Source organism: Pseudomonas brassicacearum subsp. neoaurantiaca, from assembly GCF_013608025.1.
Taxonomy (GTDB): domain Bacteria; phylum Pseudomonadota; class Gammaproteobacteria; order Pseudomonadales; family Pseudomonadaceae; genus Aquipseudomonas.
The window spans coordinates 47,368-90,025 of sequence record NZ_VDLV01000014.1 but is presented as its reverse complement, the minus strand read 5'-3'; the positions used below and the strand labels follow the sequence as shown (position 1 = coordinate 90,025).

The window sequence follows — 42,658 nt, the reverse complement described above, 5'->3', positions numbered from 1 at the left end:
TCGCCGATAGAGCCAAACAACACCGCTCTATCAACTCCTTCAGCGCTTCGATGAACTGAAGCACCTGACCTATCGAAACCTACTTAACTCATTGAAACTCAAGGAGTTTTCCGTTTCGACTGCGCCGGAAGTGGGGCGAATTATAGACATCCAGAATCTGCCGTCAACCCTTTATTTCGCTTTTCTATCAATAAGTTGCGCAGCACTGGCAAACCCGTCGTTTTCGCCCCTTAAATCCTTCTCCTATATAGAGAGGATACTCAAAGGACCTCAGCTACCCTGAGCGCTGTCACCGCGGCTTCATCCAGCCCCAAGACCCGCTGCAGCACCTCAAGCGTATGCTCCCCTAATAAAGGGGGCGCATTGCGATATTCCACAGGCGTATCGGACAACCTGATCGGACTGGCGACTTGCGGCACTTTACCGGCCAGCAGGTGTGGCAATTCCATCGCCAATCCACGCGCCTGCACCTGAGGGTCGGCAAACACTTGGGCAAGGTCGTTGATAGGCCCACAAGGCACGCCCGCCTGCTCCAACTGAGCTACCCATTCGGCCGTGGTCTTGAACACCGTCGCCTGGCGAATCAACGGAATCAACACCGCCCGATTCGCCACCCGCAGCTTGTTGGTTGCAAAGCGCGGGTCATCCGCCCACTGAGGTTGACCGGCAACCTCAGCGAACTTTCGGAACTGACCGTCATTACCCACGGTAAGGATGAAATCACCATCAGCCGTTGGAAAATCCTGATAAGGCACGATGTTCGGGTGAGCATTGCCCAACCGCTTCGGCGCATTTCCCGTGGTCAGGTAATTCATAGCCTGGTTGGCCAGACAAGCCACTTGGACATCCAGCAGGGCCATATCGATGTGCTGTCCACCGCCGGCATGATCGCGGTGAGCCAGCGCCGCGAGAATGGCAGCAGTCGAGTACAGACCCGTGAGGATATCTGTCAGCGCGACCCCAACCTTCACCGGCCCCGCGCCCTCATCGCCCTCCGGCCGACCGGTCAGGCTCATCAAACCTCCCAACCCTTGGATCATGAAGTCATACCCGGCGCGCTTGGCATAGGGCCCAGTCTGTCCAAAACCGGTGATCGAGCAGTAGATCAATTGTGGATTGATCACCTTTAGCGATTCATAGTCCAGGCCATACGCAGCCAGCCCACCCACCTTGAAGTTCTCGATCAGAATGTCGGACTTGGCCGCCAGCTCTCGCACCAGCCGCTGCCCTTCTGGACGCGTGAAATCAATGGTCACCGACTGCTTGTTGCGATTGGCCGACAAATAATAAGCGGCTTCGGTCGTGTTCTCGCCTCGGGCATCCTTCAGGAAAGGCGGCCCCCATGCGCGCGTATCGTCGCCATTGCCGGGACGCTCGACCTTGATGACATCAGCCCCCAGGTCCGCCAGGATCTGTCCAGCCCACGGCCCAGCCAGGACCCTTGATAAATCCAATACTCGCAGATGCGAAAGCGCGCCCATTGCCGTTCTCCTATTAATAGAACGCCTGGATACCGGTTTGCGCACGCCCGAGGATTAGCGCATGCACGTCGTGCGTGCCTTCGTAGGTGTTCACGACTTCCAGATTCACCAGATGACGGGCAATGCCGAACTCATCGGAGATACCGTTACCGCCCAGCATGTCCCGCGCCATACGGGCAATGTCCAACGACTTGCCACAGGAGTTGCGCTTCATGATCGAAGTGATCTCTACCGCCGCGCTGCCTTCATCCTTCATGCGACCTAGGCGCAGGCAACCCTGCAAGGCAAGCGTGATTTCAGTTTGCATATCCGCCAGTTTTTTCTGGATTAACTGATTCGCAGCAAGCGGTCGACCGAACTGTTGGCGGTCCAGCGTGTACTGGCGAGCGGTATGCCAGCAGAACTCAGCGGCCCCCAAAGCGCCCCAGGAGATGCCGTAGCGGGCCGAGTTGAGGCAGGTAAACGGACCCTTCAGCCCACGGACATCCGGAAAAATGTTTTCTTCTGGAACGAATACATTGTCCATGACGATTTCGCCGGTGATCGAGGCGCGCAGCCCGACCTTGCCATGAATAGCCGGCGCGCTCAGGCCCTTCCAGCCTTTTTCAAGAACGAAACCGCGAATATCGCCAGCGTCGTCCTTGCCCCAGACTACGAATACATCAGCGATAGGACTGTTGGTGATCCACATTTTGCTGCCCGTCAGGCTGTAGCCACCTTCCACTTTGCGTGCACGAGTAATCATCGCGCCTGGGTCCGAACCATGGTTTGGCTCGGTCAGACCAAAGCAGCCGATCCATTCACCCGACGCCAGCTTCGGCAAATACTTCTGCTTTTGCGCCTCGGTCCCGAATTCGTTGATCGGCACCATGACCAGCGAGGACTGCACGCTCATCATCGAGCGATAGCCGGAATCGACGCGCTCCACTTCGCGAGCGATCAGACCGTAGCTCACATAATTCAGCCCGCTGCCGCCGTATTGTTCGGGAATGGTTGCCCCCAGGAGGCCCACCTCACCCATCTCGCGGAAAATTGCCGGGTCGGTCTTCTCATGACGGAACGCTTCCAATACGCGCGGCGCGAGCTTCTGCTGGGCGAACTGCTCGGCAGTGTCGCGGATCATGCGTTCTTCTTCAGTGAGCTGTTGATCCAGCAACAGTGGATCGATCCAGTTGAAGCTCGCTTTGCCGGCCATGAAAAAATCCTCGCCAATTGAATTGAAAATCGTGGATTGATCCTAGGCGCGGTTTCCTACAAGGGCAAACGAGGATTACGCACTCAGTTGTGCTAATTTCTCACTCCGTAAACGCCAAAAACCCCGTTTAGTCGCGTATCGAGTGAGGCTTATGTACATGCGTCGTAAAATCCCCAGCACCGCCGCCTTGGTCAGTTTTGAATCTGCCGCGCGCCATGAGAGCTTCACCAAGGCGGCGCAAGAACTTTCCCTTACCCAAGGCGCTATCTGCCGACAGATCGCTAGCCTGGAAGACTTTCTCAATGTGGAGCTTTTCAGGCGGTCGCACCGCGGCGTCAAGTTGACCGAAGCAGGTCTCTCCTATAGCCGTCGCGTTGCCACGCAACTGGACGCCGTCGAGCGCGACACGCTTTCGGTCATGGGACACACCGGTGCGAACGTCATCGAATTGGCCGTTGTGCCAACGTTTGGTACCCAATGGTTGCTGCCACGCCTCAAGGACTTCCAACAGCAGCACCCGGAAGTCACCGTCAACCTGACCAACCGCACGCGGCCCTTTCTATTTGCCGACACGGAGTTTGACGCCGCTATCTATTTTGGCGATGCGGACTGGTCCGGCACCGAATCCCACAAGCTGATGGGGGAAAATCCGATGCCGGTATGCAGTCCCCTCTTACTGGCCGGGAGGAAAAACCTGACACCTGAGGCCATCGCCGAACTGCCCCTGCTCCAGCAGACCACGCGCCCTTATGCGTGGCGCCAATGGTTCAACGCTCAGAGTCTGAACATTGCGCGGGACCTGACAGGTCCGCGTTATGAACTATTCTCCATGCTCGCCCAGGCAGCCATGCACGACATGGGCATTGCGCTGATTCCACCCTTCCTGATTCAGCGCGAGCTGGCAGAGAAAAGGCTGGTCGTGGCCAACCGTAACGCGCTGTCGAGCATCAAGGCTTACTACCTGATGATTCCGGAGCGAAAGGTTGAATCCGCCTCTCTTCGAGCTTTTCGTGACTGGCTCGTGAACCAAGCTAATAACTATCTACCTGATTAACAAAGGAAAAATACAAACCTGTTTAGGTAGTGCCCTAACAGAAGTCGCTACAGATATAAGTTTATGTCGCATTCAGTCAATCTGTTATGGAACCCGTGCAGTAGTCTCCAAAGCGTGTAAATACATGGCTTTGAGCCATATCGCACAGCACATCAGGGCCTATTCATCCGGCCGATGGGAAAAAATGTAAAATCGGACCGGAATCCTCGGGAAGCACGGCCTACAAGGGGTTTAGCCGGATAAATGCGACGTTCGGTCACAGGGTGACTTGTAGTTAATTTTCCGTCACCCGTCATAATCCCTTGAAGGGCTGGATTTTCGCCTGCAAAATGCCGCGCCCCGCCTGGTTTGGCGGGATCGTGCTGATCGGCCGCCCCAGCCGCACCATCCGAAGTGCCTGGGTTTACTCAATAAGATCACGCAGGAGATTTGACGTGCACATTGGTGTTCCCCTCGAAACCCAAACGGGTGAAACACGGGTTGCTGCTACCCCGGAAACCATCAAGAAGTTGATCGGCCAAGGCCATAAAGTCACTGTACAAAGCGGCGCCGGTATCAAGGCCAGCGTTATCGACAGTGCCTATGAGGCAGCGGGCGCAACCATTGGCAGCGCCAATGATGCATTCGGGGCCGAGCTGATTCTCAAGGTGGTTGCCCCCAGCGACAGCGAACTGACGCTGATCAAGAGCGGCACCGTTCTGGTGGGCATGCTCAATCCGTTCAACAACGAAACCCTCGCCAAGCTGGCCGAACGTGGCATAACCGCTTTCGCCTTGGAAGCCGCGCCACGTACTTCCCGCGCCCAGAGCCTGGATGTGCTGTCGTCTCAAGCGAACATTGCCGGCTACAAGGCCGTGCTGCTGGCCGCTCACTACTATCCGCGCTTCATGCCGATGCTTATGACTGCCGCAGGCACCGTGAAAGCGGCGCGCGTGCTGATTCTCGGCGCGGGCGTGGCCGGGTTGCAGGCGATTGCCACGGCCAAGCGCCTGGGTGCCGTGATCGAGGCTTCGGATGTGCGGCCGGCGGTCAAGGAACAAATCGAATCCCTTGGCGCCAAGTTCGTCGACGTGCCTTACGAGACCGACGAAGAGCGTGAATGCGCGGTCGGTGTCGGCGGTTACGCCCGGCCCATGCCTGCCAGCTGGATGCAGCGCCAGGCCCAGGCTGTGCACGAGCGAGCCAAACAGGCCGACATCGTCATCACCACCGCACTGATTCCGGGCCGCAAGGCACCGACTTTGCTGAGTGCCGAAACCGTCGCGCAGATGAAACCTGGCTCGGTGGTCATCGACCTCGCGGCAGCCCAGGGCGGTAACTGCCCGTTGACCGTGGCCGATCAGGTCGTGATCGAGAATGGCGTGACCATTTGCGGCCCGACCAACCTGGCCGGTGAAGTCGCGGCCGATGCCTCGGCGCTGTACGCCCGCAACCTGCTGGACTTCCTGAAGCTGGTCTTCACCAAGGAAGGTCAGTTCGACGTGAACCTGGAAGACGACATCGTCGCCGCGTGCCTGATGTGCCGCGACGGCCAAGTCATCCGCAAAAACGCCTAAGCAGGGATTCAGACAATGGAAGAGCTCATCTCCCCCGGTATCTACAACCTGATCATCTTTGTGCTGGCAATTTATGTCGGTTACCACGTGGTCTGGAACGTAACGCCCGCGCTGCACACGCCGTTGATGGCGGTGACCAACGCCATTTCGGCGATCGTGATCGTCGGCGCCATGCTCGCCGCTGCGCTGACCATAACGCCTCTGGGTAAGACCATGGGCACCCTCGCCGTGGCCCTGGCCGCGGTGAACGTGTTCGGTGGCTTCCTGGTGACGCGCCGCATGCTTGAAATGTTCAAGAAAAAAGCCCCGAAAGCCGTAAAAGAAGAGGCGCCCAAGTAATGAGCATGAACCTGGTAACGACGCTCTACCTGATCGCGTCCATCTGTTTCATCCAGGCCCTCAAAGGCCTGTCGCACCCGACCACCTCCCGCCGCGGCAACCTGTTCGGCATGCTCGGCATGGCGTTGGCGGTGCTCACTACCGTGGGCCTCATCTATAAGCTCGGTGCTGAGCTGGCCACTGCCGGGATCGGCTACGTCATCGTCGGTCTGCTGATCGGCGGCACCGCCGGTTCGATCATGGCCAAGCGTGTCGAGATGACCAAGATGCCGGAACTGGTCGCTTTCATGCACAGCATGATCGGCCTGGCTGCCGTGTTCATTGCCATCGCCGCCGTTGTCGAGCCGCAATCGCTGGGTATCGTCAAGCAACTGGGTGATTCAATCCCTGCCGGTAACCGCCTGGAACTATTCCTGGGCGCCGCCATTGGTGCAATTACCTTCTCCGGTTCGGTGATCGCCTTTGGCAAGCTGTCGGGCAAGTACAAGTTCCGCCTGTTCCAGGGCGCACCGGTACAGTTTGGTGGCCAGCACAAGATCAACCTGATCCTGGGCCTGGCAACGCTGGGCCTGGGCCTGACCTTCATGTTCACCGGCAACCTCGGCGCATTCGCCTTGATGCTGGCTCTGGCGTTCGTGCTGGGCGTGTTGATCATCATCCCGATCGGCGGCGCGGACATGCCGGTGGTGGTCTCGATGCTTAACAGTTATTCCGGCTGGGCTGCAGCGGGCATCGGCTTCTCGCTGAACAACTCGATGCTGATCATTGCCGGTTCGTTGGTGGGTTCGAGCGGTGCGATCCTTTCGTACATCATGTGTAAGGCGATGAACCGTTCGTTCTTTAACGTATTGCTCGGCGGTTTCGGCAACACCGCAGATGCGGCTGGCCCGGCAGGCTCCAAAGAAGCCCGCCCGGTGAAATCCGGTTCGGCTGACGACGCGACCTTCCTGCTGACCAACGCCGACACGGTAATCATCGTGCCGGGCTATGGCCTGGCGGTAGCACGGGCGCAGCACGCGCTGAAAGAGCTGACCGAGAAGCTGACCCACCACGGCGTGACCGTTAAATACGCGATCCACCCGGTGGCCGGTCGCATGCCCGGGCACATGAACGTCCTACTGGCCGAGGCTGAAGTGCCTTACGACCAGGTGTTCGAGATGGAAGACATCAACTCCGAATTCGGCCAGGCCGACGTGGTGTTGGTACTGGGCGCCAACGACGTGGTCAACCCGGCGGCGAAGAACGATCCGAAGTCGCCGATTGCCGGCATGCCGATCCTCGAAGCGTTCAAGGCCAAGACCATCATCGTCAACAAGCGCTCGATGGCCAGCGGTTATGCAGGCCTGGACAATGAGCTGTTCTATCTCGACAAGACCATGATGGTCTTCGGCGACGCCAAGAAGGTCATCGAAGACATGGTCAAAGCCGTGGAATAAGCTACTGCGGTTTATCAAAACGCCTCGACTTGTCGAGGCGTTTTGATTTGTATCAAGGCAAAACTTTACCGATCCGGTAACAATGTTTTGCCTGAAACGCCCGTAATAGACGCCTTAAATGCGACTTTTGTAGCGGGTCGGGCTCGACGCGAATTCTCTAGACTGCGCATCCAGTTTCTTGCCCGAGATAACCATCCATGTACCTTGATCGCATCCGCCTGCCTTCGTTGTTGAATAAAGTGATGAGCGCTGCCGAAGCAGCCTTGTTGATTGAAGACGGCATGACCGTCGGCATGAGCGGCTTTACCCGCGCCGGAGAAGCGAAGGCTGTGCCTCACGCACTGGCTGAACGCGCCAAGGTTACCCCGCTGAAAATCAGCCTGATGACCGGCGCAAGCCTGGGCAACGACCTCGACAAGGAACTCACCGAAGCGGGTGTATTGGCGCGGCGCATGCCCTTCCAGGTAGACAGTACCCTGCGCAAGGCCATTAACGCGGGCGAGGTGATGTTCATCGACCAGCATCTCTCGGAAACTGTCGAACAACTGCGCAACGGCCAGCTCAAGCTGCCCGATGTTGCCGTGATCGAAGCCGTGGCCATCACTGAACAAGGCCATATCGTGCCAACCACATCGGTAGGCAATTCGGCGAGCTTCGCGATTTTCGCCCGGCAAGTGATTGTCGAGATCAACCTGGCCCACAATCCTGACCTGGAAGGTCTGCATGACATCTATATACCGAGCTACCGTCCGACCCGCTTGCCGATCCCCCTGGTAAAAGTCAACGACCGAATCGGCAGCACTGCCATCCCGATTCCTCCCGAGAAAATCGCCGCCATCGTCATAACCCAGCAGGCAGACTCCCCTTCGACCGTATTGCCGCCGGACGATGACACCCAGGCGATTGCCAACCACCTGATCGACTTCTTCAAACAGGAAGTCGCGGCCGGCCGCATGACCAACAAGCTCGGCCCTCTGCAGGCAGGTATCGGTAATATAGCCAATGCCGTGATGTGCGGGTTGATCGACTCCCCGTTCGAAGACTTGACCATGTACTCCGAGGTATTGCAGGACTCTACGTTCGACCTGATCGATGCCGGCAAACTGAGTTTCGCTTCTGGCAGCTCCATCACCCTGTCGGCTCGACGCAACGCGGACGTGTTCGGAAATCTGGAAAGGTACAAGGACAAATTGGTCCTGCGGCCGCAGGAAATATCCAACCATCCTGAGGTCGTGCGCCGCCTGGGCATCATCGGTATCAACACCGCTCTGGAGTTCGACCTGTACGGCAACGTCAACTCGACCCATGTGTGCGGCACACGGATGATGAACGGCATCGGCGGCTCGGGGGATTTCGCCCGTAATGCCCACTTGGCTATTTTCGTCACCAAGTCGATTGCCAAGGGCGGCGCCATTTCCAGTGTCGTGCCAATGGTCAGCCACGTGGACCATACCGAGCACGACGTCGACATCCTGGTGACCGAGATCGGCCTGGCCGACCTGCGAGGCTTGGCGCCAAGGGAGCGAGCCCGAGTGGTCATCGACAACTGCGTACACCCATCCTACCGCCAAGCGTTGAATGACTATTTCGAAGCCGCGTGTGCCTTGGGTGGGCATACCCCGCATATCCTGCGAGATGCACTGAGCTGGCACCTGAACCTTGAGGAAACGGGGCGCATGGTGGCTGTCTGACACAGCTGGATCAGTGCAATTGTGAATACAGTTTTGGTTGCGGCCTGCCACCTGCGCAAAAATCCGAAAAAACTGTACTGCTGTACCGGTGTTTTCTTACAGTCTTTTCTTATAAAACGCCCAGCCAAACGTAAATTTGCACCAATATCGTGCATATAGGTACAGTTGCCTCAATATCGACCAGTACACCGCTCTTTAACAGTTAACTGGTCTCTCACATTACAAGTGAACTGTATCTAGAGAGACTGGCTAAACGAGAGGATCATGGGCACCAGTTAAACCACTACCTAATCCCGCCACAAGCGGAAGGATGTCAACCATGGAACGTACACTCAGTTCCGAGCTGTTTTTCGAAGACAAAGCTGAAAAAAACCAGGCTTCCATGCCTCTTCGCGTTATTGCCAACCTGATGTTGTGGCAGCGTCGCATTGCCAGCCGTCACCAACTGGCTCGTTTGGATTCGCGCCTGCTGGCTGATGCCGGTATCAGCGAAGCACAACGCTACGAAGAGCTGAGCAAGCCGTTCTGGCGCTAACTCAGCGTCGCTGGCCCTGACCCCCGGGTCCACCGCCAGCACCGAATTGAACAAACAAGACCCGTCGTGGGAAACCACGACGGGTTTTGTCGTTTCAGGGCCCTGATTAGCAGGACAATAACAGTTAACGGCCTTTTACAAATAAACCAGTACAGTTTTAAAAAGCACTTGGCATTGAAGCGCCGCACGCTAAAAGCACATTGCAAAGCTGCCAGCGAACCGTGTTCTGTCCTAATATCGAGGCGAACGTGGCGAAGCAAGCCAGTCTCTCCTTTCAGCTACATGCACCTGCACCCTCATATCCAAGGAGTCTCATCATGATCCGTCTTCGCCTGCTCAGCGCAGCGGCCCTGTTGGCCGTAGCCGCCCATTCCAATGCCAGCAGCTTTATCGTCACCACTGACTCTATCGTAGGCGCACTCAAGGCCACATCCGACGTAACCTCCGATGCGACTTCGTCGCTGCGAGACAACAAGATCGTCCAGGCCGCCCGAGACGACGCGGCAAGCTTCGTCGCCAGCAACGGCGCGATTCGCGGCGTGAAGCTGGAGAGCGCCCTCGATTACATCCGCCAGCAGGCACCGCAGCTCAACGCAACCGATGCACAGCTGGCCCAGGCCATCCTGGCCATTTGATGGAACATGAAACATCGGGCGCCAAAAGGTGTTCCGATGTTTCAACGCTGGCTCTGGCCCGCTGGTTTGCGCTAGCCTTCAGGCTCGCCATCAACCGTCGAGTCCCATGCGTTTTTACCAACATCTGTTCGTCTCGTTCTGTATCGCTACATGCTGGGCTGCCCCGGCCCATGCTTTCGACGTGTCCACCCAGCAAGTGGTAGCCAGCGGTTATGCCACAAGCCTGGTGACCTCCGCGCCCTTCGACAATAAACTGGTCGCTGCCGCTCGCGATGACGCAGCGGCATTTGTGGCCAGTGACGGACAGTTGCGAAGTGCGCAGTTGGAGTCGGCCCTGGATTACCTGCGCCGGACCCAACCAAAACTTCACGTCGGCGACCTTGAACTGGCACAAGCAATTCTCGTCCAATAGTTATCTTCATTTTCCGGAGTCGTTCCATGCGTAGCCCGCTGATTGCTGCCGCCCTAGGCCTGCTGGTGTTGGCCGATGTGGCCCAGGCACACACCCTGGTAGCCACCAGTAACATCATCGTTCGCGCCTCCCAGCGCACGATCGATTTCACATCCGACACCACTACTTCCATCCGTGATTCGAAAATCGTCCGCGAAGCCCACGACGACGCGGCCAGCTTCGTCGCCAGCAATGGCGAAATTCGTGGTGCTCATCTCGAAGCCGCTTTCGACACCTTGCGTACCCGGGTACCGGAAGCCCGTGACGCCAGCGACCAGGTTCTCGCCGAAGCCATCCTCGCATTGTGAGGCGGCTCGCCGCCTGGCTGATGGCCGGGGTCATGCTGCTCATGGGCGGCAACGCCCAGGCCGGCCTGCAGCTACACCTCAATGGCGACGGGCTGAGCCCGGCGCAACAGCAGGCCAGCCAGGCGCTGCTCGATGAAGCCATGCAGGCGTTGCCCCCGCGCTTCATCGAGCGACTGGATCGGCGCATCGATGTCGGTTGGACTGACCAGATGCCCGCCAATGCCTACGGCCAGGCTTCGCTGGTGTCGCAACTGGATCTCAACCGAAACCTGTTGGACAGCCTCACCGACGGCAGCGCTGCCACGCAAAAGACCCAGCGTCCCCACGGCACGGTACGGCGTGAAATGCTTGCCACCGTCCTGCACGAATTGACCCACATTTATGACCGCTCGCGCCTATGGCCGAGTGCCGAGCGCGCGCTGATCCAACGCTGTACCCGACGCGACGACAGTGCCGGATTGATCGGCCTGCCGGATGAGTGTCGGGGCCAGAATGGCCGTCGCTTCACGCTCAGCGATGATCCGCGCCTGCTTGATCTCGCGGGCTGGCCGCAATATGTCGGCCGTCGCGGTGAACGGGAACAGCACAACCGCCAGGTCGCCCGCAGCCCAGACCTCTACGAGACGAGCAGTCCCAAGGAATTTGTCGCGGTCAACATGGAGTACTTTCTCCTGGACCCGAGCTATGCCTGCCGACGCCCCGCCCTGTATCGCTATTACCAGGAACACTTCGGTTGGGCGCCGGCCGCCAAGGACAGCTGCGCCAAGTCGTTTGCGTTTCTCAACGCCGGCAACGATTTCGCCAAGACGCCTCTCGGCAAGGTGGATCCGGAACGCGTCTATGCCATCGACTACCTATTGGCCGAAGCCAACCAGAACTGGGTCAGCCGTTGGGGCCACAGCATGCTCCGGCTGGTGATCTGCGCGCCGGGCCGACCGCGTGGACCAGACTGCCGATTGGATCTCGATCAACATCTGGTGCTGTCGTACCGCGCCTTCGTAGGCGACGTTCAACTATCGAGTTGGGATGGCCTGGTAGGCAAATACCCGTCGCGCCTATTCGTACTGCCGCTGGCCCAGGTGATCGACGAATATACCAAGACCGAACTGCGCAGCCTGGCGTCGGTACCCCTCAAGCTGTCGCGCACAGAGATCGAGGAAACGGTCGAGCATGCTGCCGAAATGCACTGGAGCTATGACGGCAACTATTACTTCCTGTCCAATAATTGCGCGGTGGAAAGCCTGAAGTTATTGCGCAGCGGCAGTAACAATGAACAACTCAAGGGCTTGGACAGCATCATGCCCAACGGTTTGCTGGAAGTGCTCAAAGGCCGTGGCCTGGCCGACACCAGTGTGCTGGACGATCCCAAGGAGGCCTTGCGTCTGGGTTACCGTTTCGACTCGTTCCGCGAGCGCTACCAGGCCATGTTCGACGTATTGAAAAAACGTCTGCCCATCCAGCAACAAACCGTCGAAGACTGGCTCGCACTGGACGCCGCCGAACGCCGCGTCTGGTTTGAGCAAGCCGATCTGCGCACCAGTGCTGCACTGCTTTTGCTGGAACAGGCCAGCTTCCGTCGACAATTGCTGTTGGCCCAGGATGAAGTCAAGCAGCGCTACCTCGGGGCCCGTGAACTTCAGAACGGCGGCATGGAGCGAGCTAACGCGACATTGCAACAGATCCTCGCCAACAGCGGCTTCCTGAGCCGTCCGGCCGAACTGCTGGGCAGCACTGGCTACGGCTTGCCACAGCCCGGCGAATGGCAGCGACTGGAATCGGAAAGCAGCCTGCGCCAGAAACAGCTTCAAACGCTGACCGGCGACCTGGATAAAGAAGTCCGCGCCCTCCTTGAGCCGAGCCGCGCCGCTGAAATTGCTGCGAGCGAGGCCAATGTGAAAGAAATCGGCGAGCATTTGCGCAAGCTGCACAAGGCTGGAGGCGGACTGGAGCTGCCCTGATTGTGAGAGGGAGCCGCTCAAGTACCTATCAACGAAAAGGGGTTCGGAACCAGATTCCGAACCCCTTTTTCGTTGCTGAAAGCCGAATCGTGAATCAGCTACAACGCGCCTTGCGCACGCCATCAGCCAAAGCGGCACACAGGCTCAGCACCCCATCGATCGCCTGTTCCGACGTATCGGCACTGGCGATATGGTCGATCAGCGCAGAGCCAACCACTACCCCGTCAGCCAACCGCGCAATGGCTGCCGCCTGCTCCGGCGTGCGGATACCGAAACCAATGCTGATCGGCAAATCGGTATGGCGACGCAGGCGAGCAACAGCTTCCTCCACATGCTCCAGTGTCGCGGCGCCGGCACCGGTCACGCCGGCGACCGACACGTAGTACACAAAACCGGAACTGCCATTGAGCACAGTGGGCAAACGCACATCATCCGTGGTTGGCGTGGTCAGGCGGATAAAGTCCAAGCCCGCAGCCTGGGCCGGTTCGCACAGTTCGCTGTTGTGCTCAGGCGGCATGTCCACGACGATCAAGCCATCAACGCCAGAGTCCAACGCTTCGCCAATGAAACGCTGCACGCCATAACGGTGGATCGGGTTGAAGTAACCCATCAGCACCAGCGGCGTCTCGGCATTGTCCTTGCGGAACTCACGAACCATTTGCAGGGTTTTCGCCAGGTTCTGCTGGGCCCCCAAGGCGCGGATGTTCGCCAACTGGATCGCTGGGCCGTCGGCCATCGGGTCAGTGAACGGCATGCCCAACTCGATGACATCGGCGCCAGCGCCAGGCAAGCCCTTGAGGATCGCCAGCGAGGTGTCGTAGTCGGGGTCGCCAGCCGTGACGAAAGTTACCAGGGCGGCGCGGTTCTGTTCCTTGAGTTCGGCAAAACGGGTTTGCAGGCGGCTCATCAGTGTTTCTCCTGCTGGGACTGTTCCATGTGGTGCATCACGGTTTGCATGTCTTTGTCGCCACGACCGGACAGGTTGACCACCATCAGGTGATCCTTGGGCAGGTTTGGCGCACGCTTGAACACTTCGGCCAAGGCATGGGCACTTTCCAGGGCAGGAATAATCCCTTCCAGGCGGCAGCACTTATGGAACGCTTCCAACGCTTCCGCGTCGGTGACCGAGGTGTATTGGACGCGGCCAATGTCGTGCAACCAGGCATGTTCAGGGCCGATGCCGGGGTAATCGAGGCCGGCGGAGATCGAATGAGCGTCGATGATCTGGCCGTCTTCATCCTGTAACAAGAAGGTACGGTTGCCGTGCAATACGCCTGGAACACCGCCGTTCAGGCTCGCCGCATGCTTGCCGGTCTCGATGCCGTAGCCCGCCGCTTCGACGCCGATGATTTCGACGCTCTTGTCATCCAGGAATGGATGAAACAGGCCCATGGCGTTGGAGCCGCCACCGATGCACGCCACCAAGCTGTCCGGCAGACGACCTTCCTGGGCTTGCAGTTGATCGCGGGTTTCCTTGCCGATCACGGCTTGGAAATCGCGGACCATCGCTGGATAAGGGTGTGGGCCGGCGACGGTGCCGATCAGGTAGAACGTACTGTCGACGTTTGTCACCCAGTCGCGCAGTGCATCGTTCATCGCATCCTTGAGGGTGCCAGTACCGGCGACCACCGGGATGACTTCGGCGCCGAGCAGTTTCATGCGAAACACGTTGGCCTGCTGACGTTCGATGTCGGTGGTGCCCATGTAGATCACGCAATCGAGACCAAAACGCGCGGCCACGGTGGCCGTCGCCACGCCGTGCATGCCGGCGCCGGTCTCGGCGATGATGCGTTTCTTGCCCATGCGCCGCGCCAGCAGGATCTGACCGATGCAGTTGTTGATCTTGTGCGCGCCGGTGTGGTTCAGCTCTTCGCGCTTGAGGTAGATTTTTGCACCGCCACAGTATTCAGTCAGGCGTTCGGCGAAATACAGCGGGCTGGGACGACCGACATAATCCCGTTGGAAGTAGGCCAATTCCTCGATGAACGCAGGATCTTCCTTCGCCACTTCGTATTCACGGGCCAGATCAAGGATCAGCGGCATCAGCGTTTCCGCGACATAACGGCCGCCGAACGCGCCAAACAGGCCGTTGGCATCAGGACCGCTGCGCAGGTTGAAGGGGGTCGTAGGCTGGGTCATCAGGCGCTCCAGGCAAATGCGTAGAAAGACAATGAGGCTCACTCTACCCCTGACATCCCGTCCTGAAAACCGATAAGATCGCCGCAACTTGTCAGGAAAACTCACAGATACCATGAGCCGCGACCTGCCTCCCCTCAATGCCTTGCGCGCCTTCGAAGCCACCGCCCGCCTGAACAGCGTAAGCCAGGCGGCAGAACAGCTTCACGTCACCCACGGCGCCGTCAGTCGTCAATTGAAGGTGCTGGAAGAACACTTGGGTGTCAGCTTGTTCAGCAAGGAAGGGCGAGGCCTGAAACTCACAGATGCAGGCGTGCGTCTGCGCGACGCCAGTGCCGACGCATTCGAACGCCTGCGCACTGTTTGCGCCGAACTCACGCAAAGCACGGCGGATGCCCCGTTCGTGCTGGGCTGCTCGGGAAGCTTGTTGGCGCGTTGGTTCATTCCTCGACTTGGCAGGTTGAATGCCGATCTGCCCGACTTGCGCTTACACCTGTCCGCTGGCGAAGGCGACCTCGACCCGAGACGCCCGGGGCTGGATGCTCTGCTGGTATTCGCCGAACCGCCCTGGCCGGCCGACATGCAAGTGTACGAACTGACCAGCGAACGGATCGGCCCGGTGATCAGTCCGCGTTACGCCGAATTCACCCGTTTATGCAACGCACCCGCCAGCGAGTTGCTGGGCGAACCGCTCTTGCACACCACCTCCCGCCCCCAGGCCTGGCCAACTTGGGCACAGCAAAACGCCCTTGAACCCCAGGCGCTGAAGTTCGGGCAAGGTTTCGAGCATTTGTATTATTTACTGGAAGCTGCCGTGGCCGGGCTCGGCGTGGCAATCGCACCCGAGCCGCTGGTGGCCGAGGACCTTCGTGCCGGTCGCCTGGTCGCGCCGTGGGGTTTTAGTGAAACCTCGGCGCGGCTGGCGTTGTGGCTGCCCAAGCGCGCCGCGGACGGGCGCGCCCGGCAATTGGCGCAATGGCTCAGGCAAGAGCTGAACCCATCGAATTAGTCACCGCGCTTGCACAACAAGTAAGCGGCCAGCAGACCCAGCGCGCCAACTGCAACGCCGGCCGTGGTCCAAGGGTGTTCCTGAGCGTAGTCGCGCGTGGCGATCCCGGTTTCACGGGTTTTCACCTTGACCTCTTCATACGCATCGCTGAGCAGATGCCGGGAATGTTTCAGCGCATTCTCGGCGTTTGCCTTGAGCGACTTGAGGGTTCTACGCGACTCGTCCGACGCGTCGTCCTTCAGGCTTTCCAACGACTTGAGCAGACTCTCGATCTCCGCTTCCATGCTTTGCAACGAGGCTTTGCGTAACGAAGTGCTGGCCATGGTGGCTCTCTCCTGCAGTGGTTGAGTAGCGTGTGTGGATTGGGACTGCGGCCGTTTGGGAAAGTGCAGTAAATCTGAACTTTCCAAGCGCAAACGGCGCCACATGTAAGGCGAAAAATCGCTGCTAGGCTGTTACAGACAACCAAGGAGAACGTCATGAGTGATCACCACACGTACAAGAAGGTCGAGCTGGTCGGCTCGTCTCCCACCAGCATTGAAGATGCCATCAACAATGCCTTGGCCGAGGCCAGCAAAAGCCTCAAGCACCTGGAATGGTTCGAAGTCACCGAAACCCGCGGTCACATCGAAAACGGTCGGGCTGCGCATTTCCAGGTAACCATCAAGGTCGGGTTCCGGATCGCCAACAGCTGAGTGCTTTGAACTTGCACACTGGCGGAGTGCCATAGGGAATGGCGATGCGCTATGGTTGATGCGTCGCGCCTTTGCGATACCTCTCTATTTGATCCGACCAAGGAGTGCGAGCGATGAAGAAGTGGATGGTGGCCCTGGGATTGCTGAGCCTTGCGGGTACCACCTTTGCGGCCGGCAAGCCCTGCGAAGAGCTGAAAAGCGAAATCGCGGCGAAGCTTGAAGCCAAAGGTGTGTCGGGTTATACGCTGGAAGTTGTAGAGAAAGGCGCAGCGGCCGACGGAAAAGTCGTCGGCACCTGTGAGGGCGGTTCGAAGGAAATCGTCTACAAGAAATAACTGCTGAATATCAAAGCCGACGCACCGCGTCGGCTTTTTTATGGCCGCGACTCAGCCTTTCATGACCTGCGCCAGCAGCTCATATGAGTGCAGGCGGTCAGTGTGTTCATACAGGTCGCTGGTGAAAATCAGCTCATCGGCCTGGGTCTGCTCGATCAAGACTTCCAACTTGGCGCGGATTTTCTGCGGGCTGCCGATCATAGCCAGGCCAAGGAAGTCGCCCACGGCTTCTTTCTCATGGGGCAACCACAGACCATTCATGGTTTCCACTGGCGGGCGCTGCACCAGGCTCTGGCCGCGCATCAACGCCAGGATCCGCTGGTACACCGACGTTGCCAGGTAATCGGCCTGTTCATCGGTATCCGCTGCGACCAGCGGTACGCCGAGCATGACGTAAGGCTTGTCCAGTACCGCCGACGGCTTGAAGTGGTTGCGATAGATACGAATCGCCTCATGCATGAAGCGCGGTGCGAAATGGGAGGCGAATGCGTAGGGCAAACCGCGCTCTCCCGCCAGTTGCGCACTGAACAGGCTCGAACCCAACAGCCACACCGGTACATTGGTACCCGTACCGGGCATGGCGATGATGCGTTGGTCCGGGGTTCGCGGGCCGAGGTAACGCATCAGTTCAGCCACGTCATCAGGGAAGTCATCGGCGCTGCCGGAGCGCTCGCGACGAAGGGCACGGGCGGTCATCTGGTCCGAACCCGGCGCCCTGCCCAACCCGAGGTCGATCCGGCCCGGAAAGAGGCTCTCCAGCGTGCCGAACTGCTCGGCGATCACCAACGGCGCATGATTGGGCAGCATGACCCCGCCGGAGCCGACGCGGATGGTCGACGTGCCTCCCGCCAGATAGCCGAGCAAAACCGCCGTCGCGGAGCTGGCGATGCCGTCCATGTTGTGGTGCTCGGCCACCCAGAAACGGGTGTAGCCATACTTTTCCACGTGCTGCGCCAGATCCAGGGAGTTGCGCAAGGACTGGGCGGCATTGCCATCAGCGCGGACGGGCACAAGGTCGAGGGTTGAAAACTTCACTTCGGACAGCTGTTTCATGGGCCGGCATCTCCAACGGCGTACGAGCTTTCCTATGGGCGAAAGCCTGCCGTTTCTCTAGGTGTGTCCTAAGAATGTGGGCATATACCCGAGTTTCAATAGTAGCGAAGAATTTTCCTACTAAATTGGTCGACTAATCGGCCGGGTGAACTTTATCGACCGGTCTATCCTCACAATCCTGGCACTGAAAAATACCCAGGCGCGAACCCTCGCGCCGGATCATGAGGAGGCACACATGGCTATCGTCAAGAAAGCATCGGCTCACTGGGAAGGTGACCTGAAGACCGGCATCGGCTCCATCTCCACGGAAACCGGCGTGTTGCGCGAAGCGCCCTATGGTTTCAAGGCCCGTTTCGAAGGCGGCAAGGGCACCAACCCGGAAGAATTGATCGGCGCGGCCCATGCGGGCTGCTTTTCCATGGCCTTTTCGATGATCCTCGGCGACGCCGGGCTCAAGGCCGACAGCATCGACACCAACGCTGAAGTGACCCTGGACCAGGTCGATGGCGGCTTTGCGATCACCGCCATCAAGCTGATCCTCAAGGCCAAGATCCCCGGCGCCAGCCAACAGCAATTCGAAGAGCTGAGCAACAAGGCCAAGGAAGGTTGCCCGGTGTCCAAGGTGCTCAACGCCAAGATCACCCTGGAGGCGACGCTGGTGAGTTGATGGGCCGGGAAGACCGCAGCCAGCCAAAGGCTGCGGTCTTCTTCGATTCGCGAGCTATTTACCCGAAGACAATTGTGATCGAATGCAAGCCTGCAGTTTCAGCGCACAGGCAGTGCGCGCTGTATCGAGGAATTCGAGCATGAAACGATTTGCCCTGGCCGTCGTCGGTTGCGTATTGGCCACTTCGGTCCTCGCGGCCCCCAAGCCCTGCGAAGAACTCAAGACCGAGATCGAAGCCAAGATCCAGGCCCAGGGCGTCACGTCCTACACCCTGGAAATCGTCACCAATGACGAAGTCCACGACCAGAACATGGTGGTGGGCACTTGCGAGAATGGCACCAAGAAAATCATCTACCAGAAGAACGACCGCTAGGCTGCGCTACATCAGGCAATTGGCTTGTCGATCCTCGGCAACGATTTCGCGCTTGGCGTTATAGAGCCGGGCGCTTGGGGAATACGCCAGGTTGCGAGCTTCCAGGCGATAACGCTGGCCGGCCTCGAAGTGCTCGTAGCGGATGATCAGGTAGCAGAGCCGCTCTTTCGGTTCGCTCATCATGCCCAGCCCCCCGCCTCCGCCAGGCACCTCGAAGTCGAAGCGCACCTCCAACTCGTGGCTACCCGGCGAGACCTGGAAGAAACGTCCATCCTGCAGGCGCTTGCCATCCAGCCGTTCAGCCATCAGCAACCTGCCGCCCGGCATTGGGGTGGCAAAATCGACCCAAGCCATGTTCGGGTCCAACGGGGGCAGTGGGCTCGTTGTGCATCCGTTCAACGTCACAAGGGCCAAAAACAGCGTGGTCAGGCGCATGGCGAATAATCCTGAAGTCAGGCGCCGAGCATAGCGCCAATCAGCTTTGCTGACAGCCCGCCGGCATGCCTTGGCCCACCACTTTGCGCTGCTGGTCGTAAAGCTTGGCCCACGGACGGAAGCCGATGCTGCCCGCCTGCAACTGATAGCGCTGGCCCGCATTGAAATCCTTGAATTTCACGTTCAACCGGCAATCACGCCACAGCGGCTCGGCATTCGGGCCGATGTTGCCGGGCTCCACGGCAAATTGATAACGCACCGTCAGCTCATGGCTGCCGGGTTGCACTTCAAAATAACGCCGGTCGATGGAGGCTTTGTCATCGACTTCCAAGGCTTGCAGCGCGGTGTCCTGATGGTTACCGAGGTCAATCCACGCTTGAGAAGGATCGGGATTCGGCAAACCGGCACAACCGGTCAGCAGCAACAGGCCACTTGTCAGCATTAACACGCGCATAGCGAAGCTCCGGGCAGGCGAGATAGTCTGGGGGCAGACTTCCCAGGATGATTCCAAATTGATCAGGCAGCGTTCACGCCATCGGTTACTCGACCGTGTTTTCCGGATTTTGTTTCCAGCCTTCCTGCTTTTGTTACTCAACGGTTGTGCAAGCGTTGGCTATTACGGCCAGCTCGCCAGTGGACAACTGCGACTGCTGCAAGCCCGGGAACCGATCGACCGCGTCATTGCCGACCCCGCCCGCGATCCAAAATTGCGCGCACACCTGAGCCAGGCACTTGAGGCGCGGGCATTCGCCAGCGCACACCTGCACCTGCCCGAAAACAAAAGTTATCGCCTGTACGCGGACATCGGCCGCCCCTTTGTCGTCTGGAACGTCTTCGCCACCCCGGAGTTTTCCCTGGCCCCGCAAAACCACTGTTTCCCCATCGCCGGTTGCGTGGCGTATCGCGGCTATTACAGCCAGGACGCCGCCCGAGGCGAGGCCGCGTTGCAGCGCTTGCAGGGCATGGATGTGTCGATCGGTGGTGTAGAGGCCTATTCGACATTGGGCTGGTTCAACGACCCGATTTTGAGTTCGATGCTGCACTGGGGCGACGAGCGCCTGGCGACGCTGATCTTTCATGAACTGGCGCACCAGCGCTTCTACGTGAAGGACGACACGGCATTCAACGAATCCTTCGCCACCTTCGTCGAACAGGAAGGCACCCGCCAATGGCGCGCCCATCGCGGGCTGGCGCCAGACAATGGCGACCCATTGCGCCAGCGCGACCAGTTCATCCAACTGATCCTCGACACCCGCCAACGCCTGGAAACCCTCTACGCCCAGCCCCTGTCGGCCGAACAGATGCGCCAGCGCAAGGCAGAGGAATTCGAACGCCTGCGCAACGACTACGAACGCGTGCGCGACGGCCAATGGGCTGGCGACAAGCGCTATGACGCCTGGATCTATGCACCTTTGAACAACGCCCGCCTGTTGCCCTTCGGCCTGTACGACCAATGGGTGCCGGCGTTTGCGGCGCTGTTCAAGCGTGAGGGCGGGGATTGGCTGGCGTTTTATGGCGCGGTTGAAAAGCTCGGCCAGCTGACGGCTGATGAGCGCAAGGCAGCTTTGGAGGCATTGGCTCCGCCCAAAACTGCGAACGATTGAACGGGCCTCATCGCGAAGCGCCAAGCAACTCGAAGAAGCAGCTACGCGCGCATTGGACTTTTATCTAAAGCCAGTAGCTGGCTGACCATGTGTTGGATAACGTCGACCCGCGATAGTCGCCGCACCATCAAACCCCGTGGCGAGGGAGCTTGCTCCCGCTCGGTTGCGCAGCGACCGCAAGATTTTAGGGCCGCTACGCAGCCCAGCGGGAGCAAGCTCCCTCGCCACGGAGCGCATTCATGTTGAGAACTCCGTAGATGACATGCCGCCGCTATCGAACGATGCATATCCAACTGAACGACAAACCCAACAGCCCTTCACCACCAAAAAGCTCCACCCGCCCACACCTCCCGCAACCGCGCGGCACTGATTCCGCGCCGCGCCGGATCAAACGCCAACGCCTCGCGCAACGCCACCCAGCAGCGCCGCGGCAGCTTTCTCGGTGCCTTGAGCTGGCGCTCCAGCCCGGTATCGCGCGCCTGGTTCGAAGGTAAACGTTGAAACGGATGTTTGCCGCACGCCAGTTCGTAGAGCACGCAAGCCAGGCTGTAGAGGTCGGCGCGTGCGCAGAGCGGTGCGCCTTCGAGCAATTCGGGGGCGGCGTAGCCTGGGGTCCAAGCGTTGAGGCGGTGGCGATTCAACGAGGGCAAGCCTTTCAACGGGCCTTTTTCAGCCAGGCCCAGGCCGAAATCAAACAAGCGCACACCGTCTTCACACACCATGACGTTGCTTGGCTTGATGTCACCGTGCAGCACGCCTCGGTCATGGGCATAGGCAAGAGCACCGAGCAGCGGCACGGCTATCATTTTCAATTCGGGCCAAGAGAGACCGAGGGGCCGTTCGCAAAGTAACTTGTCCAGCGTCATGCCGCGCATGAGTTCCATGGTGATAAAGGCAAGTCGGTGGGCGGCGTCCACTTCGAAAGTGAATGGACGCAATACGTTTGGATGCAGCAAGCGTCGAGTCAGGGCGAATTCGCTGTAAAGCAGCGAGCTCGCGTCAGGTGACCCGTCAAACACCCCGCTTAGCATCTTCAGTGCAATGTACGGATCCGGGTCACCGTACTGCTCATGAAGAAGGTCTCGGGCGCGATATACGACGCCCATGCCACCGGCTCCAAGCAAGCGTTCCAGGCGATAGCGTCCCGCGAGTATCTTCGGCGTTTCGCCGGCACAAGGTTGGCTCGGTTCCAGCGTAGGCGATGCATCGGTGGGGACGAAACAGGTCGGACGACACTCGCCGTCACGCGAGGTCGCTTGTGCCGATTCGAGGCTGTTCACGCGCCAATCACCACAGCCGTCAGGTTATCCCGCGCAGCGCCCCTCAAAACTCCCTCGAAAAGACGGTCGAGCACCTTTCCTGGAGACGGCAGGCTCATGGCGTCGCCAAGGGTTTGGCTATCCAGATCCTGATAAACACCATCGGTGCACAACAAGAATTTATCGCCACGCTGAACATCCAGTTCCAATATGCCGAGCCTCAACTCTTGCGAAGCGCCTATCGCTCTCGTCAACGCCTTCGCGGCGGGATGAGTATTTGCTTCGTCACGACTGAAGCGGCATTCAGCGATCATTTGCTCGCGCAGCGAGTGATCCCTGGACAGTTGGTATAAATGCCCACCGCGCCAGAGATAACAGCGGCTGTCGCCCGCCCAGACACATGCCGCACGGCGACCTTCCAACAATAGCGCCACCACCGTGCTGCCCATGATGCCGAGCGGATTTGCCGCCGTGACGGTCAGTTCCTGGCTCAACCGCCGATTGGTCCAACGCAGACATTGGCGCACGGCGTTCAAGCGCGCGTCGAAGTCTCGGTGCAGGGGCAGCTCGGCCAGATTGGCGATGATCAATTGACTGGCAATATCGCCGCCCGAGTGACCGCCCATTCCGTCCGCCACTGCCCATAGCCCCCGTTTCGGGCATTCCAGGAAAGCATCCTCGTTGCGCTGACGAACCTTGCCAGTGTCTGTCCGCGCAGCGCTACGCCAGTGGCTGGCATGATGCATCAGAGCTGCGCCGGCATTCTGAAAGTGCGCAGCACCGTCATATCGAAAGGGTTCGGTGTGCGCTGGCTCGTCAACAGGAAATTGGCCCGCAACCCGCCGAGATCGGCCTTGAGCACACGAACATCACGACCAGCCAGGTACTCGGCCTGCATTAAGTCGAACAGACGAAACAGCGACCACGGCCCGGTATTCTTTTCGATACCGACTCCCCGCCCACCGGCCATTCGATCCAATAGCAGGGAGGTCCGGCCGCCTTGCGCGTCAGTTGGCCAAGTGAAGGCCAACGGCTGTATAGGCCCGTGACGGTACTCCAGCGTCTTGTCGCCGAAACGAAATTCGGATCGACTCACGGCCGGGTCAAGTGTGTAGGGCTCAAGCTTGAACTGAATCTGTGGCTCGGCTGGATTGTCGATAAAAAAACCCTGGCGGATCGTATGGGCCGCCGCCATTTGATCCAGATAGGTTCTGGACATTGGCAAGCTCTGCCCGTCGAAGCTACGCAGACGGTAGTTTCCAGGGGTACCGCTGACGAAAGGCCGCATATAACTTTCGAAGAATCGGTCGACGATGCCCTGGTCCTTGAAGAACTCTCGAAAATCATTGATCGCGACGTCACTGGCACTGTGTGCGCTGAACGGATACCGCTTGCCGATTGCCTTGCGATAAAAACCGTACAGTTCGCCCTGGTAGCGCTGGTTAAGGTGACGGTACGAGTCACTCAGTACGATGCGCCAGCCATCGTCGGCCAACCCGTTGAACCACCCTTCGAACGGGCGCGGCAAACGAGTCGACGCGCTACGCAGGTTACTCAGCGCATCTCGCTGACCACCCATGCGACGCTTCGCCAATTCGAATGCGGCTTGCTCCGGATCACTGGCCCGGGCCAGGGGCGCCAACTGCGCATGGGTGTCTTCGAGCGCTTGCAAGGCCAAGGTCAGGTCCACAGAGGGGCTATTGTCAGGCTCAAGCAAGCGGTGCAACGGTTCGAAACGCCGTCGAAGGGATTTTTGTCCGCTATCCGGCAATGAGGTCGCCAACGAATCGACGCGTTGCACGGCCGCAGACACAAGCTGCGTAACGGTACTGTCGCTGTTTCCGGGCGTTTGCACCGGCTTGTCCACGGGTTCGACAAGGCCTTGGATGCGTGTGTGTTCACGTACCTGCACCAGCAATCGCAGGACTGGCGACTGGGCTGATGTCAGCCCCGCCAGTAGGTCGGCCATCTCGCCTGCGTTGTGCGTCGTTTGCAAGGTGACCCGTCCGATTGCTTCGCTCCAATGGTCGGCATAATCACGGAAATAAAACTGTTCGAGCTCGACCAGGAGCTGGCGCATGTCTTTTCCGCTGAGGCTCGCGCCTTCACCCAGGACCCAATTGTCCCGTAGCAACCCGCTGATCAGCCGGGTGCCTTGAGTTGAAAAATGTTGCTCGTAACCCTGTCGGGTATAAAAACCCGGGATGACACGATCAGTGCCAACCAGCAATGTCCCTTGGGGACCAAGGTATTGGTCGAGGCTGTATCTCGGCAAGTGGCTTGCCTGCTCCCGCAGCATCCGATAAACGACTGTAGCCTGGGACTCACTGCGCAACGCGTCCCGTGCCTGGGCCACGAGCGGCTGGTTGATCTCCAAGACGAAAGGCTGTTCCAGCAAACGCTCGAAATGGTCCTTCAAACCGTTTTGCACCGCCTCGTTACCGGGATAGCGCAGCGACCATTCTCGAGTGACCCAGTCCATGAGCCAAGGGTGATCGCGACGTTCGGGCTGGGCCAGCATCAAGTACGCGCGCAGGCTGTCGAGCAGATTTTCGCGCTCACTCAAGCGGCCGTGGATGTGCTCTTCCAACATCTGCGCAACCTGGGGCAGGAGCTGCGTCTTTAATTCCCGCTCATAAGCACCAAGCACTGCGGAACTGGCCGCCTCCCCTTGGTACAAACCGATGCGCTCGTACAACGGCACAGCCTTGGCAGGTGGAAAAACCTCCGTTGCCTTGAAACGGATATCAAGCGATTCGAGCATCCCGACGGGATCATAGTTCGCCCCCAGCGCCGGACGATGCAGATCCCAACGTTGCGCCAACGTTCGCAGATGTTCCAGACGCTCATGATTAGCCCTGTAACCATTTGCCCACAACCCTCCGAACAACCCGAGGGTGGTGAGCGCACCGAGGTAGATAGCGTGCCGCCGCCAATCAATGCGGCTTCGCTCACGCTGATCGGGGCCCGCCAAATCGGCCTCCGGGAAAATGACTCGGGTGAACAGATGATGGATGAATTGTCCGTTGCCCGTTTCACGTGGTTGCGATGCCTGTCCGCCTGCCAGGCGAGATGACGCGGCAGCGCTGGTCAGATAGAACCCTCGTAGCGGACACGCCTCGCCCCTGAAAGCCAGCTCGAACAGCAGGCACAGGTGAGGTCCGAGCTGCGCCAGTTGTTGTGGGAAATCCAGGACGAGGCCACGGCATTCACTGTCGCGCTCCTGGTGCAAACGCAGGAGCAACTGGCTATTGAGCCTCTGCAACAGCGCCTCGAACTCGCCACGCAACATGGCCATGTCGCAACCGCGCTGCGCCCCACTGAAGCTCGCCCCCAACACCTGATCGGCTTCCTCACGCGTCAGCGAATCGAAGAACTCATTGAAGCCAGGGATGGTGTCCGCCTTGCTGAGCACCAGGTAAATCGGCACGTTGGCGCGCAGTTGTCGTTGAATCTCCTGCACACGGCTACGAATCTGGCCGGCCAGGTCGATGACGTCTTCCTCACAACCCTGCAATAGGACTTCAGCCGGCACCGCCACCAGCACACCATTGAGGGGACGACCCCGGCGGTCTCGACGCAGAAGGTCGAGCAAGACGCTCCAGGCGCTACCATCCACCTGTTTATCCGTCTGGGTCAGATAGCGACCGGCGGTGTCCATCAACACCGCTTGTTCGGAACAATACCAGTCGCAATCACGGGTACCGGTCCTGTCGAGCAGGGGCTTTCGTTCAACGCCATCGAACGCAAATTCGAGGCCTGAACGCTCCAGCAGGCTGGTCTTGCCGCTGGCGGTCGGGCCAATCAGCAAATACCAGGGCAAGTCCTCGAGGCTGCGTTTCCCGCCACCGGGATAGACGCTTGGAAATGTTCTCTGCGCCCTCTTGAAGCGCGAGCGAATTTCTCGCCGTTCATCGTCGACCCTGGCCTGGCCAAGCGTGCGAGACGGGTCGGGATCGGGTTGGCTGGGAGATTTTATCTTCCCGGATCGCTCGTTGAAGAAAACCATACCCAGGCCCCACGCCAGCAACAACAGGCTGATCGTCAACAAGCGCGCCGTCGGAGATGCCCAGAATTTATGATCGTCGATCGCCAGCAACGGCCCGAAAAACCAGACCAGCCCTGCCGTACAAAGCGCACATGACAACGTCCAGACCCAAGTCTGGCGCAGACCGGCCCCCACTTTTCTGAAAAGCGATTTCATGACACGTCCCTGTTTACGGCTGCGCTTGAACCACAGCCGGCTCTAGTAATTGATAGGGTTGCAGGATGCTTTCGCGCTGCTCGTCCAACACCCACGCGAAGCCCGCGTACATCACACCCAGACAAGCCAGGGTAAAAAACGCCACGGTCCAGGCAGGAACAACCCGCACCGGACGGCGAGGTGGGGCAACGAGCCCTTCCCAACGGGGTGAAAGTTGGCGCGGTGCATCGCCGCGTACCTGACGGATCGAGCGATACAGCGCGTCGCGGATGCCAACGAGCTCGAACCCCCCGCGTGCCTGGACCCGATATTTGCCCTCAAAGCCCAAAGACAGGCAAAGATAAAGCAGCTCCAGCATGTGCAAATGCTTCACCGGATCTTTCAACAAGCGATCAAGCAATTGGAAAACTTTTTCGCCGCCGAACGTTTCATTGTGAAAGGTGCTGAGCAGGCTGATTTGCGACCAACCGCTGCCGTATCCCCACGACGTGACGACGACGGCCTCATCAAGCACCGTGCACAGCACGTAACGAGCAGCGACCACCTCGCTTTGCTCGACGTTGGCGTGCAACGCCAAGGCTTCGAACTGCTTCAACTCCAAGGTCAATTCCTGCTTGAGGTCATTCAGGTCTGCGCGCTCGCGGCCCCGCTTGAGCGACATCATCTGGGCCAACAACCCCGACGCAGCCTCCACCAGGGGATTAAGGCTGGTCACGAACCTTCGGGACCGTGGCTGGCGTGCGGCATAAATCATTCGATCTTCCAGCTGTTCGATACGCGGCGGCGCGGCAGCGTCGGTCAAAGGACCCGAAGCCGGGCGCTGTCCGTGAAAATCGAGCAGGACGGTAATGTCGTCTTGAGGCATGTCCTTATCCATGTCAGTCAGTTCCTGATGGCCCAAAAATTCAGTTCCAGCTCAGCGAATTCACCCGACACATGAAAGGCAAAGCCCGCTGAACGCTTCACCTGGGCAAGGTCCTCGACACTGGGTTCAAGGAGGAAATAGGTCTTGTTGGCATGGAACGCAATCTGCCGCGGCGCCACGGGCAAAGGCCTGATCTTGATGCCCGGCAAATGCAAATTGACCAACTGGCGAATGCGCTCCACCGAACCGATCTTGAGATGCGACGGCAAGCGATGGCGCAACTCCTCGCTGTCACAATGGGCGCTCGCGGCCAGTACGAACGAAGCCGAGTCCAGCAGTGAAAGGTCATGCATCGGCGAAACGCTGATTCCGTACTGGCGAGTCTGCAATCGCAGCTCAATGGCATGCTGTTCCAGCACCATCGACAGTACCTGCCGGATTGCCTGCATGAGGCTTCGAAAGCACGCGCCCAGATCGCTGTGTTGGTAGCGGTGATCGAATGAAGGGCGCTTACTGTCTGTTGAATAGGTCGCCAACTCGCCGAGCAGAGAAAGCAGCGTTCGATAAAGGGTTTCAGGGTGAACCTGCTCCAGGTCCAGATAGTGACGCAGCAGCAATTCGGTACGGTTGATCAACTGCAGCATCATGAAATCGCCGACTTGAACCGCACCCGCATTCCCGTTGGAGAGAATCCGTTCGGCGAGGCTTTCGCCCCGGTGGCCAAGCATGCCAATGACTTCCTTGAGGCATGACAACAGGTAGCCGGATGACTTGGTCTGGATGAACGCGGGCACAAAATCCGCGTCGAGCCTGATTCCACCATCAGGCGTGGTATCAAGGACTTCGCAAACTTTCAACTTGACGAAAGCCTGGTCGCCCTGCCGCTCGCCCAGCAGCAAGCGTACATCCGGGCGGCCACAGCTGATCTGACTGCTGAAAGCGTCTGCCGCATTGGAGTCGGTCACCTGCATTTCATAGGTGATATAGCGCGCCAGCACATCGGCTTGCTCGGGACGACGAGACTCGACCCGATTGCCGGTCACGAGAGGCAGGGCGAGATAGATGGGCGTGTTGCAGGTGTTGGAGGGCACTTCCAGGGCCAGCGGCTCAGCGTTACCGTTCAATTCGAAGAAGCTGCCGTCTGGCAAGATACCCGAAGCCTTGCTGATGATCAGTCGCCCCATGTTCAGAAACTGCAGATCGATTTCCAGCGTCAGGAAGCCCCAGGCGTAACCATCCAGCAAGCGTGTGCGAAGCTTGAGCTGATGATCGAAATAGCGATCGTTGTGCTGTAAATGTTGTGGGCGCAGCAACATTCCTTCCTGCCAGATGACCTTATCGTGATTCATTGGTCATCCGTCCTGGCAAAGCTTTCGAAATGGCTGGCAATGCCATCCTGATCGAGCATCAGATGCGCTTCAGTCACTTGCGCCGTAGCGACGGACAGCGTTTGACGCCACTGGGTCCGAGGCAGGTCCCGGTACGCCGCAAGCACCCCGACATAACGACCGCCCCCTGCGACGTTGAGCCTGAGCGTGACCGTTTCGCCGGGACGCAACTCCAGTTCTTCGCTGGTGATCAAGTCAGGCGCCAGGGACTCCCTGGCACGGTCATACAGACTGAAGAAATCTGCGTTTTCATAAGCCACCGGATGCTTGAGTTCGAACAGGCGCACCACGACAGGAGATGGCCGCCCGTTGAGGTCCGGGTTGAGCTGATCGCTGGCAGTGAGGGTGAGATTGAGTTTGGTCATCGTTGAAAACGGCGACAGACTGGCACAACCGGCCACCAACGTCGTAACCGCTAGCGTCAACGTCAGCGTCTTGAAAAAAAGCAGGGTGCGGCGAGACATGTACGTCATCCATGAAGATCGTTTTGCAGAGTGGACACCAGGCGGACCTGTTCCTCGTATGCCTTGGCGAAGTCCCGGGCAAGCAGGCGCTCCACCCAGTCATCGTCGTCGCACAGCCCTTGGTGATAACGACCGAATGCCCGCCAGTGGCCGCCTGACGTACTGATCAACGGTCGCTGCTCGCGCTCCATCCGCAGGATCAATTGGCGAGGCGAAAAATGTTCCAGCACCGTACGCAGGGTGGACCGGCTGGCGGCCAGCAAGGCCACTTGGTGTGCCTGGAGGTCATGGAATGAGCGGTTGATAGCCTCGCTGGCCGACAACTGGAGTGACACGCCTGGCTGCAACAGCATCGGCAAAGCATCATCGGTGTACTTCAACGGATTTTTCCGAGGACCGTGGAAAACGGTCTGGGCCAGACGCAGCTCGCCTTTCAACTCGGAACGAGTTCGCAGACTCTGTTGCAAGCCCCGGACGCTTTGCTTGAACAACTGCGCGACGTTGACCGCCAACGCCTCGCGGGCTTCCGCGTCCATATCCCCGAGGTCCATGCCTAGCGAGTGACCGAAGCGTTGCCAAAAGTCCTCCTGTGCGGGCTCGCAAGGTTGGGGTGTCAGAAAAGGCGCCTGCTCATTATTCGCGTCGACCAGTTCTGGCAGTCGCAGGCTTTCCATATCGGCCCGCACAGAGTCCGAGTGGTAAGCAGGCATCGCACTGGGATCGAGCAACCCATCTATTTCAGAAAACACACGCTCCTGTCGGTCCAGGCCTTCCAGCGGATCGAGCCCCACGAATGCATCGTCCGGAATGAGATTGCCGCTGGACACCGAACGGTCGGCCTTGGGAATGCTGTTACCCGAACGAGCCACCAACCGCGCCAGGAGTTCGCATTCGCCCATGACGTAGATATCCCCATCCTTGATGGGCACTGGCTCGCCTTTAGGCAGGCGCGCACCGTTTCTGCGGTGGGATATACCATTGCCGCTGATGTCGGTGAGAAAAAACGCGCCTCCCTGGAAACTCACCCGCGCATGGCGCTTGGACAAGAGGCGCTCGCTGTCCGGGATGACCCAGTCACACTCCTCGCCTCGCCCAATAACGCCGCCCGCCGTCCCGAAAATTTTCCGGCACGGGCTCGGGCTGACAAATTGCCTGGCATCCAACCTTTCGAAAATGACTTCCACCGATGTGCCTCCTTGCGGTCACTTACCGCGGTTTACCGCTTGCGGATCACCCAAAGGGCGATAAGTGCTGTCGTTGAATGTGTAGTTTGCGTTGCAACCACCGAGGCCGAACAACACGACAACGGTCAGCAGGAAGATTTGCCAAGGGTGAGCGGTCATCCAAAGTGTCCTGAAATAAGTGAATGAGGTTGAATCACAGCGTCAGACTTCGGCGTCCTTGCGGCGAATGTTCAGCCGACTCATCCGATACAACAGCGTGCGCAGCGGCAAGCCGAGCTCCCGAGCCGTCAGCGTCTGGTTACCGGAATTCTTGCGCAGGCAATCGATCATCAGGCTGCGTTCGATGTGTTCCATCCGTTCGCGCAGGCTTACGCGACCTTCATCGGGTGGGTGTTTAATGTGCAGGGCAAAGTGCTCTACTCGTAATTCGTCGCCTTCGCACAACAGCACCGCTCTTTCGACGATGCCTTTGAGCTCGCGTACGTTTCCGGGAAAGTCATAGGCAGCCAGGTGGGCCAGCGCAGCGTCGGACCAATACACGAGATCGCGCTGCAGAAGGGCACAAGCCTTGTCGGCAAAGTGCCGAGCCAGTTCGATGATGTCGGGGCCACGCTGGCGCAGCGGCGGCAATTGGATGGGAAACTGTGCAAGGCGGTAATACAGGTCTTCGCGGAACTTGCCTTCGCTCATCAAGCGTTTCAGGTCGCGATGGGTGGCGGCGATGATGCGCACGTCGATCTTGTGGGTGAGGTTCGACCCCAACGGACGTATCTCACCCTCCTGCAAGACGCGTAGCAACTTGGCCTGGAGCGACAAGGGCATGTCGCCAATTTCATCGAGCAATAATGTGCCCTTGTCAGCCGCGTCGAATAAGCCCACGCGGTCACGATCAGCGCCGGTAAACGCCCCCTTGCGATAACCGAACAACTCGCTTTCCAGCAGATGTTCCGGAAGCGCCGCGCAGTTCTGAACAATGAACGCCTGCGTGCGACGCGGCCCGCAATCGTGGATTGCCCGGGCCACGACTTCCTTGCCGGTACCCGTCTCGCCATAAAGCAGGACCGTGTACGGGCTGTTCACGACTTTGTTGATCAGCTGACAAGTTTGGCGCATCGCCGCGCTCTTGCCGATGAGGCCGAAACCGTTGGCGCTCGGCAGGTTGATCGCCACAGGCCGAACTTCAGTGGAAGGACGCCGTTGGCGTTGCAACTGGTGGATCTGGTTGAGCGCGAACGCTCCGAGAGAGCCCAGGGAATCAGCGAATCCCTGCAGGTCGATCCATTGGGAGCTGGCGCAAAGCAACAACCCTTTGATCTCGTCTCCGGTGGCTAGCGGCACACAGAGCAGCGACTGCCACGGCGCAGCACGGGCCGGCAGGAAACGCGTATCGTGCAGGCTGTCGCTCAACGCACCAAGGCACGCCATGCGGTTCTGACGCAGGACGAATTGCAGCAGTTGCTCACCGGCGTAATCGCAAGGCAAGCCGGCCGGGTCACGAAACTGCAATCGGTCTTCCAGGCATTCGGCACTTAATTCCAGGCGGCCGTGCGCGGCGTCCAACAAATATAACTGCGCCAGTTCACAGCCACTGAGCCGCGCCGCCCCCCTGATGAAATCGCCGAGCAAGGTCGCATCGTCGGCCGATTGCGAAAGGCTGGAAAACTGCGCCAGCAACGCTTCGGCATAAACCAGCGGTTCAGGCACATGACTCAACAGTGCCCCCATCACTTGAACTCACACGTCACGCGGGCTTGTTCATCGAGCGTGGCGTGCACCTGCCGCGGTTGTTCGCCGATGGCCATGGCCGCGAGCAAGCCGTCGGACAACTTAGGGATCAGATGCAGATCGAGCAGTTGGTCGATGAGCCGCGCACCGCTGTCGCTGTGGGTGCAGCGCTCGACAAAGTAATCAACAAGCTGCATGCAATAACTGAAGCCCAACTGGCGACGCTGCAGTCGCGCGCCCAAACGCCCCAGCTTTATCTCCACCAACTCGCGCAGCACCGAGCCGCCTACCGGGTAATACGGCACCACACGCATACGGGCCAGTAATGCGGGTTTGAAATGTTTGCTGAGCAGCGGCCGAATCGCCTCTTCGAGTTGCTCGGCACTCGGCGCCACTGCGTTCTGGCACAACTCGCTGATACGTTCGCTGCCCAGGTTCGACGTCATCAGAATCAACGTATTGCGAAAGTCGATCTCCCGCCCTTCGCCGTCGTTGGCCAGGCCTTTGTCGAATATCTGGTAGAACAGATTCAGTACGTCCGGATCGGCTTTTTCGACCTCATCGAGCAACACCACCGAGTAAGGCTTTTGTCGAACAGCCTCGGTGAGCATCCCGCCCTCGCCAAATCCGACATAACCTGGAGGCGCGCCGATGAGCCTCGAAACCGTGTGTTTTTCCTGGAACTCGGCCATGTTGATTGTCGTGATGAATCGGTCGCCGCCGTACAGCAACTCTGCCAAGGCCAAGGCCGTTTCGGTCTTGCCTACCCCGCTTGGCCCTACCAGCAAAAACACTCCCGCTGGAGCGTCGGGTTTGTTCAAGCCGGAGGCGGCTGCGCGCATCGCTCGATCAAGCGCCTGCACCGCTGGCTCCTGCCCCCTGATACGGGTGCGTAGATCTGTTGCGAAACGGGCGATTTTCACGTTGTGCTCGCAGGCTAGCTGCGACAGCGGGACACCCGTCCACGCGTGGATCACTTCCGCCACCAAGCGCGGACACACCTCAAAACTGACCAGGCGTTGCTCAGCCTGTGCATCCACCAGCGCGTTGTGGGTTTCGTGCAACGCCGCTTCCAGCGTTTCGATCTCCAGGCCCTTGTCCGCCCGATTTTCCCGCAGCCCAGCCAGTTGCCGGCGCAGCGATAACAAACGTTCGGCCAGAACTCTCTGCTCTGTCCATTGGACTTCCAGGCACTGGCATTCAATTTCGAGGGCCTCCAGTCGTAACCGCAGCGCTTCCAATGCTTGGGCATCGATTGACAAGCCGGCCTCTGCATCGCGACACAACGCCTGGCGCTGGCGCTCACCTTCGGCCCGTTCGCCACGCAGACGCTCAAGATGCTGCGGCGCGGCAGCAAGGCTGATGCGCACGCGGGCACACGCGGTATCCAGCACATCGACCGCCTTGTCCGGCAACTGGCGGCCCGCCAGGTAGCGTGCTGACAGCTGCGCCGCCGCAACCACCGCATCATCGCGCAGATAAATACCGTGGCTCGCCTCGTAGACTCGGGCCAGCCCCCGTAGGATGGTCACCGCCTCGCTGATGGTCGGCTCGTGCAATTGCACCGGTTGGAAACGACGGGCAAGGGCGGGATCCTTCTCGAAATATTTTTTGTACTCGCTCCAAGTCGTCGCCGCGATGGTGCGCAGCTCACCTCGAGCCAGGGCCGGCTTGAGCAGGTTGGCCGCATCGGAACCACCGGCATTACCGCCCGAGCCAATCAAGGTATGGGCTTCGTCGATGAAAAGGATGACGGGGCTGGGCGACGTCTTTACACCCTCGATCACACCGTTGAGCCGCCGCTCGAATTCGCCTTTCATGCTGGCCCCGGCTTGCAGCAGACCCATGTCCAGCGACAAAAGCTCTACGCCCTCAAGCCCTGACGGCACTTCCCCGGCAGCAATGCGCAGGGCCAACCCTTCGACAATGGCGGTCTTGCCCACGCCTGCCTCGCCGACAACGATCGGATTGTTTTTACGCCGACGAGACAGGATATCGATCATCTGTCGGATTTCGCCGTCCCGGCAAAGCACGGGATCCAGCTTGCCGTCACGGGCCTGTTGCGTCAGGTTGTGAGTGAAGCGCTCCAGAAGCGAATCGCCTTGAGCAATGGCGTGTCCATTCTCCTGTTGGGCCTGCTGCGACAGGGCGAACGCCTTCAGTCGGTCAATGTTCAACTGGGCGAGCAATGACTGGTAACGGGTACCCCCATGGCGATTCGGGTTGCGCAACAACGCCAGGATCAACGCAGCTTCAGTCACGTTGCTCTGGCCCAGTTCGAGATGGGCCATCAACAACCCATCCTGAAGCCATTGAATCAATTCAGGCGCGAAGACCGGGTTACGTGAAGCGCCGTGTTCCGCACGTGGCTGCAAGGTTGCGTCCAGCTCGCTCGCGCTTATCCCGGCGTCCTGCAAGGCGCGCCCGAGCAGCCCTCGTCCTCGCTCCAGCAAGCTCTGTAGCAGGTCTTCCACCAGGACCTTGCTTGCGCCCCGATCCACGCATCGCTCGGCCGAGCGCTCCAGGTCGCGGCGGGTATCCGCGTCCAGCGCCTGAATGAGTTGCTGCAGGTCTACGTTGATCATTTCGTCGGTTCCTGATGAATTCTACTGCTGAGGGTCACTACACCAGCGGCTCGCTCGTGCCCGAGCCAACTGGCCCATCCCAATCGGCAAGTGTTCCGTTCGCCGATGCGCAATTCGCGTATTTCGTCCCGCTGCAAGACCAGGCGGATGTCGTATTCAAGGGGGTCGCGCAGGGTGAATCGCACCAACGCGCACAATGGCTGGTAAGCGACACCGATCGGCAGGAACTCATGGAAGCGTTGCCAATCCAGCTCCAGGACATGAATGCGGAATTTGCCGCTGCGATCACGAATCCGCTCGCCCAGCACCAGCTCTTCGCTAAGCAGGCTGTTGGCCCTTCCCAAGCGGTTGCGCTGCTCATCGAGGATGTCCACTCGCCGCTCGACGCACTGCTCCAGGTTCAGTTCGGGGTGTTTGAAGTAGTAACGCAGCACGGCTTCGATCAAGGCCGCCGAATGGGCCCGAAGGCTCAGCAGCCCCAGATAAGGCAGCAAGCGCTTCCAGTTCAATTGGGTGTCCCGGCGAATGGCCTCGCCCCTGAGGCCGACAAGTGCGAATAACTGCTCGGAGAACCGGTCCTCGGCGCCATTGCGAAAACTCGCCCGATAACGGTATTTGCGCCAGATAGGCAACATCAGGCGCTGGAGGCGATCACTGAACACGTCGAGAAACTGGCGAGTCGGCTTGTCGTCGCCCTCTCTCGATACCTGCTCACCATAGAACGCCGGCAAAGGCGAACCTGCGCCCACCAGGCCGATCAGATTCAGGCACAGACGCGCCCGCAGTTGCCCCTGCTCTTCAAAGAATTCGACGTATTCGATATCGCTGGCCGGGAATCCCAGGCTCGGGTTGGCCTGGAATTCCAAGTGCTCATACAGTTCCTCGTCATCCAAGTGAGGATGGGCTTCGCGCAGCCGATCGATCACCAGCAGCACCGCCTGAAACAGCGAATATTCGCGTATGCCTCGCGTCAGCGCGCCTAGAGAAGCGGCTGTTGGCCCATGCGGGGTGTCCATCGGTACACCTCTCCCTGTGTGCTGTTTACCCTCAACTCGTGATACGAATTCAGGCTGGCATAAAGCGCGAAAAATTCATTGAGGACCGATGCGAAGACAAATACGTCGCCCTCGCCGATGTACCCCTGTGGGTCGATCGTCAGCTCTGTGCATAAACCTCTGACCGGTAGACCGCGATGGAGCCGATCGACAGGCTGATGCTTGATCGACTTGAGGCCATCCAGCAGGCGCTTGCTGACGTTCTCCGAGAGCTCGTCGTGGTAGCGGGGGAAATCGTAGGTTTCGAGTATCACCTTCAGCGCATTGACGTCCGCCAGCGACAGGTAGTTGAGCGACATGTTGCTGATGAGCTTCCACAGAAAATCACGCTCCAGGGGAGGGGCGAAGCTCTGGGTGACCGCGCCGATGTTGCGGAAACCGAGCGACTCAGGGCTTTTTTCGCCCGGCTGGCTGATATCGCCTGGCTTGAGCTGGCGGGGCAGGTTCTGGTTGGTGCACATCAGCTCGATCGAAAGCGTTTCATGGGCCGGGTTGTGCCGCACGTCAAAACTCAAGCACGTATCAAGACCACCATGAAGGAGCGACGGGCGGTGGCGGATGCTGTAATAGGAGCGGTTGCCGGGCACATCGAAACTGGCGTCATGCTCGAATGATTCGAACGGCACATAGGCTTGGTATCCCAGCCCACCCGGTCTCCAGCCAGTGACGCTTTCAACCGAAAACACACCGCAGTGCTCGGGGGCGTATTGGGCAGGCAACAGCAGATAATCCTCCTGCTTGCCGTCCAGGCGAATCGGTTGGGCGTCGTGCTTGAACAGATTGACGACAGGCGTGCAGTAAAGCTTCACGTTGTCCAGCGTTGGCCGTATCCGCTGAGTACCGATGTTGCCGATATCGAAGCGCAGGTCTAACCCGCGCGCCTTTTCCAGCAGCGCTTGTGGCAACCCCTTGATGATGTCCAAGCCACTGACGTCGACGAACAGGAATTTTTCCTGAAAGGCGAAATACTCTTGCAGATAGCGATAGCCGCGAAAGGTATTCAGGGGATACGGTACCAATGCGTGCTCTTCGGCAAACCCCACGGGCTGAACACGATTGGCTGGGATTCTGAGCGTCACCGCAACTCCATCCGCGGCGCTCACGGGCTGGCCGTCGCCGTCCAGAAGGACCAGTTCGACATGCTGAAGATTGCGTAGCAGATTCAGATAAAGCGTCTGGCTGATGTAGCGCTCACCGGCCAGGTGCAGGCGCAGACTGCCTAGCTGCAACTCGCCCAGGTTGCCTTCGCAGTGCATCTGCAGGCGCAGGCCCAGCACCGAACCGTTGCCTTTTACTGAATGACTTATCCCTGTCAGGTCAAGTGCCAACACCTCGGTCGGGTAACACGTGCGAAAACGACAGCGCACCCCTTGGATCGGCTTGCTCTCGACCGGCGTGTCACGCTCCACTCGCAATCCAGGCCCCGACCGCAGCGGATCGAACTGCAAAATGCTGAACGCCGGCAACGGTCGCATGTAGTTCGGCCACAGTAGCTGCATCAGTGAATGGCTCAACTCCGGCAATTGGTCATCGAGCTTCTGGCGAAGACGACCGGTCAGGAATGCAACTCCCTCCAGCAATCGCTCCACATCGGGATCCCGCCCGGCCTGTCCGAGGTAAGGTGCCAAGGCAGGGTTGCGCTCGGCGAAACGCCGGCCCGACTGGCGAAGCGCAGTCAGCTCACTCTGGAAATAGTGGTTGAACGACATGACCTATCCTTGGTTGACCGTGAGTTGGCCGCTGCCGTCCAGACCAGCGGAAAAACTCACCGGCCGCTTGAGCCCATCCATGCCCAGCAGCGCATCGATGCGCAAGCACAGGCGAAGCGGGTCAGCGTGAGTCGACATCGTCGTGACACGGACATGGCTCAGGCGTGGCTCGTAGGCCTCGATACAAGCCTGGATGGCGCGACAGGCTTGGTAACGGACATCATGCAAGCTCAGCCGAATATCGTTGAGATCGGGCAATCCGTAGTCGGGCGCAACCTGCACGCTCCCCGCACGGGTGCTGAGCATCTTCGACAAATGGGCAGCCACGGACGCCCCGGCACAAGCCTCGCGACTCATACCCGCACGAATGTCGCAATCGCCATTCAGGCGTTCGAAGAGGCTGCCATATCCAGTCATCGGTCAGGTTCCGCTCACGCCTTGTCCAGCTTGCCAACCAGCGACAAGGTGAAATCGGCCCCCATGTACTTGAAGTGCGGGCGCACGTTCAAGCTCACGCGATACCAGCCCGGCTCACCTTCCACATCGGTGACCAGCACCTGGGCAGCACGCAGCGGCCTGCGACCACGAACTTCAGCGCTCGGGTTTTCCTGGTCGGCAACGTACTGGCGGATCCACTTGTTCAGCTCGAGTTCCAGGTCGGTGCGTTCTTTCCACGAGCCCAGTTGCTCGCGCTGGAGCACTTTCAGGTAATGGGCCAGGCGATTGACAATCATCATGTACGGCAGTTGCGTGCCGAGCTTGTAGTTCAACTCGGCCGCCTTGCCTTCGGCACTGATGCCAAAGAACTTGGGCTTTTGCACAGAACTGGCGGAAAAGAACGCGGCGTTATCACTGCCTTTGCGCATGGTCAGCGAGATGAAGCCTTCTTCGGCCAGCTCGTATTCGCGGCGGTCGGAAACCAGCACTTCCGTGGGAATCTTGGTTTCGATCTCGCCCATGCTTTCAAAGTGGTGCAACGGCAGATCGTCTACGGCACCGCCGCTTTGCGGACCGACGATGTTCGGGCACCAGCGAAACTTGGCGAAGCTGTCGGTGAGCCTTGTGCCGAACGCAAACGCCGTGTTGCCCCACAAGTAATGCTCATGGCTGTTGGCGACCGTTTCCCTGTAGACGAACGACCTGACCGGGTTTTCCTGCGGGTCGTAGGGGTTACGCAACAGGAAGCGCGGCACGGTCAGGCCGATGTAGCGCGCATCTTCCGATTGACGGAAGCTCTGCCACTTGGCGAATTGCGGGCCTTCGAAATGGTCCCTCAAGTCCTTGAGGTCTGGCAGCCCGGCGAAGCTTTCCAAGCCAAAGAATTCCGGGCCGGCCGCAGCAACGAACGGCGCGTGGGACATGCAGGCGACGCTGGACACGTACTGCATCAGCTTCACATCGGGTGAGCTTGGCGAAAAAAAATAGTTGGCGACAATCGCGCCGACCGGCTGCCCGCCGAACTGGCCGTATTCAGCCGTGTAGATATGCTTGTACAGGCCCGACTGCATGATCTCCGGCGAGTCTTCGAAATCATCCAGCAAGTCGCTCTTGGAGATATTGAGCATCTCGATCTTGATGTTCTCGCGAAAGTCGGTGCGATCCACGAGCAACTGCAACCCACGCCACGCCGATTCCAATGCCTGGAAATCGGCATGGTGGAGGATTTCGTCAACCTGGCGACTGAGCTTGGCGTCGATCTGGGCAATCATGCGATCGACCATGGCCTTCTTGACCGGCTCTCCATTGTTCTGGGGTTTGAGAAGCTCTTCGATGAACGCCGACACGCCGCGCTTGGCAATGTCGTAGGCATCGTCCTCAGGCGTCAGGCGTGTTTGGGCGATGATGCTTTCAAGAAGGCTGTGCTCGCCATTTTCATGGCTGTGCTGCAGCGCTGTATTGGGATTCATATGTCGGCTTTCCTTGGCTAAAGAATCAAACGTCCGGGGCTGAGAGAGTCAGGCCCAGCTCATCCAATATGCGATCGCGGGATTGGGTATCGGCGAGTACGCTTTCGATGGCTTTTCGAAACGCCGGGGCATTTCCCAAAGGCCCTTTGAGCGCGACCAGCGCTTCACGCAGTTCCATCAACTTCTTGAGCTCGGGAACTTGCTCTACCAGGCTCGCTGGATTGAAATCCTTCATCGTGTTCAAGCGCAGTTGCACGGCCAACTCCTCGGTGTCGCTCTCGTCCAGGAGGCGGTTCGGCACGCTCAAGACCAGACTCAATTCCTGCTTGGCCAACACTTCGTCGAAGGTCATTTTGTCGATGCTGATCGGCTTGCGGTCTTCGACTTTGCGTTCGTCCTTGCGATGGATGTAGTCACCAATCGCCATCAACTTGAGCGGCAGCTCAATCTCTTCCTGAGCACCGCCTGTAGCGGGTTTGAAGGTGACATTGATACGTTCCTTTGGCGCGACAGAGCCTTCTTTGGCCATGATTTTCCTTCCTTACAATGGGGACCCGCAGGTCTGTTCGATTACCCGCTCCAGGTCGAGGTGACACAACCTGCGGTAGGTTTCATCCTTGCGCTCGCGCACGAGGTGGTTCTGGGGCAACAACTCGCAACAGCGATGCAACAAATGCAGCACCTGCAATGCGAGATCGGGCTCCCATGCGTGCAAAGTCGCGTCTTGTAGCGTCTGGTCAAGCGCCTCGAGCTGGACTTTGGCGAGTTCGTATTTCTTGGCCGAAAAGCACAAGCGAGCCATCGCGAACCGCCAAAGGAAACGCGCGCGCTCGCCGTCGATGGTGTGCATTTCTTGCTTGAAAAACTGGACGGCAGCCTTGAGGCCGTCCGTGCCCGCGATGAGCTGGGCTTCTTCCAAAGCCCGCTCCCAAGGCGCCGAGGGATCGATGATCTCCGCGTGGGGCGCAGCGCCTGATGTGTCCAGGCGAGGCATGACTTGGGCGGCGATCCACGCTCGGGTGGACGGATCCGCGAACGGCTCGCCGTCATGCCAGCGCAGCTCGAGGACGATTGGCAGGCGCTGGATGAACAAGGCGAAATGAATCTCCATTTCGCGCATGGCCGAGTCGGCGCCCAGCTCTTGGAGACATTCCCATGCGAGCCTTTGACCGTCGAACCAGAAAGGCGCCTTCGCCAGGCTGGCCTCAATATCGACCAACAGATCAGCGTAATTGCCCCGCTGGAGACTTTCCTGATACGCCTTGAGCTTATCCGCAGGCAGCCTGCGCAATGGGGTGATCTGCTCAGCGTTATGCTCGGGCACGGTGTCGATGCCCAGCCATAGCAGCGTGCGGTTGAGGCGAAGCGCGCGAGCGTCAGTCGCCTTTTGCCTGAGCCACCAAGCGCACAATGGGCGCGCGCTTTCTTGCAGGTTCCGCAACGCCTTGTGGGCGTCCTTTTCATGTTGAATCGGGGCGCCAGAGGCAAGCAGTTGGGTGGCGGCTTGCTTGACGTGGGCAACCATGGCCTCGACAGCACCGGCCGGCGGGAAGTCGGTGGCACGCAGGATCAGGCTCCTGAGACGCCGGCACAGCGGCAGCAATAGAGGCGCGTCATCGCCAAAGTGAGCGATGCAGGTGGCATCGAGGGCTTCGAGTTGCTCCGCCAAACGTTCAAACAAGGCCAACTGGCTCTTTATCGCAACGTCATCGCTCAACGCGCCTTCCAGGCGGGTCACCAGCCAGTGGAAACCGGCGGCGCGGGTTTTGACCTTGGTCGGGTGAAGCGTCAGCCAATGGTTGTCACACAGGTGCCGCAGGAGGCTGAGGCCGGCGAGCAGTCCTTGGAAAGATTCCCGCTGATACAACGCCCACGTCAGCCAGATCGACACGCGCAAATCTTTCGACTGGGTACGCAGAAGGGCTTCACTCTGTTCCTGGATTTTCAGCCAGTCGACTTGACCGCTGTCATGCACCGACTGGGCTTTGCCGAGCTCGCGCTCCAGGGCTTCGAACTCATCTGAAAAACGGACGTCCACACCCGAAAAATTCCCGCAGGAAATGGGGGCGCTGGCAAGTGCCAGGTAATGCGCGGACAGTTTTTCGGGATAAGACATTTACAGCCTTTAATAAGTATTCAGAGGCGATGGCATAAAATATTTATGGACGGACAGCGAAGTAAAGTTCAGTTCAACCTGTAGGAAGTTTCAGCACGTTAAATGGCTGCATATGGCGAGATGTATCCACTGCCTACAAACTTCCGACCGGCGTGAAGAATGCCAAGTTTTGAGCGGTAAAAATGTAGGATTTTTCCGTAAATGCGGGTGTCATTAACAACGGCGTCTACAAAATTTTCCCAAAAAGCGGCCAACTACTATTGTTTGAAAACAAAGACAAGCCACGTTATGCATAAAACTATTACAAGTTTTTAGATATTGTTTAATTGCTGATCGCTAAGACTCCGTCGGGCTACGTATCCTTGCGCCGTTACCTACAACTACGCCAGAATCCGCCGGCTTGTGCGCCTTGCTCCTGGGCTCTATCGTTTCCCTGCCACTGCCCATCAGTGGTCGGGTTTAGTAGCCCTGGCTGGAAATACATAATGGTTGCATGAGTCTCGTCAGTCAGGCGTTGCCTGCATTTGATGGTGGCTGTGCGCATGGCGCCTTCGGGCGCGCCGGGCTTTTATGTGTTTTCCACCGGTCTACTAACTTGCGCACAGCTGCCACCCCTTCGTTTAGTAGCGAGACGGTTGCGGCCTACTAGAAGGATAAATGCATATGTTCAAAATAACGCCAAACCCTCCAGAAGCAGATCCCAACTCTCCTTATCTGGACGGTATCAATGCAAAAAAACTCGAAGAAGCCGCTACCCGCGCATTGGACTTTTACCTAAAGCCCAAACCAACAGAACCGACAAAACCGACAAAACCCAAAGAAACCACCAAGCCCGGCCAGTTATTCACCGTTGTAAAAGACCTCGACAACGAATGCCTGCTGGCCAACCTCAGCGAAACCTTGGCTTCAGCCGATGCGATGGTCAACGAACTGGCTTTCGATATGGAAGGCTCAAACCGCCATGTGCTGCTTGGAATCCAGCAATTGATCGAGCTGGGTTCGTTGCTGGCGAATCGCGCGTTGGATAACGTCGACCCACGATAGCCGCTCTACCGCTACCCCCGTGGCGAGGGAGCTTGCTCCCGCTCGGTTGCGCAGCGACCGCAAGATTTTTGGGGCCGCTTCGCAGCCCAGCGGGAGCAAGCTCCCTCGCCACGCTTTTTTAGATCCAGCCATTGATTGAGCTGGGTTCGTTGCTGGCTAACCGGGCGTTGGATAACGTCGCCCCACGATAGCCGCCGCACCATCAAA

The 42,658-nt window shown here is 58.9% G+C and carries 41 protein-coding genes; 17 read left to right on the top strand and 24 right to left on the bottom strand.

The annotated features are described in order from the left end of the window. Window positions 1-260 precede the first annotated feature (260 nt). Together FHK92_RS12560 and FHK92_RS12555 are read right to left on the bottom strand one after the other, a co-directional pair. A complete protein-coding gene (locus tag FHK92_RS12560; protein ID WP_181288349.1) occupies window positions 261-1,481 on the bottom strand; it encodes a CaiB/BaiF CoA transferase family protein in 1,221 nt (406 codons plus the stop codon). A gap of 13 nt (window positions 1,482-1,494) precedes the next feature. Beyond that, on the bottom strand, window positions 1,495-2,676 hold the full coding sequence (locus FHK92_RS12555) for an acyl-CoA dehydrogenase (RefSeq protein ID WP_039593369.1): 1,182 nt from the start codon (window positions 2,674-2,676) through the stop codon (window positions 1,495-1,497). Between the two features lie 157 nt (window positions 2,677-2,833). Between FHK92_RS12555 and FHK92_RS12550 the strand changes: the two genes are divergently transcribed. The 10 genes from FHK92_RS12550 to FHK92_RS12505 all read left to right on the top strand — a co-directional run bounded on the left by FHK92_RS12550 (window position 2,834) and on the right by FHK92_RS12505 (window position 12,639). Next, window positions 2,834-3,730, top strand: a complete 897-nt coding sequence (locus FHK92_RS12550; RefSeq protein ID WP_181288348.1) for a LysR family transcriptional regulator — start codon at window positions 2,834-2,836, stop codon at window positions 3,728-3,730. 434 nt (window positions 3,731-4,164) lie between these two features. Next, a complete protein-coding gene (locus tag FHK92_RS12545) occupies window positions 4,165-5,286 on the top strand; it encodes a Re/Si-specific NAD(P)(+) transhydrogenase subunit alpha (protein WP_181288347.1) in 1,122 nt (373 codons plus the stop codon). Window positions 5,287-5,301: 15 nt separating this feature from the next. Beyond that, window positions 5,302-5,625, top strand: a complete 324-nt coding sequence (locus tag FHK92_RS12540) for an NAD(P) transhydrogenase subunit alpha (RefSeq protein WP_181288346.1) — start codon at window positions 5,302-5,304, stop codon at window positions 5,623-5,625. Then, a complete protein-coding gene (locus FHK92_RS12535; RefSeq protein WP_181288345.1) occupies window positions 5,625-7,061 on the top strand; it encodes an NAD(P)(+) transhydrogenase (Re/Si-specific) subunit beta in 1,437 nt (478 codons plus the stop codon). Before FHK92_RS12540 ends, FHK92_RS12535 begins: the two co-directional genes overlap by 1 nt. A gap of 197 nt (window positions 7,062-7,258) precedes the next feature. Continuing rightward, entirely contained in the window at window positions 7,259-8,752 is a 1,494-nt protein-coding gene (locus FHK92_RS12530; protein ID WP_181288344.1) for an acetyl-CoA hydrolase/transferase family protein, read from the top strand. A 319-nt stretch (window positions 8,753-9,071) separates the two neighbouring features. Beyond that, window positions 9,072-9,287: a DUF1127 domain-containing protein gene (locus tag FHK92_RS12525; protein WP_181288343.1), complete on the top strand. Its 216-nt coding sequence runs from the start codon at window positions 9,072-9,074 to the stop codon at window positions 9,285-9,287. 317 nt (window positions 9,288-9,604) lie between these two features. Next, complete coding sequence (locus FHK92_RS12520; RefSeq protein ID WP_181288342.1) at window positions 9,605-9,922, top strand: DUF2388 domain-containing protein; 318 nt, start codon at window positions 9,605-9,607, stop codon at window positions 9,920-9,922. A gap of 106 nt (window positions 9,923-10,028) precedes the next feature. Continuing rightward, a complete protein-coding gene (locus tag FHK92_RS12515; RefSeq protein WP_181288341.1) occupies window positions 10,029-10,334 on the top strand; it encodes a DUF2388 domain-containing protein in 306 nt (101 codons plus the stop codon). A gap of 26 nt (window positions 10,335-10,360) precedes the next feature. Then, window positions 10,361-10,681 carry a DUF2388 domain-containing protein gene (locus FHK92_RS12510; protein WP_003187020.1) on the top strand — a complete coding sequence of 107 codons (321 nt, stop codon included), beginning with the start codon at window positions 10,361-10,363 and terminating at the stop codon, window positions 10,679-10,681. Further along, window positions 10,678-12,639: a DUF7844 domain-containing protein gene (locus FHK92_RS12505; protein WP_181288340.1), complete on the top strand. Its 1,962-nt coding sequence runs from the start codon at window positions 10,678-10,680 to the stop codon at window positions 12,637-12,639. Before FHK92_RS12510 ends, FHK92_RS12505 begins: the two co-directional genes overlap by 4 nt. Window positions 12,640-12,733: 94 nt before the next feature. Here FHK92_RS12505 and trpA read toward each other — a convergent pair whose 3' ends face one another. Together trpA and trpB are read right to left on the bottom strand one after the other, a co-directional pair. Next, window positions 12,734-13,546, bottom strand: coding sequence for a tryptophan synthase subunit alpha (trpA, locus tag FHK92_RS12500; RefSeq protein ID WP_181288339.1), 813 nt, complete (start codon window positions 13,544-13,546; stop codon window positions 12,734-12,736). Then, the gene (gene trpB / locus FHK92_RS12495) at window positions 13,546-14,778 is read right to left on the bottom strand and encodes a tryptophan synthase subunit beta (RefSeq protein ID WP_181288338.1); all 1,233 of its coding nucleotides are present in this window, start codon (window positions 14,776-14,778) and stop codon (window positions 13,546-13,548) included. Before trpB ends, trpA begins: the two co-directional genes overlap by 1 nt. A 112-nt stretch (window positions 14,779-14,890) precedes the next feature. Here trpB and FHK92_RS12490 point away from each other — a divergent pair, with 112 nt between their 5' ends. Further along, the gene (locus tag FHK92_RS12490; RefSeq protein WP_181288337.1) at window positions 14,891-15,784 is read left to right on the top strand and encodes a LysR family transcriptional regulator; all 894 of its coding nucleotides are present in this window, start codon (window positions 14,891-14,893) and stop codon (window positions 15,782-15,784) included. On the opposite strand, the gene FHK92_RS12485 is transcribed toward FHK92_RS12490, so the two are convergent. Next, window positions 15,781-16,107 (bottom strand): DUF883 family protein, encoded by a 327-nt coding sequence (locus FHK92_RS12485; protein WP_030139182.1) that lies wholly within the window; start codon window positions 16,105-16,107, stop codon window positions 15,781-15,783. The genes FHK92_RS12490 and FHK92_RS12485 overlap by 4 nt on opposite strands. A 156-nt stretch (window positions 16,108-16,263) precedes the next feature. On the opposite strand from FHK92_RS12485, the gene FHK92_RS12480 reads away from it, so the two are divergent. Together FHK92_RS12480 and FHK92_RS12475 are read left to right on the top strand one after the other, a co-directional pair. Next, window positions 16,264-16,479 carry a dodecin gene (locus FHK92_RS12480; RefSeq protein ID WP_003177209.1) on the top strand — a complete coding sequence of 72 codons (216 nt, stop codon included), beginning with the start codon at window positions 16,264-16,266 and terminating at the stop codon, window positions 16,477-16,479. A 113-nt stretch (window positions 16,480-16,592) separates the two neighbouring features. After that, entirely contained in the window at window positions 16,593-16,814 is a 222-nt protein-coding gene (locus FHK92_RS12475) for a DUF1161 domain-containing protein (protein WP_181288336.1), read from the top strand. A 51-nt stretch (window positions 16,815-16,865) separates the two neighbouring features. Here FHK92_RS12475 and FHK92_RS12470 read toward each other — a convergent pair whose 3' ends face one another. After that, a complete protein-coding gene (locus FHK92_RS12470) occupies window positions 16,866-17,867 on the bottom strand; it encodes an LLM class flavin-dependent oxidoreductase (RefSeq protein ID WP_181288335.1) in 1,002 nt (333 codons plus the stop codon). 235 nt (window positions 17,868-18,102) lie between these two features. Between FHK92_RS12470 and FHK92_RS12465 the strand changes: the two genes are divergently transcribed. Further along, entirely contained in the window at window positions 18,103-18,534 is a 432-nt protein-coding gene (locus FHK92_RS12465) for an OsmC family protein (RefSeq protein WP_181288334.1), read from the top strand. Between the two features lie 139 nt (window positions 18,535-18,673). Further along, a complete protein-coding gene (locus tag FHK92_RS12460) occupies window positions 18,674-18,907 on the top strand; it encodes a DUF1161 domain-containing protein (RefSeq protein WP_181288333.1) in 234 nt (77 codons plus the stop codon). 6 nt (window positions 18,908-18,913) lie between these two features. Here the strand turns inward: FHK92_RS12460 and FHK92_RS12455 are convergent, their stop codons facing one another. Further along, on the bottom strand, window positions 18,914-19,342 hold the full coding sequence (locus FHK92_RS12455; RefSeq protein ID WP_181288332.1) for a PA0061/PA0062 family lipoprotein: 429 nt from the start codon (window positions 19,340-19,342) through the stop codon (window positions 18,914-18,916). A gap of 40 nt (window positions 19,343-19,382) precedes the next feature. Continuing rightward, the gene (locus FHK92_RS12450) at window positions 19,383-19,796 is read right to left on the bottom strand and encodes a PA0061/PA0062 family lipoprotein (protein ID WP_181288331.1); all 414 of its coding nucleotides are present in this window, start codon (window positions 19,794-19,796) and stop codon (window positions 19,383-19,385) included. Window positions 19,797-19,854: 58 nt separating this feature from the next. Here FHK92_RS12450 and FHK92_RS12445 point away from each other — a divergent pair, with 58 nt between their 5' ends. Next, window positions 19,855-20,946, top strand: coding sequence for an aminopeptidase (locus FHK92_RS12445; RefSeq protein WP_181288330.1), 1,092 nt, complete (start codon window positions 19,855-19,857; stop codon window positions 20,944-20,946). Between the two features lie 317 nt (window positions 20,947-21,263). On the opposite strand, the gene FHK92_RS12440 is transcribed toward FHK92_RS12445, so the two are convergent. The 16 genes from FHK92_RS12440 to tssA all read right to left on the bottom strand — a co-directional run bounded on the left by FHK92_RS12440 (window position 21,264) and on the right by tssA (window position 41,407). Then, complete coding sequence (locus tag FHK92_RS12440) at window positions 21,264-22,139, bottom strand: serine/threonine-protein kinase (protein ID WP_258232659.1); 876 nt, start codon at window positions 22,137-22,139, stop codon at window positions 21,264-21,266. Between the two features lie 83 nt (window positions 22,140-22,222). After that, window positions 22,223-22,951, bottom strand: coding sequence for a PP2C family protein-serine/threonine phosphatase (locus FHK92_RS12435; protein ID WP_181288329.1), 729 nt, complete (start codon window positions 22,949-22,951; stop codon window positions 22,223-22,225). Next, window positions 22,951-26,409: a type VI secretion system membrane subunit TssM gene (gene tssM / locus FHK92_RS12430; protein WP_181288328.1), complete on the bottom strand. Its 3,459-nt coding sequence runs from the start codon at window positions 26,407-26,409 to the stop codon at window positions 22,951-22,953. The genes FHK92_RS12435 and tssM overlap by 1 nt, the downstream gene beginning before the upstream one ends. A gap of 13 nt (window positions 26,410-26,422) precedes the next feature. Beyond that, complete coding sequence (gene icmH / locus FHK92_RS12425) at window positions 26,423-27,286, bottom strand: type IVB secretion system protein IcmH/DotU (RefSeq protein ID WP_181288327.1); 864 nt, start codon at window positions 27,284-27,286, stop codon at window positions 26,423-26,425. 5 nt (window positions 27,287-27,291) lie between these two features. Beyond that, entirely contained in the window at window positions 27,292-28,623 is a 1,332-nt protein-coding gene (gene tssK, locus FHK92_RS12420; RefSeq protein WP_181288326.1) for a type VI secretion system baseplate subunit TssK, read from the bottom strand. Then, window positions 28,620-29,126: a type VI secretion system lipoprotein TssJ gene (gene tssJ, locus FHK92_RS12415; RefSeq protein WP_181288325.1), complete on the bottom strand. Its 507-nt coding sequence runs from the start codon at window positions 29,124-29,126 to the stop codon at window positions 28,620-28,622. The genes tssK and tssJ overlap by 4 nt, the downstream gene beginning before the upstream one ends. Before the next feature lie 5 nt (window positions 29,127-29,131). Continuing rightward, a complete protein-coding gene (tagH, locus tag FHK92_RS12410; RefSeq protein ID WP_181288324.1) occupies window positions 29,132-30,310 on the bottom strand; it encodes a type VI secretion system-associated FHA domain protein TagH in 1,179 nt (392 codons plus the stop codon). An 18-nt stretch (window positions 30,311-30,328) separates the two neighbouring features. Further along, a complete protein-coding gene (locus FHK92_RS12405) occupies window positions 30,329-30,469 on the bottom strand; it encodes a type VI secretion protein (RefSeq protein ID WP_181288323.1) in 141 nt (46 codons plus the stop codon). A gap of 42 nt (window positions 30,470-30,511) precedes the next feature. Continuing rightward, window positions 30,512-32,035 (bottom strand): sigma-54-dependent Fis family transcriptional regulator, encoded by a 1,524-nt coding sequence (locus tag FHK92_RS12400; RefSeq protein WP_375154608.1) that lies wholly within the window; start codon window positions 32,033-32,035, stop codon window positions 30,512-30,514. Continuing rightward, on the bottom strand, window positions 32,035-34,620 hold the full coding sequence (tssH, locus tag FHK92_RS12395) for a type VI secretion system ATPase TssH (RefSeq protein WP_181288322.1): 2,586 nt from the start codon (window positions 34,618-34,620) through the stop codon (window positions 32,035-32,037). The genes FHK92_RS12400 and tssH overlap by 1 nt, the downstream gene beginning before the upstream one ends. Beyond that, complete coding sequence (gene tssG / locus FHK92_RS12390; protein ID WP_181288321.1) at window positions 34,617-35,636, bottom strand: type VI secretion system baseplate subunit TssG; 1,020 nt, start codon at window positions 35,634-35,636, stop codon at window positions 34,617-34,619. The genes tssH and tssG overlap by 4 nt, the downstream gene beginning before the upstream one ends. Further along, a complete protein-coding gene (gene tssF, locus FHK92_RS12385) occupies window positions 35,600-37,384 on the bottom strand; it encodes a type VI secretion system baseplate subunit TssF (protein ID WP_181288320.1) in 1,785 nt (594 codons plus the stop codon). The genes tssG and tssF overlap by 37 nt, the downstream gene beginning before the upstream one ends. Window positions 37,385-37,387: 3 nt before the next feature. Beyond that, a complete protein-coding gene (gene tssE / locus FHK92_RS12380) occupies window positions 37,388-37,801 on the bottom strand; it encodes a type VI secretion system baseplate subunit TssE (protein WP_181288319.1) in 414 nt (137 codons plus the stop codon). Window positions 37,802-37,815: 14 nt separating this feature from the next. Beyond that, on the bottom strand, window positions 37,816-39,291 hold the full coding sequence (tssC, locus tag FHK92_RS12375) for a type VI secretion system contractile sheath large subunit (RefSeq protein ID WP_181288318.1): 1,476 nt from the start codon (window positions 39,289-39,291) through the stop codon (window positions 37,816-37,818). Window positions 39,292-39,316: 25 nt separating this feature from the next. After that, on the bottom strand, window positions 39,317-39,820 hold the full coding sequence (gene tssB / locus FHK92_RS12370) for a type VI secretion system contractile sheath small subunit (RefSeq protein WP_181288317.1): 504 nt from the start codon (window positions 39,818-39,820) through the stop codon (window positions 39,317-39,319). A gap of 12 nt (window positions 39,821-39,832) precedes the next feature. Next, window positions 39,833-41,407 (bottom strand): type VI secretion system protein TssA, encoded by a 1,575-nt coding sequence (gene tssA, locus FHK92_RS12365; RefSeq protein ID WP_181288316.1) that lies wholly within the window; start codon window positions 41,405-41,407, stop codon window positions 39,833-39,835. Between the two features lie 663 nt (window positions 41,408-42,070). On the opposite strand from tssA, the gene FHK92_RS12360 reads away from it, so the two are divergent. Then, window positions 42,071-42,451, top strand: coding sequence for a DUF6124 family protein (locus tag FHK92_RS12360; RefSeq protein WP_181288315.1), 381 nt, complete (start codon window positions 42,071-42,073; stop codon window positions 42,449-42,451). The last annotated feature ends 207 nt before the right edge of the window (window positions 42,452-42,658 follow it).

Bases quoted from the DNA above. Each gene is read 5' to 3' on its own strand.
- FHK92_RS12480 (WP_003177209.1), top strand. From the start codon at position 16,264: ATGAGTGATCACCACACGTACAAGAAGGTCGAGCTGGTCGGCTCGTCT.
- FHK92_RS12400 (WP_375154608.1), bottom strand. From the start codon at position 32,035: ATGGGGGCACTGTTGAGTCATGTGCCTGAACCGCTGGTTTATGCCGAA.
- tssF (WP_181288320.1), bottom strand. From the start codon at position 37,384: ATGTCGTTCAACCACTATTTCCAGAGTGAGCTGACTGCGCTTCGCCAG.
- trpA (WP_181288339.1), bottom strand. From the start codon at position 13,546: ATGAGCCGCCTGCAAACCCGTTTTGCCGAACTCAAGGAACAGAACCGC.
- FHK92_RS12475 (WP_181288336.1), top strand. From the start codon at position 16,593: ATGAAGAAGTGGATGGTGGCCCTGGGATTGCTGAGCCTTGCGGGTACC.
- FHK92_RS12470 (WP_181288335.1), bottom strand. From the start codon at position 17,867: ATGAAACAGCTGTCCGAAGTGAAGTTTTCAACCCTCGACCTTGTGCCC.
- tssJ (WP_181288325.1), bottom strand. From the start codon at position 29,126: ATGTCTCGCCGCACCCTGCTTTTTTTCAAGACGCTGACGTTGACGCTA.
- FHK92_RS12525 (WP_181288343.1), top strand. From the start codon at position 9,072: ATGGAACGTACACTCAGTTCCGAGCTGTTTTTCGAAGACAAAGCTGAA.
- FHK92_RS12485 (WP_030139182.1), bottom strand. From the start codon at position 16,107: ATGGCCAGCACTTCGTTACGCAAAGCCTCGTTGCAAAGCATGGAAGCG.
- tssG (WP_181288321.1), bottom strand. From the start codon at position 35,636: ATGGACACCCCGCATGGGCCAACAGCCGCTTCTCTAGGCGCGCTGACG.
- FHK92_RS12490 (WP_181288337.1), top strand. From the start codon at position 14,891: ATGAGCCGCGACCTGCCTCCCCTCAATGCCTTGCGCGCCTTCGAAGCC.
- FHK92_RS12510 (WP_003187020.1), top strand. From the start codon at position 10,361: ATGCGTAGCCCGCTGATTGCTGCCGCCCTAGGCCTGCTGGTGTTGGCC.
- tssB (WP_181288317.1), bottom strand. From the start codon at position 39,820: ATGGCCAAAGAAGGCTCTGTCGCGCCAAAGGAACGTATCAATGTCACC.
- tssH (WP_181288322.1), bottom strand. From the start codon at position 34,620: ATGATCAACGTAGACCTGCAGCAACTCATTCAGGCGCTGGACGCGGAT.
- FHK92_RS12450 (WP_181288331.1), bottom strand. From the start codon at position 19,796: ATGCGCGTGTTAATGCTGACAAGTGGCCTGTTGCTGCTGACCGGTTGT.
- FHK92_RS12465 (WP_181288334.1), top strand. From the start codon at position 18,103: ATGGCTATCGTCAAGAAAGCATCGGCTCACTGGGAAGGTGACCTGAAG.
- FHK92_RS12520 (WP_181288342.1), top strand. From the start codon at position 9,605: ATGATCCGTCTTCGCCTGCTCAGCGCAGCGGCCCTGTTGGCCGTAGCC.
- FHK92_RS12405 (WP_181288323.1), bottom strand. From the start codon at position 30,469: ATGACCGCTCACCCTTGGCAAATCTTCCTGCTGACCGTTGTCGTGTTG.
- FHK92_RS12435 (WP_181288329.1), bottom strand. From the start codon at position 22,951: ATGCATCATGCCAGCCACTGGCGTAGCGCTGCGCGGACAGACACTGGC.
- FHK92_RS12360 (WP_181288315.1), top strand. From the start codon at position 42,071: ATGTTCAAAATAACGCCAAACCCTCCAGAAGCAGATCCCAACTCTCCT.
- icmH (WP_181288327.1), bottom strand. From the start codon at position 27,286: ATGGATAAGGACATGCCTCAAGACGACATTACCGTCCTGCTCGATTTT.
- FHK92_RS12515 (WP_181288341.1), top strand. From the start codon at position 10,029: ATGCGTTTTTACCAACATCTGTTCGTCTCGTTCTGTATCGCTACATGC.
- trpB (WP_181288338.1), bottom strand. From the start codon at position 14,778: ATGACCCAGCCTACGACCCCCTTCAACCTGCGCAGCGGTCCTGATGCC.
- FHK92_RS12455 (WP_181288332.1), bottom strand. From the start codon at position 19,342: ATGCGCCTGACCACGCTGTTTTTGGCCCTTGTGACGTTGAACGGATGC.
- FHK92_RS12555 (WP_039593369.1), bottom strand. From the start codon at position 2,676: ATGGCCGGCAAAGCGAGCTTCAACTGGATCGATCCACTGTTGCTGGAT.
- tssC (WP_181288318.1), bottom strand. From the start codon at position 39,291: ATGAATCCCAATACAGCGCTGCAGCACAGCCATGAAAATGGCGAGCAC.
- tssA (WP_181288316.1), bottom strand. From the start codon at position 41,407: ATGTCTTATCCCGAAAAACTGTCCGCGCATTACCTGGCACTTGCCAGC.
- FHK92_RS12560 (WP_181288349.1), bottom strand. From the start codon at position 1,481: ATGGGCGCGCTTTCGCATCTGCGAGTATTGGATTTATCAAGGGTCCTG.
- FHK92_RS12550 (WP_181288348.1), top strand. From the start codon at position 2,834: ATGCGTCGTAAAATCCCCAGCACCGCCGCCTTGGTCAGTTTTGAATCT.
- tssK (WP_181288326.1), bottom strand. From the start codon at position 28,623: ATGAATCACGATAAGGTCATCTGGCAGGAAGGAATGTTGCTGCGCCCA.
- FHK92_RS12535 (WP_181288345.1), top strand. From the start codon at position 5,625: ATGAGCATGAACCTGGTAACGACGCTCTACCTGATCGCGTCCATCTGT.
- FHK92_RS12540 (WP_181288346.1), top strand. From the start codon at position 5,302: ATGGAAGAGCTCATCTCCCCCGGTATCTACAACCTGATCATCTTTGTG.
- tssE (WP_181288319.1), bottom strand. From the start codon at position 37,801: ATGACTGGATATGGCAGCCTCTTCGAACGCCTGAATGGCGATTGCGAC.
- FHK92_RS12530 (WP_181288344.1), top strand. From the start codon at position 7,259: ATGTACCTTGATCGCATCCGCCTGCCTTCGTTGTTGAATAAAGTGATG.
- tssM (WP_181288328.1), bottom strand. From the start codon at position 26,409: ATGAAATCGCTTTTCAGAAAAGTGGGGGCCGGTCTGCGCCAGACTTGG.
- FHK92_RS12460 (WP_181288333.1), top strand. From the start codon at position 18,674: ATGAAACGATTTGCCCTGGCCGTCGTCGGTTGCGTATTGGCCACTTCG.